Raw genomic sequence first — 41,550 nt, forward strand, 5'->3', positions numbered from 1 at the left:
GGTGACCTCCATGCCCAGTCAGAAGCGACCGCCGTGTGCGAGCGTGAAGTCCTCCGCCTGGTGGACAAATACTCCAAATCGACGGTCGTCGCCGCGATGCAGGAAACCCAGGACTACGTTGAACGGATCGTCCTGCGCCGCCTGGAATCCCTGCCGCAGGGAGTGTGGGAGACCACCGATTACATCGACTTCGATCCGGGCAAGGGCGAGGGCCTGGTGCCCATCAAGATCAAGCTGACCCTGGACGGCAAAGGCATCCACTACGACCTGAACGGTTCCGCGCCCGCCGTCGAAACCTTCCTCAACTCCGGTTACGGCACCACCCACTCCGCCATCTACGCCGGCACCAAGACGTTCTTCCCGGACGTTCCTCTGAACTCCGGCTTTTACGCCGCCGTCGATGCGGAAATCGGACCGGAGGGCACCGTGGTCAACGCCGGGTGGCCCTTCGCGGTCACCGGGTTCTGCTCCGGTCCCTACGAAAAGCTGATGAACGGGATCTTCGAGCTGTGGTCCCGGATCATGCCCGAGCGCGCCATGGCATGTGCGTTCAACCTCGAATACCTCCTGGTGGGTGGCCGCGACGGCCGCACCGACGATAACCCCTACTTCATGTGGTACGACTGGATGGCCGGCGGCTGGGGTGGTCGAGCCTCCAAGGACGGGTCCAGCGCCACCGCTCCGGTCTTCGGCCCCGGTTTGGCCGTCCAGCCCATCGAGGGCCAGGAGCGGCTCTCACCCGTCCTGACCACCGTTCACCAAATCGGCACCGACTCCGGCGGCCCCGGTAGATTCCGAGGCGGCCTCGGCATCGAAAAGGGCGGCATCCTGGTCGACGCGACGAAGACCGTGGTGAGTTACTGCTGCGACCGTGCACGCTCCATCACTTGGGGTATCGAAGGTGGCCTGCCGTCGATCCCGCACGGTGTGTGGATGAACAAGGGCACCGACCAGGAAAAGTTCCTCGGGTCCAACTTCTCCGCGGTTCCGCTGCACTCCGGGGACTCGTTCACGCGCCCGTCCGCCGGTGGGGGCGGCTACGGCGATCCTCTGGAACGCCCGTTCGACGAAGTCCTCGAAGACGTGATCGACGAGTACGTGTCGATCGAACGGGCAGCGAAGGACTACGGCGTCATCATCCGCGAAATCGACCGCGAACTCGACCAGTTCGAGATCGACCACGCAGCCAGCAACGAGCTGCGCCAGCAGATCCGCACCGACCGCCCCGGCTGGCTGACCGCCGATCCGGTCGACGTGGCTGCGAAGTACGGCGCCGGAGAGGTGGACATGCTCGACGTGATCCGACGCCATGGCGTGATTCTGGATTGGGGCACCGGGGAACTTTTCCCCGAGACCACTTCGGAGTTTCGCAAGAGCATGGAGAAGCGCTCTTCGTCCCATTGGCACTAAGCGCCTTCTGACCAACAACGGGCCCGCCGACACTGATCGCATCGGCGGGCCCGGCACCTCATTGCCCTGCACTCGCAATGGATCCGTGACCAGGGCAGGGAAAGTACTCAGTTTTGCAGGAAGCGAACCCCGGCTCGAACTCCGCGTACCCAAGCCAAGTGCTGCTCCCTCGAGCGCTCCGAGGCTAAGCCTCACCCTCCCTAGTTACTTCAACTGCTGCGAAAGGTACGAAATGTCGTACTCAAATTATGTCCTACCAACAAGTAGGCGTGCCGGAAGATGGTCCCTCACGATGGCTTGGTGGGCGGTGTTCTCCGCCATGTTCTGGATATACGTCGCCGTCGCTTCAGCAGGAGCAGTCGGCGTCGTGAACACCCTCATCGGAATGGCGCTAACCGTTGTCACCTACGGTGCCATCAACAAGGTTCTCTCACGCTATGCGGCGCGGACAGGGCTCACAGTCAGCCTCTTCTCCCGTACCCTTTTCGGACTCGTCGGTTCCGCGCTGGCGTCTCTGATCTTCGCAGCCACGGCCATCTACTATGCGGTGTTCGAAGGATCCATCATTGCCGTCGCGTTCCACGAGTTCTTCGGTGGGAGCATCCTCATTTGGTATGCCGTGGTGGTTATCTACGCCATTCCCCTGGCTCTGGGTGGCGTGCAGAACTGGCTGGACAAACTCAACGGTGTCCTTCTCCCGCTTTATGTTGCCGGCCTGATCGCAGTGGTCGTCGCGGCTACCCTTATCAGGGGCGTCCCCACGGACTGGATTGGCCAGGCAGCCGTCTCGTCGGGGCTGCCGGGCTGGCTGACGTCATACCTTATCTACATGGGCGTCTACATCATGATGATGTATACCTTCGACTATGCCAGGATGGGACGCCAGCAAGACGAGAAGTTCCTGGGAACCGTGACATTCGGCTGGGTCTTCTACGCATTCACGTTCGGGCTGAACGGGCTGGTTGGCATTTACATCATGAGTGCATGGCGCATTGAAGCCTCAGAAACAGGGGTCGTACAGGCGTTTATCTCATCGCTGGGACTGGTCGGCCTACTTGTCATCCTCATTTCACAGACGCGCATCAACACGGCAAACTACTACCTCGCATCGGAAAATCTGTCGGCGTTTGCCAGCCGGGTATTCAGGCTGGACCTGCCCCGCTTTGTCTGGGTCATCGTGACCGGGGCCCTGGCCTTCTTGCTTATGCTCACGGACGTTTTGAGTTACCTCCTCAAGGCGCTGGCGTGGCAGGGCGTCTTTGTCACCGCCTGGGTTGCCATCGCACTGGTATTCATTGGCCTGAACTGGAAAGCGCAGGGTAAGGTCCCCGATATCCGGCCGGCCAATCTCAAGGGAATCAGTCCCGGGGCAGTAGCCTGGGTGTTTGCGTCAGCAGTGGGAATTGCACTCACCGAACAGACGGCGTGGCCGGTAGTTTCCCAACTCACTCCCCTGATCACCATGGCCTTGGCGGCGGGCGTGTACTACGGCGCCTACAAACTCTCACCGCCGCGTTTGATCAGTTCCGAACAGACCATCGACCCGGCCGATGAAGAGCTTGATCCTGCCCTCACACATTAGACATAAGGGCCTTGAACCCCGTGGGTCCGGCAGTTTTTGCTGCCGGACCCGCGTCATCGAGTAAACGTCATCGAGTAAACTAGGGACTTGTCCCCGGTGCTGTCGGATCCGAGTGTCTTTGGGCATATGATCATCGCGCCTTCCACATGGAGCGGATCAATTGCTTCAGACACCGAGGACCACACGGAGAACGGGTAGCGGACTCCCGATGTGTGAACTGGCCCCTAAGATAGGGATCGATTTTTGAGTTACCCTGGAGCGGTCCTAGCGAAATCGGATCATGCGCGTGTTGCGTCGGGTGTTGGGCTCCGCACGGGCGAGGTCCAGGAACACTACGCAACTGGGATGCTCAGCCAAGGATGCAGAGTAGGAATTACCTGGAAGATGTCGCCCATATCAGTTGATCCACCGCTCTTGAGGGCGGAGCTGGTTGTGTTGTCCTGCCATCAACGGCTCGTATGTGGGTTCTGTAGCCTCAATGGTTAGCGTTGTTCCGGTGGCCAGGGCGGCTTCTTCGAACCAGCGGCGGACGCGCTCAAGCAAGGCTTCATATCCGTTAGGGTGAATCCTCGGCACTCAAACTCGACTACCGCCCGTTCCGGAATGATGTTCGTTGCGTGCCCGGCCTCAGCTACAAATAGAGCCACTCAGTGGCCTCCAGGTATTTGTTGGCGCGGTAACCCTACGGCGACTTGGCTCAGCACAGCCGCATCTGCAGCGTTTATCCCCAGATGGGGTATTGCTGCCGCATGGGCGGCCTTTCCAACAAATGTCGCCTGATACCTGCCCATCGCTGGGCGCCGGTACCTGCTGGGTTATAGGCTAGTCCGTCCTGGACTGGATGGGCCATCAGGGTAAGGCCGGTACCGTCAAACGCTCCACGTTCAAGATGCACCTTCCCGCCGCCGCTCGGGCGGGAAGCACGTCGTAGTCCACGCACACTGCCACCTTCAGATCACCGCTCCCCACTGTGGCTGTAAAAGCTGCACGACGGCCACCAGTGCCATGCTCAGCTGTGAAAAACCGCCTTTGGCCAGCAGCGCCGCTACTGCCTCCGACGAACGGACCTCCTCGAAAGCCACCTCGGGGTTGGAGTGGATTCCGCGGGCCATTGCCTGAACCTGAGACTTCCACTCCTTGACGCATTTTGCGCACCACGGTGCGCCCTGGAACGAAGGCGCCGCATTGCTGACCTGCGCTTGAGATCAATACAGCGAAGATATCGGGCTCTGACCTCCGCGGTCCTCGTAGTCGCCCGAGGATATCTGTGTATATCTCAACTCTGCCATGAAGGGACTCTATTGATGGCAGGGAGAGCGATGATGAGCACTTTCGGCGATCAGTACAGACAAAAGCGGATGTTTTGACGAACTGTACGGTGACTCGTGTTTGGGGCTTCCCTACGATCGGGGGACAGCCTGATTCTCCAAAGCGGCATCCATGTTCAGGTGTTCGCAGTCGAAACCAGGCGAAAGAAGGGATATTCATGCTGCAGCCTCAGGTGAATCGTTCAGGTAGTTTGACCGTCAACGCAAAAACAGGGCATCACGCGCCTTCCAGTGGCTGGTGGCGCCCCGAAAATGTTCCCCTCCCCGTCCGTTACCTGCAGCAAGGAGAGATCATGCCTCCGCTGCATGGCTCACAGACTGTGTGGACGCTCGTTCGCAATGTGCCACCTTCGGTAAGAGCCAGCTCCCGAAGCACATACTCCTGACGTGCAACGTCTTGTCGTTCTCCCTTGCACCTACCAGATTGAGAGAAGAGAAAAGCTCATGAAAAGCAGAATTGTCGTTCAAAGCAAGAACACCTCCCGGCGTATCGGATCACCTGAAGAAGTGCTCGGTACTTCCTCGTCTGTTGCCGGCGCGCAGCAGCCCGGGTGGGTAGGCTTGGCAGGTAAGCAGGCGCACGCCGATCGGCGGCCAGCCGAATCGACGCACAGGGCCGCATACGGTGCTCAGAACCGCTAGCAGAACTGCGCCGGTTTCCTGCAGGCTTCACTTGTCGCCCGGCGCTTTTGCGGCTGGCAAGAACCCGACGAGCCAGCCGACTTGGTTCTGTCGTTGTCGTTCTCATCAGGAGCGACCGACGGTGTTTGTGCGCCGCCTTGTGGAGTGCCCACAAACCAAACGCCCTTTGTTTTCGGGGGCCGGCAAGGGCTGCTGCCGTATTTCGGTTCCATTGGGTCGCCACGCCCCTTCCCGTATCCAGTCAAGAAAACCGACGGAGATAGAAGTGGAGGCTGAAGCCACGCCGATGAGCACAGCTAACAGCCATGGAACCGTTGCGGGGATGGAGGCACGTGCCTCTAAGGCGAGGATTCCAAAAGGGTCCGCTCAGCTTGAAGTCCAGCCTGTCCGCGGCGAGCGATCCCGGCCCCGCCAAGAGTGTTTCGACGCCCACGAGCCACCAGGAATGGAGGCCACTAACCGACGGTGCCGATCATCACGCCGGTGGCGATCACAACGGCTGCCTGCAGTTGGTGTTGGAGACGGAGTTGGTGGGGTTCGGTCCTGCCATACATACCAGTCAGCGCGCCAAAAAGGGCGTAGATAACCAGCTGCGGGTGTCCGAACATCGTAGAGCCAACGGTGGGGCTGCTAGGCCTGTGCGGACCCGTAGGGGCCGAGCGGTGGTCCCTGCTTGGAGGCGCAAAGCTGTGGAGTGCTCGGACGTGATGTTTCACGGGCCCCTGCTCCTCACCAGGTCGCTGTTTGGCCGCTCTGCACTAGCCCCAAAGCACGTAGCCAAGATCCTTGTGGAAGTACTCCCGCCGATCAGTGGCATCGGCGGCCAACCATAGGCCTGAGCCGTCCGGCATTTCTTCTTCGACGATTCCCCGTCGAATAACGCGGTCGTTGGAGCGGATCTCTACGATGTCGCCCACATGGTCCTGCCAATCTACTGTCCGGCGGAGGTGTGTAGCGGTGCGCCACTGCTCGAACATCAGCGTTCCAGGAGCAACGCGTCGCCCTGGCCCCCGCCCCCACATAGTGCAACGGCGGCTCGGCCCGTTTCGCGGCGGATGAGTTCGTGCACGGCCGTGACAACCAGCCTGGCCCCTGAAGCACCGATTGGGTGTCCGATGGCAACTGCGCCACCGTGTACGTTGATCCGATCCTCGGGTACGCCGAGCAGTTCCCCGGAATGCAAAGCAACTGAAGCGAAGGCTTCATTGATCTCAACCAGGTCGAGTTCTTCGGCCGGCCAGCCTTCGCGCTTCAGCGCGGCGTGGATGGCTTTAGCGGGTTTGTCCGGCAGGGATGTGTCAGGACCGGCGATTTGTCCGTGGGCCCGAAGGACAGCGAGGACATCCCATCCGTGTCTCTGGGCGGTCTCCCGAGTGGTCAGCACAACTGCCGCGGCGCCGTCGGTCAAAGGTGAGGCGTTGCCCGCCGTCACAGTCCCGTCCGGAGAGAATGCGGGGCGCAGACGGGCCAGCGACTCCTGTGAAGCATCGGGGCGGATGCCTTCATCCTGAGTGATCTCGAGGATGCCAGTTCGTATGGGAACCTTCACTGGGATAATTTCCTGGGCCCACACTCCTGACTCTTGAGCGGCAGCCGCTCGCAAATGGGAGGTAACGGCGAGGGCGTCTTGGGCTGCACGTGATATTCCAAGTGCGGAGTTCGCGCGGTCAGTGGCCAGGCCCATTGCCTCGTGGTCGAATGCATCTGTTAAGCCGTCCTGGGTGGCTGCGTCCACCAGAGTAAGCGCCCCGTATGGATTCCCGGTCCGTGTTCCTGCGACAAGGCGGGGGGCGTGGCTCATCGACTCCTGGCCGCCGGCAACGACGACGGCTGCGTCGCCGAGGCGCAGCATTCGGGCGGCCTCAATGATGGCCGTCAGACCAGAGAGGCACACTTTGTTGACTGTCACTGCGGGTGCGCTCAGGGGAATCCCCGCGGCTACTGCGCTCTGCCGGGCAGGGTTTTGTCCGGCCCCCGACTGCAGGACTTGTCCCATGATGACGGCATCGACGGTGTCTGCCGGTACGCCGGCCCGTGCAAGGGCGCCAGCGATGGCTTCTCCGCCCAGTTCAGCGGCGGAAAGTGGTGCCAGTTGGCCCAGCAGGCGTCCCTGAGCGGTGCGGGCTGCGCCCACAATGACAACGTCCCTTTTGTTGGTTGGTCGCAAGTCAGATTCTGTTTTCAATTCAATGCTCCGGGTTTCGAACTTCGGTTGGCCGCTCTTCGTTCGGAACGGTTATGCGGGTCATGTAGCGAGGAGTCGGGTAAGACCGCCGGACGGGAAGTTGGCACCGAGAGTCATGCAGCGGTCGATGTCCCCCCACGTAGCGATGACGCCCTCGTCCAGCATGAGCTGGGCTTCTTGTGCCAGGGCATCGCGGACGCGACGCCGTACCCGGTCCGGGTCAACTTCGCGCGGCTCCGGTGGCAGGATCAGGGCTGCCGGTGGAACCTTGCCGGTTTCATCGAAGAAGCCCGGCAGTCCGGCTTCGACGACCGCCGTGAGAGCAGCTGACCGGCCGAAACGATCGGGGTAAGCGCGGTGCAATGTGTCGCAGATGTGCCGTTGCACCGCGGGACCGATGTAGCCGATCAGGTGCAGGGGCGTCATAGGCAAATCCCATGGTTCCAGGGAGCGGTCAACCGTAGCGGGCTCCCCGCCATTATCGATTTCGGCCAGTATTTCGCTAAACAGGCGCGTGAGTAGCCGATTGACGACAAAGCCAGGAGTGTCAGCGACGGGTACGGCTGTCTTGCCCAGACCTAAGGCGAGATCCGACGCGATGAAGAGAGCGGCGTCCGATGAGAACGGGGTCCGGACCAATTCGACGAGCGGGAGGACAGCGACCGGATTAAAGAAGTGGAACCCGAGCACCCTTTCGGGGTGCCTGAGGCCACGTGCCATGCCGGTGACCGGAAGCGAGGACGTATTGGTGAGCAGGAGGGCATCTGGCCCGATGGACTCCTCCAGCTGCCGGAATACATTGCGTTTGGTTTTTTGGTCTTCGAAGACGGCCTCGATGGCGGCGTCGCACCCCCTGAACTTCGAGGGATCGGTGGTGCCCCGGATCAAACCGGCGATTTCCGCTGCCTCGCCTGGTTGAAGCCTGCCTTGAGACTCCTGCCGATCAAGGTGTCCGCGCATCCTGTGGAGGGCTGCGGACACCCGGTCGGCGGAAAGATCGCTGATCAGGACCGGGATGCGGAGCTTGTCCGCGACCACAAGGCCGAGCTGAGTCGCCATGAGACCGGCGCCGACGACGCCGAAGGTTTCAATAGTTTTCGGACGCCCCGGGTTGTTGGCTGATACCGGCACGGGGTCAGCAGTTGAAGGAGTGTATGACATCTGAGCCTGTTTCTGTTCCTACCCGCGGAGGTAGACCGTTGTCGTGTGTGTGTAGAAGTCTTTGGCAGCGCCACCCTGTTCCTTAGGGCCGAGGCTGCTCTTCTTTGTTCCGCCGAACGGCACATGAGGATCCGAACCAGCAGATTCCGAGTTGAGGTGAAGGATGCCCACATCGAGGGCGTCGACTGCTTCCAGCACTGTCGCAAGGTCACGGGTGAACAATGCTGCGGACAGGCCGAAGTCGGACTCGTCGGCCAATCCGAATGCCTCCTCGGTCGTCGCGGCACGGCGGACTGCCAGGACGGGGCCGAAAAATTCTTCTCGCCAGGCGATGTTGGTAGACCCGGCCTGACCAGTGGGGAGCTCCAGTACGGTCGGTGCGATGAAGGCGCCGGGAGTACCGGCAAAGGGATTCTCGGCAGATGTTCCGGCGATGGCGACAGCACCGGCTTTTACGGCTGCGTTGATTCCGCTCGTGATGGACCTGCGTGCCGCCTCGTTGATCACGGGCCCCATCTGTATGTCTGGGTCAACAGGGTCCCCGGTCAGCCAGCCGCTGAGCCGGAGCGTGAGGCGCTCCAGGAATTCGTCGGCGATGGAGTCCGCGAGAATGAGCCGTGAAGTTGCGGTACATTTCTGTCCGGTGGAGCGGAACGCCCCGAACAGCACCTGCTCCGAGGCCAGATCCAGGTCAGCATCGTCCAGAACCAGCGCCGCGTTCTTGCCTCCCATTTCGCCTTGCATGGGAATTCCTCGGACGGCGGCTTGGGCCGCCAGTGCACGTCCGACCCCTGAGGAGCCGGTAAAGGACATGGCGTCCACGCCAGGGCTCTGAACAAGAGCAGTTCCGAGTGGGCCGGGACCAACGACGAGGTTAAGCAGCCCCGCGGGCAGCCCTGCGGCGACGAGTGCTTCGGCAAGGCGCATGGCGAGAAGCGGGACGGTGGAAGCCGGCTTCCACACCACCGCGTTACCGTGCACCAGTGCGGGAGCGATCTTCCATGCCGGGATGGCGATCGGAAAATTGAACGGGGTGATGATGCCGACTACGCCCAGCGGCTTGCGAGTTACGATAATACGTTCCCCGGCCCGCGGCGAAGCAAAGTGCTCCCCGGCCACGCGGTCGCCCTCTGCGGCGAAGTAGCGCAGGATTTGAGCTGCGCGCAGCACCTCTGCCCTTCCCTCGGTGAGGGTCTTGCCTTCTTCGCGGGAAACTTCGAGGCCAAGTGCGTCGGCTTGCGACTCGAGGGCTGCGGCGCCCCGCGACAGGACGGCGCCGCGTTCGTGGATCGGGGTGCGGTTCCATGCCCGTTGTGAGGCGCGCGCTGCCAGGACGGCCCTGTCGAGATGCGCAAGGACGGCGGTGCCGCCTTCGGCAACTACCTCGTCAGGGTTGCTGGGATTGACTGAGGTGAGGTGGTTGCCGTTGCCAGGCACCCAGTCTCCGTCTATGAGGAGGCGGAGCGGCACCGTCCCTGTCCCACCGGGGGCGGTGCCTGACGTGGCCGGCATCTCAAGGGCGGGACTCACCGAAAGGCTCCTATGCCTGTTAGCTTCTGGCCAAGGATGAGGGTGTGGACCTCGTCAGTGCCTTCGTAGGTACGAACGGATTCAAGGTTGTTCGCGTGGCGAAGGGGCGAGTGTTCGAGAGTTATCCCATTGCCGCCGAGGATAGTGCGTGCTTCACGGCAGATTTCGATCGCTTCGCGGCAGTTGTTCAGCTTGCCCACGCTAATCTGATGATTTTGCAGCTTGCCGGCATCCTTAAGCCGGCCCAGGTGCAAAGCAAGAAGGAAACCCTTGTTGATCTCGAGTGCCATGTTCACGAGCTTCTGCTGAGTCAACTGATAGCCCGCCAATGGCCGGTCGAACTGCAGCCGATGCCTGGAGTAGTCCAGGGCATCTTCGAAGGCGTCACGCGCGGCTCCCATGGTGCCCCAGGCAATGCCATAACGTGCCTCGTTGAGGCAGGCGAAAGGGCCGCGGAGGCCAGTGACATTCGGCAGGACCGCGTCGGCAGGCAGACGTACGTCATTCAGGGTGATTTCACACTGAACAGAAGCACGCATTGACAGCTTTGGCTCGATCGGTGTGGCGGTGAAGCCCGGAGTTTTGGTTGGTACGACGAAGCCGCATACGCCAGTGTCCGTTTGGGCCCAGATCACTGCCACCTGGGCCACGTTGGCGAGTCCGATCCACCGTTTGGTGCCGGTCAGTATCCAGTCCCTGCCGTCGCGGCGGGCAAACGTGGCCATGGCAGAGGGGTCCGAACCGGCTGTGGGTTCGGTGAGGCCAAAGCATCCGATGGCCGTACCGGCGGCCATCTGGGGAAGCCACTCCTGCTTCTGCTCCTCAGAGCCGTGCTTGGAGATGGCAGACATGGCCAGAGAGCCCTGGACAGAGACGAAGGTGCGTATGCCTGAGTCACCGGCCTCGAGTTCGGCAGCGGCCAGCCCGTAGTCCACTGCGGTTCCCCCGGCGCAGCCGTAACCCTTTAAATGCATTCCGAGCAGGCCGAGTTTCGCGAGATCAGGCACGATTTCCAACGGGAACCTGGCCTCTTCGTACCAGGTGGCGATGTTCGGCTTGATCTCCTCCCGAACGTAGCTCCGGACCCGGTTGCGCAGTGCGATTTCCTCGGCCGTGAGGAGAGTGTCGAAGGAGATCAGGTCCGAGGGGTCGGGCGTAGTCGTGGCCTCGGTGTCGACGGGACTAGGGGCGAGAGTCATGATGTGGTCCCTCCTGGGCATAAGTGTCTTTGGGAATGGGAGCGCTTTGAGGGGTGTATGTACACGTCTTGCTGTCGTCCTGGTGCAGCCACTCCAGCACCTCTTCGGTGTGCTCGCCGAGGGCGGGTGGGGCTTGGGTGCGCGGTGGCAGTGCCGGCGTCCAGGTGATCGGATGGCGGATTTGGCGGCCGGTAACGTTCCCGTCTCTGTCATGGACTTGGATTGTCGGTTCCAGACCCAATGTTTCGGCGTACGCAATGCCTTCTCCTATGCCGGCCACGCGGCCGGCGGGTACTCCCGCAGAAACGAGCCGGTCCTGCCATTCCGTCGCTCCGGCGCGTGCGAGCCCGTCCTCCAGCAGCTGGACAAGTTCCCGGCGGTGCTTGACCCGCGCTGAGTTGGTGACAAACCGGGGATCAGCGGCCAGTTCCGGATTGCCGATCGCGAGGCAGAGCCTGGCGAACTGTGAGTCGTTTCCCACGGCAACGGCCAGCGGGCCATCACTTGTGGCAAGAAGCTGGTACGGGACGATGGACGGGTGATCGTTGCCCAGTCGCGTAGGAGTAACACCGGCTCCGAGGTACGCCTGAGCTTGGTTGGCTAGAGCGCCCTGCAGGCTTGAGAGGAGATTGACCTCGACCCGCCTGCCGCGACCCGTTGACTTGCGCTCTGAAAGGGCGGCGAGGATACCGATCGTGGCATCTTTCGCTGTCAGTACATCGACCAAGGCGACGCCTACTTTGTAAGCGTCGCCTTGCGGGTCGCCGGTAATACTCATCAGTCCGCCGACAGCCTGGACTATGAAGTCGTACCCGGGCAGATCACGGCCGCCTTCGGCGCCGAAGCCCGAAATTGATGCGTACACCAGGCCGGGGTTCTCCTCGGCCAGCACCTCATATCCCAGGCCCAGTTTGGCGAGCCCGCCGGGTTTGAAGTTCTCCACCAAGACGTCGGAGCGGCGTGCCAGTTCCCGGGCAAGCTCCAGGTCCCCGGGGTCCGTCAGATCGAGGGTGACTGATTCCTTATTCCGGTTAACGCTTTCGAAGTAAGTCGCGCCTGTCTTTGACGACGGTGGCGCCCACGCCCGGGTGTCATCCCCGGTTCCGGGCCGCTCCACCTTGATGACCCGGGCACCGAGATCAGCCAGGGTCATGGTCGCGAGCGGACCGGCAAGCACGCGCGAGAAGTCGGCGACGACAATCCCATCAAGTGGCGCGCCCGATTCCGCACCCCACCTCATGGCTGACCCCGACCGGTCCACCGTCCCCGGAAAATCATGACAATACCGACCGAATGGATGCCTCCAGCACCGCAAGGCCCTCGCCAAGGACGCCGGCTTCGATTCCGAGCGGAGGGAGCAGCCGGATGATATTCCCGTTGGTTCCGCAGGTAAGGGTCAGGACACCATGGGCATTGGCTGCCTTCGCTGCTGTGGTGGCGAGGTCTTTGCGGGGTCCGGAGGCGTCGCTGAACTCGATCGCCATCATTGCACCCCTGCCTCGAACGTCTGCGACGCCGTCCAGTGCGACGAGTGGTTCCAGACGGTGACGCACCGCGGCTTCGATGGCAACGGCATTCTCCAAAAGGGTGCCGTCTTCTAGAATTTCGAACACGGCCAGAGCGGCCTCACAGGCGACGGGGTTGCCGGCATAGGTTCCGCCAAGGCCGCCGGTGTGGACAGCGTTCATAAGCTCGGCACGGCCAGTGGCGGCCGAAAGCGGCAGGCCGCCGCCAAGGGCCTTAGCGGTCAGTGTGATGTCCCCGGCGATTCCGTCGTGCTCGGACGCGAACAGCGTTCCAGTCCGGCCCATGCCGGCCTGGATCTCGTCGATGACCAGCACGATGCCGTGGCGGGTAGCGATTTCACGAAGACCTTTTAGGAACCCGGGGGCCTGGACTATAAACCCGCCCTCGCCCTGGATCGGTTCGATGACCATGGCCGCGAAGGTTTCCGCGCCGTTTTCGGCGAGAAGCGCCTCGATCTGCTCAAGCGCCTTCCCCGGCCCGTCAGGGGAGGTGTGGGCGGGGGCGGTCGGTCCGCGGAAAACAGAGCCCGGCAGTGGTCCAAAGTTGAGTCGGTACGGGTTTTCCTTGGCCGTCATCGCCATCGTGAGCTGCGTGCGTCCGTGGTATGCCTCGTCGAAGACGAGAATGTTGGGGCGACGAGTGGCTGCCCGGGCGACTTTGATCGCGTTTTCAACCGCCTCCGCACCGGTGGTGAACAGTGCGGTCCGCTTCTCGAAGTCGCCAGGGGTGTGCTCATTTAGCCACCGGCAGACCTCGACGAAGGAGGAGTATTCGGTCACCATGAAGCAGGTGTGGGTGAAGCGCTCGAGCTGGGCGGCGGCGCGCTTGGCCACCTTCGGGTTCGCGGCGCCAACGCTAGTTACGGCAATGCCTGAGGCGAAGTCGATGAGATGGTTTCCATCAACGTCTACGAGCAGCGCGTCCTGCGCGTGGTCGATGAATACGGGCAGGGTGACACCAAATGCGTCGGTGACGTGCTGGCGGCGTTCGGTCTCCAGCTCACGGGAACGCGGTCCGGGGAGCTCGGTGAGCAGGCGGCGTGCTGTGGCTTTAACGCTGGCCGGATCGTTGGCCTGGTTTGCTGTGAGTTCTGGTGTGACAGTCATAGGTCCTCCTCGTGTGGTGAAATCCACCATAGGGACAGTCCGATGACGTGTCTTTGGATAATCCATCCAAAGATATTCCTTGTACCGTCTCAGCGTACAAAACCGGTCGCCTATGATTTATCCATGATTACCCTCGCAAGGCTTGTCGAGGCTGCAAAGCGTGACCTGGCGCCCTACTGGCCCATACCGCTCCCCCGGGTGGAACTCACTGGCGTGCATGTCTCTGAGCTGGAGGATCCCACGATGTTCCTCTATGGAGGCGAGCTTCTCCTCACGGTCGGATTGCAGCTCACCGGCCTGGACGGAGACGCACGTCGAGACGCCGCTAAAATCTATGTGCAACGCTTGGTGGAAGGTCGCGTCGCTGCCCTGGGTCTTGGCCTGGGCTCAGGCCATGCCATGGTGCCGGACGAACTGCGGGCCGCCTGCGTTGAGGCCGGCCTTCCCCTTCTGACCATTCCCCGTGAGTCCCCCTTCCTGGCCGTATCTCGCGCCTATTGGGAACTGGTCAGGCAAGGGGGCGAAGCTGAACTCACTGCTCTGCTAGGACTTCAGGTGGCGTTGACGCGGGCCGCGGCCCAGGATGACGCGGAACCGGAGATCGTGCGCGAATTGTCGCGCGCCCTGGGAACCTGGGTTGCATACCTGCCTGAAGGTGACGGGACCCCATCGTCCGCCGCCAGCGGTGCTGAGTTTCCACCCGGGCTGCTGGCGGAACTGACACGGGAATCTGCCATCCTGCGGAACGCGCGCCGAGGCGCCACGGGCAATATACAACTGGCATCCGGTGTTGCTTCCCTCTACCCGGTATCTGACGGTCCGGCGGCCTCCGGGTATCTTGCGTTGGGCAGAAGCGGTCAACTGGCAGCTGCCGAGCGGCACTTGTTCCTCACCGCATCCACGCTCCTGGCCGCCAGGGCAGCCGGACAGCGACACGCTGCGGCCGAGCGTCGGCGTGCCGAGGGCATGCTCGCGGCGCTGGTCCTGGAGGGACATGACGACGCAGCACGCCTCCTCGCAAAGCAGATGGACTCCGGTCCACTACCGGAAACAGCATTCGTCGCCGTCCTGCCCGACGCCGAACAACTGACCATGCAGCCCGCCCTGTCCGGCCTGGTACTCGAACGTTCCGGTGTCACATTTGTGCTGCAGTCAGCGTCAAGCGCATATCCAAGGCTGCCGAAAGGTGTCCGCGGTGCATGGGGTGGCCCGATGCCTCTCCGGCGCCTGCACGAAATCGGAGCGCAAGTCGCCGAAGTCGCCGCCTCAGCGCCCGCCGGACAGCTGATACGCGTTGGTCACGGCCTCGACCTGCCAGCCGATGAGTGGGTGGATGAATTGGCGGCACGCCCCGGCCATCTCCTTGAAACGGTCCGCGCGTACCTTGCCCACCGCGGTCAGTGGGAGGCCGCCGGTCGCGAACTAGGCGTACACCGCAACTCGGTGCGCTACCGAATCGCCCAGGCGAAGGAATTGTTGGGGGCTGACCTGGATGACCCCGACGTGGCAGCCCAACTCTGGCTCGCCCTCAGAGGCCGCTTCCAAGCGACCCATAAAGACTAGAGCACATATCTAGCCCGCGGGACGGTTGACCGCTTCCAGCGGATCCCCGCCTCTGATGCCAGGTGCTCTCCCTATTCCGCCTCCATGATCCATAAAACCCAATGGCACAACCGTGCCCGCACGATTTTTGACGTTTCGTACAAAGGAAAGCGTATATATCGACCTTCCGCACCGTGACGCGGGCGCCCAGCCTGCCTACTCTCAATGGACAGTCCGTCGTCGGAGGAACACTCCCGTCGGGAATGAGCACGCCCGTTGCAGGAGGAACGATGAGAGCACCACGAGCCAGCACGCATGTGTTGCTGAGCGCCAAACGCTCCCTCCCCCTGCACAGCCTTACTGCACCACCTGAGAGGACAACCGTGACGATCGAAGATACGAACACCATCGCAAAGGCACCCACCACCAGGACCATACGCGGGGCGGTACTTGAGGCGATCGGAGCAGAGCGGCCCTACGCTGACACCCGGCCCATCCATGTGGAAAACCTTGAGCTCGAAGGTCCAGGCAAGGGCGAGATCCTGGTCCGCATCGAGGCGGCTGGCGTATGCCACTCCGATCTTTCCGTAGTCAACGGAAACCGGCCGCGACCGGTCCCGATGCTGCTCGGCCACGAGGCAGCCGGCATCGTGGAGGAACTGGGCGAGGGCGTCCACGATATCTCCCTGGGCCAGCGCGTCGTCATGACCTTCCTCCCCCGCTGCGGTGAATGCGCCGGATGCAACTCCAACGGCAAAACGCCTTGCGAGCAGGGCAGCGCTTCCAATACGGAAGGTACGCTGCTGGGCGGCAACCGTAGACTTTCCCGCGAAGGTCAGCCCATCCAACACCACCTCGGAGTCTCCGCATTCGCCACCCATGCCGTGGTCTCCCGGCGTTCCGTGGTGCCCGTGGGATCGGACGTCCCGGCGCACATAGCCGCCTTGCTCGGGTGCGCACTGCTCACCGGCGGAGGAGCTATCCTCAACGTCGCCAAGCCTGCACCTTCGGCCCGCGTAGCCATCGTGGGGCTCGGCGGAGTAGGCATGGCGGCACTCATTACTGCCATCGCCACCGGGGTCGAACACGTCGTCGGGATTGATACCTTACCGGCAAAACTGGAAGCCGCCCGAAACCTCGGTGCCGCTGACGCCTTGACCTCCGCTGATGCCTTGGAACGCGGTGAAAAGTTTGACGCCGTCATCGAAGCGGCGGGACACCCGCGCGCTCTGGAAGCCGCCATCGCCCTTACAAAGCCCGGGGGAATCACCGTTACGGTCGGCCTGCCGGCGCCTGGCCAGCCGGCCTCCATCGATCCGCTCGCTCTTACGGCCGAGGGACGTTCCATCGTCGGTAGTTATCTCGGTTCTGCCGTTCCGGAACACGACATCCCGATCTACGAACAGCTCTGGCGATCCGGCCAGCTGGCCGTTGAAGGACTGGTTTCAGACACCATCACGCTAGAAGAGATCAACCGCGCCATGGACACGCTCGACGGCGGCCACGCACTGCGTCAAATCATTACCTTTTCCTGACACCCACATTCCAGCTCCGAAGAGAGAACATCATGACCTCCACAAATGACCACATTTATAGCGCGATCATCATCGGCGCCGGCTTCGGCGGCCTAGGCCAGGGAGCCCAGTTCGTCCAGGAAGGCATCGATGACTTCCTGATTCTCGAGCGCGGCAACGATGTGGGAGGTGTATGGCGCGAGAACACCTATCCCGGGGCCGCATGCGACACGCAGGCGCTTGTCTACTGCTACAGCTACTTCCTGAACCTCAAGGTTTCCCGGATGTTTGCCGGCCAGGAGGAGCTCCAGGGCTACCTACGTTCCATGGTTGAGGAATTCGGACTCGGCAAGCACATCCACTTCGGCCAGAACATCACTGCAACTGAATGGGACCAGGACCGCCGCCTTTGGACCGTGCACACTGCCGATGGCTCGGAGTTCCTGACCCGTTCCGTGGTGGCTGCCTGGGGCCAGTTGAACGAACCGAACATCCCCGATTTCCCCGGTGCCGAAACATTCGAAGGCGTGGTGTTCCATTCCTCCCAGTGGCGGCACGACCTTGACCTGACCGGCAAGCGCGTCGCGTCCATCGGGTCCGCCGCAACTGCGGTTCAGTATGTGCCCGAGGTCGCCAAGATCGCATCGAACTTGACCGTGTTCCAGCGCTCAGCCAACTACATCCTTCCCCGGGACCAGTACATCTTCACGGAGGAAGAGAGCGCCCGTTTCCAGGAAAACCCGGACACCTACCGTCAGCTGCGCCAGCAAATCCACGAATTCCGTGAAGCCGGATTCGAACGCACCCGCCGTCACACCGCAGCTTCCGACGAAGGAGTCGAGCTCGCCCGCCAGCACCTCGAGACCCAAGTGTCCGACCCTGAGCTGCGGGTCAAGCTCACCCCCGACTATGACTTCGGCTGCAAGCGCATCCTGCGGAGCGATGATTTCTACCCGGCCCTGACCCGCGAGAACGTCGAACTCGTGACAGAGGCAATCACGGAGTTCACTCCCCGTGGCCTCCGCACGGCTGACGGTGTCGAGCACGAGTTTGATGTCATCATCTATGCCACCGGGTTCAAGAGCCACGCCTTCATGGGATCCATGCGTGTTTCAGGACGTGATGGGATCGGTTTGGACGAACGATGGGGCAATGCGCCGGAAGCATATCTGGGCATCGCCGTCGATAACTTCCCCAACCTCTTCCTGGTTTACGGGCCCAACACCAACCTCAACCACAACTCGGTTGTGTCCATGCTGGAGGCCCAGCACCGCTATATCGCACAAGCTGTGCAGTACATCGCAGCCGATGAATCAAGGTTCCTGGAGGTGGACCGTGCGGTAGTCGAGAAGTTCAACGCACACGTTCAGGAAGAACTCCAGAAGTCCGCGTTCTCCTCCGAATGTTCCTCCTGGTACAAGAACGAGGACGGCCGCGTCATCAACAACTGGTCCGGAACCGTCGAAGAATACCGGTCCCACACCCACGACCTTCAGCTCGAGGATTACCTGCAGCTGGCCGAATCGGGATCCGAAAAGTGACCAGAACCGACCGGTTCAGCGGGAGGCCCATAGCACCGGACGCTGCAGAGGTGCTGCAGAAATTCCGCGCCGCCGGTGGGCGCCCGTTTCACTCCTACTCCGTGAAGCAGGTGCGCGAGCTCTACGAGAGCGGTTGCGCTGCCAACGGTCTGAGCGGTGATCCGCTGGCGTCGGTCACAGACTTCAGCCTGGATGGGTTCAAGGTGCGGGTCTATGACCCCCGCTCCATCGGAGGCCCCACCCCCGCTGTGCTGTTTTTCCACGGCGGGGGGTGGGTCATGGGCAGCCTCTCAACTCATGACGGGCTGTGCCGGCGTCTGGCTGCCCTCACGGGTCTGCCGGTCGTTGCGGTGGACTATCGGCTCGCCCCGGAGTACCGCTATCCAGCAGCGATTGACGACAGCCGCACTGCGCTGGACTGGTTGTTCAGCGCAGCTCCGGTCCACGGCCTGGACGTAACCAAGGCCGTCTTGGTCGGTGACAGTGCAGGCGGCCAGCTGGCCGCGGTATTGGCAATCGAGAACGCCACCACGATTGATCCGCTGCCGGTCGTGGCCCAAGTCCTCATCTACCCCATGGTGGACTTGACCATGTCGTCGCCCTCGTATGCACGTGTCACCGAGGGGTTCCCCCTGGTTGCCGACACCATCGCATGGTTCGCGGACCACTACCTGCCGGAGACCGTTGACCGCTCGGCCTCCCACGTCAGTCCCGCCTTAGCCAAGCTCCCGGCAGGGCTTCCACCGGCATACATCATCACGGTGGACAACGACCCGCTGGTTGATGAGGGAGCAAGCTACGCCGCAGCCCTAGCTCGGGCAGGCACGGAGGTCCGATACCAGCATCTCCCCGGATACGCCCACGGACTGCTCACCTCAGCAGGACGTATCCCCCGCGGAGAACAAACAATCGATGACATTGCCGGCTTTATCAGGGACCGCGCAACCTGACTGAGATGGGATTCGCCCCGCACCCACGCAGGACCATCGCGCTCGGCCCCCGGTGCTGGGGCCATCGACCTGATCAATCGAAGGATGATGATGGCCCGTCAATTGCTTGCCGGGCCATCACCATCACCCACGTTCCTTAGGAAAACCAATGACTGCTTCCCTCGTAGACTCGCTAAACGTCTCGCGCCAGCGTGAGGCCGCGCTCCTCGCCACCGTACCCACTGGCCTGCTCATCGGCGGGCAGTGGCGGGAGGCGTCCGATGGCGCCACGTTTGACGTCCATGACCCCGCCACCGGCGAAGTGCTTGCCACCCTCGCCTCGGCAACCAGCGAGGACGCTCTCGCTGCGCTTGACTCGGCCGCCGCCGTCCAGGCTTCCTGGGCCCGGACAGCGCCACGGGAACGTGCAGATATCCTGCGCCGCGCTTTTGACCTGGTCACCGAACGCGCCGGGGACTTTGCCCTGCTCATGACCCTGGAAATGGGCAAACCCCTGGCGGAGTCACGCGGCGAGGTAATCTACGGAGCGGAGTTCCTGCGCTGGTTCTCCGAGGAATCCGTCCGCAACTACGGCCGCTACTTCACCACCCCCGAAGGCAAGAACAAAATCCTGGTCCAACACAAACCCGTGGGCCCGTGCCTGCTCATCACTCCCTGGAACTTCCCGCTGGCCATGGCCACCCGCAAAGTCGCCCCCGCACTCGCTGCCGGCTGCACCATGGTCCTTAAACCAGCCAAACTCACCCCGCTCACCTCCCAGCTGTTCGCCCAGACCATGTTGGATGCCGGCCTGCCCGCAGGGGTCCTCAATGTCGTTCCCTCCGCCAGCGCCTCAGGCATCTCCGCCCCGCTGCTGGCCGATCCGCGGCTGCGCAAGGTCTCCTTCACCGGCTCCACCCCTGTAGGCAAAAGCCTCATGGCCGCCGCCGCAGCCAACGTCCTCCGCACTTCCATGGAACTGGGCGGCAACGCACCGTTCATCGTGTTCGAGGACGCCGACCTGGACAAGGCCGTCGAAGGCGCCATGGCCGCCAAGATGCGCAACATGGGCGAGGCCTGCACCGCGGCCAACCGCTTCCTAGTCCAGGATTCCGTGGCCGACGAGTTCACCCGGAAGTTCGCCGCCGCCATGGGTGCCCTCGCCACCGGCCGCGGCACCGAACCCGGCACCCAGGTCGGTCCACTCATCAACGCCGGTGCCCGCGACGACGTCCACGCCCTCGTGACCGCCGCCGTCGCTGCTGGAGCCACCGCGCTTAGCGGCGGCTCACCGGTGGACGGCCCCGGATATTTCTACCCGCCCACGGTGCTGGCCAACGTGCCCAATGACGCGGACATCCTGCGCCAGGAAATCTTCGGACCCGTCGCCCCGGTTACTACTTTCACCACTGAGGCGGACGCCATCCGGCTGGCCAACGCGAGCGAATACGGTCTGGCCTCCTACCTCTATAGCCGCAACTTCAACAAGTTGCTGCGCGTTGCCGAACAGATCGAGTGCGGCATGGTCGGCTTTAACGCGGGGGTCATTTCCAATGCGGCAGCACCCTTTGGCGGAGTGAAGCAATCCGGCCTGGGCCGCGAAGGTGGCTCTGAGGGCATCGCCGAATACACCACCACGCAGTACATCGGCATTGCCAACCCCTACGCCAACATATAGACGGGCTGGTCCGGTCGAATTCGGAAGAAGACAGCTCCCCGGCCGAGGTTCCCTCGTCGGTATCCGGCCCGGACCGGCCCGGTGGTGCCCGAAACCATGCAGCGCCGAATCGACCCTCGTCCCCGGCAATCCCACCGTGTGTTCGTCACATGAAAAAGGAATCATGATGAAAAGCATTGGTCATCAGCAGGCAACGGCCCATGGGCGTGTCGAAGCAATCCGAAAAAGGACACGTGACTGCCCTGGCGTCGGTCGTGGAGGTCCCGCCACTGAACCGGCCAGTCAGATCGTGCGCCTGGGAAGCGTCGCGCTCGTCAATTGGACTACAGCCGCCAACTGGAGGGTGGATGCAGCCTCGTTCGGCGCTCCCACATTCGGGCATCACGGTCGCGCGCTGGTTGCCGACCGTGATGCCTTTCATCTGATCCCTGCGTCGTTTTCTGCTGACTGCCTCGAGCAGACCGATCAGGCACATCCGAGAGCAACCCTCGCGGTCCAGGACAGCGTCGACCCGCAGGAGGGCTGCGAGGAAGGCTGCTTCTACTGCAACGGGCCCGAAACGGACTGAGTCAGGAAAGAGGCCGAGAAAACGTCGGCCACCGGTTTCCGGCAGTGGGCAACGCGAATTGACCCAGCCATAGGCTTAAAGTCACCCTTGCTAATCGCGTCTATGAGGTCTGTTCCTCGCGCCGCCGTATGGACGTATGGCAGGCCAGGCCCCCGCCGAGGTCCAGTTTGATGTGTGCCAATTACGACGCCGTGTCTCCAATCCTGAGCCGCTCTATTAATTTGGTAGCATCCGCGCGTCTGGGAACCAGCCTTCCGGTGCGCGCTTGGGTTCGAGGTGTTCGGGGTCGCGGTGTTTTTGCATGTCGCATTTGTAGAACGGGCCGCGGGGGTCCAGGAGGACGTTCATGTGGTGGTCGGCGTGATCTTTCCACCAGACGCTGATGCCTGTGGCGCCGTCGAGTCTGAGGTGTTCCCATGCCCGCCAGAGGGCTTCCACGCGGGAGAGGGCTTCGGGGTGGAAGTACCATTCGAGGCACCATTTGGCGGCGCGGCCGTCGACGTCGCGGACGTAGGTCGGCAGCAGCTGTTCGTGGAGGAACTCCTCGGCTGAGCCGTAGACCAGTTCCGGTGGCTTCAGCTCTTCCGCCGGCCTTTCGGCAGCTGCCTCCGTGTCGCCGATGTCGGGGGCCGCGCTGAATCGTCCGATATTAGTGTCCATGACAGAGCCCCTTACGTCGTGACCCAGGGATTGGCCGCCGGCCCGGCCGTGGCCGGTACGGCCGGTTCTTCGGGCCGGGGGCTGTGGGTCTTGATGGACGCTTCGACGGCTTCCTTGTGGGGACCGGAGTACCAGGGCAGGGTCCGGACGAGGGTGGCTGGTGCGCCGGAGGCGAGCACGACGGCGCGGCCGCGGTCGAGTTCGGCGAGGTTGGAGACGTCGAAGATGCGTTCCTTGGCTTCCTGCCGGGAGCGGCTGGAGCCTGTTTTGCCGGAGGAGATGGAGATGTTGGTGTAGCTGTAGTCCCCGATGAGGTCCGAGAGTGCCCGGAGGAAGCCCTCTTCGGCGACGCCGCCGCCGTAGACCTTGACGTTGGCGGCGGACCAGATTTTGCGCATGTTTGCCTCGCCCCAGAGTTCGACGCCTTGTGACCAGGACTGCAGGATGGCCATGACGATCAGCCCTTTGGAGCCGTAGTGGCTGAACTGGTCCGGCAGTCCGGCCCAGCGGACGACGTTGGCCAGCTCATCGAGGGCGAACAGCGCGGGTTTGGGCAGGCGGCCGCCGCTGCGTTCGGCTCGTTCCTCCATGGCCTCGGCGATGGCCACGGTCAGGGCGGTGGTGAGCGGGGCTGCCGAGCCGGCACCTTCCTTGGAGAGGATGTAGATCGTCTCCCGTGAGGCGGCGAAGTCGTGCGGGTTGAACCGGCGGCGGGGATCCGTGGTCACGGAGGCGCCGCGTGCGGGGGCGACCCAGCGCAGTGTGTTTCTGGACTTGAGGCACTGGATCATTTTCTCGGCGGTGCCGAAGATCCCGTCGCGTTGCTTGTCGGCGAGCTTCAGGGTGGACTCCAGGCCCTTGTATTGCAGCTCGTAGTCGTGGTCTTTGAGGATTTCGATGGGTTCCTGGCTGACCTGCTCGGTCACCCACAGATACACCTGGGTGATGGGCAGCTCCCCCAGGGCGGCGGCGAGGAAGTAGGAGGAGAGGATGTCTTCGGCCTTCGGGTCGAAGTAGGCATCAGGTTTGGACCCGGGGAGGCGCGAGCCGACGGCGAAGTGCTGGGTGAGTTTGTAGGCCTTCTCTTCGTCCGTGACGTAGGAGAGCGGGTTCCACCACCAGTCCGGTTCTTCCTGGGCGATCTTCTGCGGATCGAACACCCACACCGGGGCCGTCAGGACCCGGACGCCGCGGGTGCCGTCGACGACGTCGCGCTTGTTCGAGGTCGAGACCACGGCACCGGGTGCGTCCAGGATCGCGGGCATGACCCGTGAGGTGGACTTACCGGTCCGGGGCCCCCAGATGTCGATGCTGAGGTCTTCCCAGGATTGGATGAACGTCTGGCCGGTGGAGACGACTTTGCCCACGACGATGCCGGGGGTGTCTTTCACGCCGAGGCGCTCGGCGGTGGCTTGTGCGCCTTTCGGGGAGAACGCGGCCAGGGATTTCCCGCGCCCCAGGTACCGCGCGGCCTTATCGACCCTGGCGCGCTTGGACGCGCCTTTCTTCCAGGCCAAGAGTACGACGACGGCCAGGACCAGGACGGTGCCGGCCATGAGGGCGGCGGCGACGGTGGACTGGACGGGCCAGGGCACGCGGCCCTTGACCAGCCCGGCGATCAGATCGATGGGTTGGGCTGGGGGTGCGGCGATGCCGGCCATCCAGGAGCCCAGGTGCACGGCGGCGTAGGTGCCGCCGCCGAAGACGACGATGAAGCCAATGGCAAACCAGACCAGCAGGGCATCTCCGAGGCCCATTCCTTTGCGGTTTGGTGCACTCACGGTGTTCCTCCTTCCACGGGCGGCTGCGGAGCGGCAGGCTCCATGAGCGTTTGGGCGGGTTTGTTCCAGCGGGTATTCGTGTCGTTGAGGCCTTCGGAGCCTTGTTCGATGGAGGTGAGTCCGATCTGGACGGGGATTCCCGGGCGGCCGCCGACCTTGATGAGGAATTTCCCCCGGCCCGGGGGTTCGACGTCGAGGCCGCGGGAGTCCCAGGCGGGCGGGTCCTGCCAGGAGATGAGTTTCTGCTGCTCCTGCCGGGAGAGGGGAATCGCGGAGGTCAGCTGCGGCATCTCCGAGGCGGGCAGGCCACCGCAGATCACCATGCCGGAGCGTTCGACGAATCCGCGGGCCTTCATCCGGTCCTCTTCTGCCGGAAGTGCCATCAGGTCGGACATGGTGTGGGAAATCATGATCTGCCCGACACCGACCGAGCGGTTCAAACGGGTCAGGGCGTCCACCCGGTCCACCATGCCCTTGCCGGAGCGCAGCGCCCGCCAGAGCTCATCCAGGACCACGAAGTAGTTCCTGCGCGGTTCCAGGCCGGCGTCTGCCAGGGCGTTGGCGACATTGACGGTTCCGAAGCCGTAGGACCAACACGCGAGCAGCACGGCGGCCTGCAGGTCCGTCTCGGTCTCGTCGATGCTGGAGACATCGAAGACCACGGCGCGGTCACGTTTCATGGGGTTGGTGGTCTGGGCGGAGAAGATTTCTCCCAGCTTCCCTCCCCCGGTCAGGCCCAGCAGGGTGGCCTCCAGCGCCCGGGTTTCCTGCAGGTAGACGGCGATGTCGCCGCGGTCCAGGGCGACCTGGCGCAGCTCATCCGGGGCGGAGACGATGACGTCCAGGAGGTCCTTCAGGACCGGGATGCCCTCGAACGTGTCATCGAGGACCCGCAGGGCCCGGTCCAGGATTGTCTGTTCCTGATCGGTGGGCGGGTTGTTCCGGCTGATCGTGATGAGGGAGACGACCATGTTCAGGCGGCGTCCGTGGGCGTCGGCGCGGACCCGGGCGGCGTCCTCATGGTGGCCGCTGTCTTCGAGCAGCTGCGCGGCTTCGACGGCCTGGCCGGGATCAAGAATGTTCAGGTACCCCACGCCGCGGCCCAGGGAAATGACCTGCCCGCCGAGGGCCTTGACCGCCTTGACGTGCTCGCCCTTCAGGTCACCCAGGACCAGGGGACGGACGCCCTGGGCGGACAGGCCCAGGAACATGCGCCGGACCAGGGTGGACTTGCCCAGCCCCGGCTTGCCCAGGATGAACGCGGAGGGGTTGGAAATGAGCCGTGCCCGCTGGAACCAGCTGATCGGGTCACAGCAGACCGTGGCCTGGGTTTCCTCGTGGCGTCCGAGCGGGACGCCGATCATGGGCGAGGACGCCCCGGAGGAGAACGGCCACAGCCCGCAGACCTGCACCGTCGTTCCCCGGTACTCCGTCACGGACGGGACCAGGGCGGCCATGCCCCCGCCGCGCCCGGCCCAGCCCCGGGAACCCGGCCCGGCCTCCCGGGGCTGCCGCCCGGTCTTCGCCGGATCAGCGTTCACCGGCGCCGCCGTGACCGCTGCCGGATCAGCTGCTTTCCTGGACGGGCGGGTGAAGAGTTTCATGCGGGCCATTAGAGGGCGTCCTTGATTTCGGAGGGCAGCATGCTGTGCCTGGGCAGGACCAGCCCCAATGGCAGGGAGGCCGCGAACGCGGTGTCCTGCGCACCGTAAGCGCGTCGCAAGAGCACCCGGGCGGTCCCGGAAGTCTGTTCAATGGCCGCGACGGCATCGGGGAGGCGTTCCTTATCGGTGACGGTGGCCGTGACGACCATCCCGAAGTTCACCAGCCCGGCGCCCTGGGCTTCCTCCTGGGCGGTCTGCACGGCGGAACGGGCATCGACCAGGGCACGGGCGGAGGGCCGGGTCCCGGAGGTGATGCGGACGTTGGCGTTGTTCTGGTCCCGCTCGACCACGGCAGCGGCCCGGGCAGAATCCATCGGACGGTACAGCAGCGAGATCCGCTTCCGGTCAATGTCCCCGTGCGGGGCCAGCAACCGGGACAGGACCGAGGAGTTCACCGACCCCCGGGGCGCGCCGGACATGGTCCAGGAGGCCGAGAAGGCGCTGTCGTGCCGGTAGTCGTCCCAGCCTGCCTGGGTCGCGGTCGGGCCGACCTCGCCCCAGGCCAGGGACACCGGGGACCCGGCGGCGTGGGCTTCGTCGATGATCAGCGCTGCGGGCGGGTCGTAGGCGATCCGCACGACCTCGCAGAGTTCCTGCGCTGACATCGGGCGGGCGATGCCGGCGCCGGTGGACTGCAGCCGGGCCGAGAGGCCCGGGATCCGGGAGGCGAGGTCCCGGGCAACATCTTCGGGTGTGCGCTTCTTGGACCCTGCCCGGAGGGAGGCGTTGAACGTCAGGGACACCCAGGCCCGGACGGTGGCGGATCCTTCCGGGTACGTGTTGACGACCTCGCGCAGAATCGCCTGGGCAAAGGCCGGCGCGTCGGGGTCGATGTTCATTTCCACTTCGTTCCGCAGCCGGTACCCGGAATCCGGGGCAGTCTCCACCGTCACGGCGGCGGCGTCCAGGCCGGCCTCGTCCGCCAGCCCGGCGAGCCAGCCGCCCCAGTTCGCCACCCACGCATCAACCTGCTCCGGGTCCACCAGCGAGGCCCCGTCGGGTTCGGTGGAGAAAATCACGGTGAAGTGGCTGGTGGCCGGCACATGCAGCAGCGCGAACGGACGCTTGTAGGAGTCCGTGAACTCGTACAGGGTCGACGTCGCCGCAAGCCCCGGCAGCTGGTACATGCCCCAGTCCGTCACGCCCAGGGGGCCGGAACGGTAGAGATTCGTTCCGGAGGACCTGGAGATCCGGAAGCTCATCCGTGTGGCGAAGCGGTCCACAACGGACTGGCCGTGCTTGTCCTTGACCGTCAGCAGGAGGGCGCTGGCCCCGGCCACGGCCAGGACGGCCAGGCCCGGGAACAGACCCCAGATGGCGAAGCTGATGATCCCGGCCAACAGCCCGGCCATGACAATCCCGGTGCCGATAGCGCCGAGGTTGCCCAGCCCGGCGGAACGCGGGACCCGCCAGTTGCCGTAGGACGGTTCCTTGTACTCGGTATTAATTGCTGCCACTGGGGCCCTCCCCGGTTGAATCCTGCGCGGTCTGCTGTGCGGCCTGCGAAACCTGGCCGGCTATCTGTGTTCCTGCAAGGACTGCGACTCCTACGGGACCAGCTGCTGCTGCTCCCTTGCCCGCTCCCGTGGCCGCTCCTGCGGTGCGCGCGGTTGTGGTGGCTCCACCAGGGCCAACTGGACTTGTCGACGCTGGCGTCGGTTGGCCGCGGTTTCCCTTCGGGCCAGGTGTTCCGTTGCTGCCCTTGGGAGGCGTGTCTTGCTGGTTGGGGTGCGTGCTCGCCGGCGTTGGTGCGGCATTGCCTCTGCCGCTGCCGCCCGCGCCCAGGGACACGGCACCTGTGGCCATGGCAGCAACTGCCGCGCCTGCCCCTTCTCCTCTGCCGGAGGCGACGGCATCGACCATCGGGGTCACGAACCGCATGAGTGCCGGCAACGCGAACAAGGCAACGATCATCAGCGTGAAGCCCGTGATGGAACCGGTCAGGACGTCCTTCCCGTTGTTGTTTCCCATGAGGAGGAACGCGACCGAGTAGACAATGGCCGCGGCGGGTTTGTAGAGGATGAAGGCAATGGTCCAGCCGACAGCTTTCTGGAACCACTGCTTGCCCATCTCCGTGTTTGTGAACGCGGCAGTGGTGGGCAGGATGCCCGCGAGGATCACCAGCATGCCGCTGCGCACCACCATGAGGACAATCTGCACGAGGGAGGCAAGCAACCCGATCAGGCCCAGGACAATGAGGATGAACACGCCGACCCCCGTCTGGCCGGTCAGAACCAGGAGCTTCATCGACTCAGCGAAACCCTTACCGTCCGTGGAGCGCTCGATGATGGCGGCCGAGAAAGCATCTGCCGCGATCACCAGAATCGAGATGACACCCAGACCCAAACCCGTGACCAGGGCGAGCGTGACCAGGGACCGCAGCAGGTCCTTCAGCGGTGCTCCGCGCTGTTCCCAGATCATCCGGATGCCACCGAGAATGACGGCGAGGACCGCCAGCGTCAGAGTCCAGACCATCAGCTCGCTGTTCACCATGGAGACGACCGGGCCCGGCGACGTTCCATCCTGGCTGGCCAGATTCACGGCGGGCATCGACACCCAGAAGGTAGACAGCGTTGTCACCATCTGGCTCATGCCCTCCATGATTGCTTTTGCAAGACTGTTGATAGCGTCGTCTGCAATCCCCGCCGCCACATTGCCTGCACCTTGTGCGGTCCAACAGGCCACGTCCCAGACTTCACATGCTTTATCAGCCATGTCAGACGCCGGCCCAAGGAATGAAGGAGCTCAGGTCTCTGATCTGTCGCACTGCGCCCCCACCTGCGGCTGGCATGTCCAGTTTCCAGTCGCCTCCCTCCCAAAGCAGTGACGTCGAGATGGCACCGTATCCGCCATCGGCGCTCTTGAAAGCCACCTCCACAACTGCTGCCGTGGGCGTGTACGAATGGATGATGAAGCCAGCGAATTGAACCTTCGGCGAGGTCCCGCCGACGTCCTTGCCTTCCTGTATCGCTTGTACAGCCTTGTCCCGAGTGGGGCTGTCAGCGGCAAGCTTCAGGTACACCTGCCTTGCATAGCCGTTGAATGACGCCGCCCAGATGTTTGCCGTCGCATAGAGAGCTCCCGTCGGCGACTGGGCAAAGCATGACCTCAGACCATCCGTGCCTACCGTTCCAGGACCTGCCGTTGACGGGTCGGTCGGGACAGCCATGGATCCGAGCAGCTCCCACTTGGATTTAGGCGCGGCTCCGAGCGCGGTTTCTTTGCTGCCAGGCAGTCCGCAAACGCTCTTCCCAGCCATAGCCGAGGCGCTGGGGCTCGATGTGGCCGGGCTGCCGGACTCTGCCGGGGTCGAGGCGGCGTGGGTGTTGTCCTGCCCTTTGGGGAGCAGGAAGATGACGAGGGCTGCTGCGATCAGCGCGACCACCAGCGCGGCAGCAAGGATGAAACCGGGTTTGGTGAACGGATTGCTTTCGGTGGTGCTCTCTGTTGACTGGCTCATGGTGAACCTCCCGTTGTTGGTGCTGGTTTAGACGAAGGCGCGGACGATACCGGCGGAGCTGGTGATGATGATGCAGCCAAGGAGGACCCAGCCGAGTTTGGCGATGGCTTGGGCGCCCTCGCCGCGCTGGAGCTGGATGACCATGCCGATGCCGACGATGATGACGCCCAGGACGCCCAGGACGAGGCCGATGCCGGAGGCCCAGTTCAGGATCGTGAGGAGTCCGCCGGCCTCGGTCGGGACGACCGGGGTGGGGTTGGGGATGACGCTTCCGTCAAAGACGACGAAGGGGTTCATGCTGAGACCTTTCGGTTGATGGTGCGTGGTGCGGTGTCGGTAGCCAGGACGGCCAGGTCGGTGATGAATCGTTGGTACTCGCGGACCGGCGGTGGTGTTATGGAGTCCCCGTGCCGCCAGGCCTCTACCCAGGGCAGGATCCAGAGCCGGGGCGCTCCCCCGCCGACGATTGCGGCGAAGTCGCGGAGTCCTTTGGGAGTCTTTCCCGGCGCGTCTGCAAGGACGGCGAGGCCGAGCAGATCCAGTGTCGGTGCCGCCCCTGATGCCCATTGGGTCAGGGCGTTCCTGGCGGTTGTCAGGCCGTGCATGTCTGCCCGGCAGGCCAGCAGGACCCGTGGTGTGCTTCCGTCCTGCAGGACGGGCCAGCAGTGATCGGTGACGCGTGCCCCGTCGAGGAGGGCGGCGATCCGGCTTTCACCGGCTCCCCCGTGGGCGCCGGTGATCCACACCGTTGCGGAGCCTGGCATGGTGCGGCGGCCCAGGCGGTCTGCTGCGTCCGGTTCGATCATTCCCTTCAGGGGCGCAGTGATCACCGGCTCCGGGGGCAGGTGCGTGCCCGGTGTTTCCTCGTCCGTACTGTCGGCGGCGTCTGTGGTGATCCAGGGGTTCAGGGACTGGTGCATGGTTCCTCCTTCCAGGGGCTGGGGGTGTCTTAGAAGCCGGCGGCGACGGCGGCTGCTGCTGCCAGCCATGCCCGCCGGGTGGCGGGCTGGAGGGCTTCGTAGCGGATCGGACCGTTGACCAGGGCCGGGTCGTAGGGAATCCGGACGACGGCCCGGACGAACGGTTCAAAGCCGTCCGCGATCCGCTGCGCCTCGTCCTTGGCCCGCTTGAGGGCTTCCCCGGTCATGCTGCGCTTGGCGTCGGTGGATTCGGAGACGATGACGACGGCGTTGCGGGCCAGTTCCGCGTCGTGACCGCCACGGGATTCCAGGGTCTGCAGTGTCAGCCGGGCGGCTTCGGCGCGGTCTTCGATGGCCGTGACGGGGACGACGAGCTGGTTGGTGTGGTCGATCATCCGGCGCCAGTTCGCTGCCCTGGCGGTGTTGCCCGAATCCATGACCACCAGCCGGTAGTAACGGGTGAGGACCTGGTGGGCGATATCGACTTCCTCGGCCGTGACTTCGTGGTCGCCTTCTTCGTTCTCGTCCGAGCGCAGGACATCGAACTTGTCGGCGGTCTGGTGATGGACGAACTTGGCGATTTCCGCGGCGTTCGTTGCCGGTGAGAGAAGCTCGGTCGATGAATCGATCAGGTCCAGGACACTCCGGTCGTGGGAACCCTTTTCAGTGCGCCAGCCCAGGGTGCCCTGGGATTCGTTGTTGTCCCAGGCGACGGTGGCGGCCCCGCTGTAGCGGGCGAGGATCGCCGAGAGCATGACCACGGTGGGGGTCTTGTTCGCCCCGCCTTTGCGGTTGACCACGGCGATGGTGCGGGGACCGGGCCAGTGCTGGGAGACGGTGCGGATGTCCTCTCGCTCGGAGAGTTCTTCCGCTGAGGGGTCCATCCGGAATCCCAGGCGCGTGAGTGTCCCCCGCCAGCCCTGGGTGGCCGGTTCCAGTACCGGGGCGCTGACCAGGAACGAGGTCTCTTTCAGGGTCCGCCGGGTCGGAGGCGCTTCCCCGGCGAGAGTGGCGGTCTGCGGTTCCACAGGGTGGGCCGGTGCCGGCGTTGTGCCGGATTCGACGGGGACGGGCGGCGACGGTTGCCTGTCCGGCGCCGCAGCATCGGGGACTGCTGCGGGCTCGGTCGGGGTGGCTGCGGGCCGGGGTGCACGAGCCGGGGCCGTATCGGTCGCGGCCGGGGCGAGCGTCCCGGGCGTGGTTCCGGGAGCTTCCGCCCGGCGGCGGGCGGGGCGGGCTTCATAGGAGACAGATTCGATCTTGTTGTCCGGGTGCACGATCAGTTCACCGTGCCCTTCGGGATCCTCGATCCGGACTCTGACGGGGCGCTGGAGTGTTTGCGCCTCGCCCACCACGAGGGCCAGGGCGTTGTTGCGCAGTTCCTGCAGGGACTCCCCGGCCGGAACGATCCGGGAGTTCCCGGCGACGATGACCTCGGCGGTCCGGTTTTCGCGGACGATGGCGCTGATCTTTGGAAAGGCCAGGACCTCGGTTGGTGCAGTACCCATGAACTTCTTCCTTTACGTGTGTGCGGTGGCAGAGGTGCGGCGTTTAGGACGTTGGCGGTGTGAGCCGGTTGACCTTCCACGGGGCGTCCTTGCCCGTGCGGAGCAGCTGGACCGTGTAGGTCCCGGCGTTGGTCGGGACGGCGGCTGTGACGCCGTAGCCGTTGGCGTCATCGACGGACAAGGTGGCGGCCCCGGTGACGCGGCTGGCCGGGATGTTGGCCGGGTCGACCGCCGAGTAGTCGGCGGTGGCCTGTGGTGTCAGCCAGCGGGCCAGGTCGTCGGCCCATTGCTTTTCCTCCACGGCGGGGCGGGCGAAGTCGGCCATTGCGTTCCGGGCGGTTTCGACGGCTTTGTCTTTGCTTACCTGGTCCCAGGTGATGCCGGTGGCGGCCGGGGCTGTTCCTCCGGGCGCCTGGGGACCGCTGCCGGCACTCAACGAAACGGGCGCGGACGCCGCGATCGTGGAGCCGGCTGATTTTGCCGGTGCCGTGTCCGCTGCCGGTGCGCAGGAAACGCAGAGCAGGGCCACGGCAGGCAGGGCGGCCGTGAGCAGAGGCACTGTCAGTAGGGTCGGCGGCTTTTTCACTTGTTCTCCTCTTGGGCGGGCAGGTACAGAAAGGCTGAGGGGACAGTGTTGGTGACTGTCCGGGTGTAGTAGCTGTGGTCGTTCGGGGGCGGGCTGCCGTTGTAGCCCTCTTCGACGTAGGTCCCGTTGTCCTTGACCTCTTTGACGACCGCGACGTGGCCGAATGTCGGGTCCGCTCCCCCGGCTCCGGGCGCGTACCAGACGACCGCACCGACCCGGGGTGTGCTGCCGGTGGGCCAGCCCTTGGCATCCCAGCCGGCCTTCCACGTCACCGCGGAACCCAGCCGTTGTCCGTCCGGGCGGAAGGTGCCATTGAGGAACTTGAACGGTGCACTGGTGGATCCCATCTGCTGGTTCACCCGCCACAGGGCGAAGTCCACGCACTCGCGGTAGTACATGTCCAGCGGCGAGGTGCTGGCCTTGTTCGCCCCTGCCTGCATCCAGGTCGGGGAGTTTTTCCATGGGTAGTCATCCCCCGTACCGGACTGGGCGCAACCGCTGCCTCCCGGGGTGAACTTTTGGTCAGAGAGTGCCTGGACGAGTTTGACCGCCCCGGGCCAGTACTTCTGGTAGTGGTACGGATCGGCGTTGCGCTGGACCTTGTTGGCGGCGATGGTCGGCTCGAGGAGTTCCCAGCCGGGAACGGCCTGCAGGGCCTTGATGAAGTTCTTCGCGCTGGTGGCGGGGTTCATTCGGTCCGCGTAGGAGCCCCACGCGCCGTTGCCGCGTTGCTGGAACAAGCCCCGTGAGTCCGGGCCGGGTCCGTCGCCGGTATCCAGCACCCGCAGGCCTGACTCCCCCAGGGCGACCATGACGCTGATCATCTGACCCTTGACGGACAGGTCGAGCGGCTTTCCCGCACCCATGATCGCCGCGGCGTTCTTCAGCTGTTCCGGGGTGTACCCCTCAACCTTGGTGTTGGCGTCGATGACAACGGAAACAGCCGGACCGCAGCCGGCCACCGCCGGTTTCGCAGGGGCCAGCAAGAGCAGCATCGTGAAGATCAGGCCAAGGAACAGCCCGGGGATGGCAAGGAGTGCCACCAGGCCAAGTGACCTACGCTGCATCAGAACAACTCCCCCGCTCCCTTTGCATGTTCGAAGCCCTTGGGCTGCGTCGTGACCGTGCCGCGCTATACAGCCAATTTAGCACAGTAGAGTGCAAATGCACTGCAAATGATTAGCTGCGGAGCGCCAGCACTGCTATTGACCTGTTGCAAGTCACATCCCCCGTCCATATGCGAGTCCGGAGAGGATGATTTCCCGGCGGGCTAGAATGACTGCGAGGTTTATTCACCGACGCTAGGGAGCTATGTCCGTACACCGTCTGGCCCCGTCGGAGCTCCGCTATTTACTCCTGGCACTCTCGAAGGAGTGGGAGCGGGCAGTTCTTGAGCATGCACACACTCGTGATCTAACTAGTGCCCAGGTCGAGATCCTGTTGGTATTGAACGAATCCGGTCCTCATTCCATGCAGGATCTTGGGCAGATGCTGCTCCTTAACCGCGATCCATTCCGGTCGGTGGATTCCCTTGTAGCCAAGGGGCTTGTCGAGCGTGGCTCAGGTGAGGACAAGCGGAAGGTCCTGTGGTCGCTCACGGCAGAAGGCACCACCGCAGCCGCGTCTATAGTCGCCACGGATTTCACTCTCCTACGGTCCTTCATCTCCGATATTCCCGTTGAGAGCACCGGCACACTGGTGAGCCTGCTGCGCGAACTCCAGGGCAACGTGGCACCGTCGGGTGTGTTGGAAGAACGCTTCGGGGCGCAGCAGAGCCCTGTCGCTGACCTCTTGTCAGCGCAGTCTCTTGAGGAGATACAGAACAACCGTTCGACGGTGGTGGCAGCCCGCTTGCGCCAGGTCATCGATATGAAAGATGCCGGTGATGCCCGAACGGCCTACGAGAAGTACGGTCCCATGCTTGCTCAGCGCGATGTAACGCTGACACGCAGGGCCTGGTTTAGCCTCTTAGACCAGGGAGGGCCTGTAAGTGACCACGTCCTCGCGCATTTGTCGGAAGTACTCACAGGCAACGCAGAGTATCTTCTGACGGACGACGAAAAGGTCCTTCGGGAGATTGACAACCACATGCGGGCCGAGAACGCTCTGTTGCTCGCAGGGGTTACAGGCTTTGGCGGCCGCGGATCCTTGGATGCTGGGGCCCTCCAGGCCTTAGCGGAGTTGGTCCAGAAAAGACTGGACGCTTCCGAAAAGGACTGAGTGGTGGCTCGTAAGTATGACGGAGTCCCCGTCGCGCTCTCTCACGGGTCCCGCACTGCAACAGCAGCTGCTCTCTCGGAGATTCATTTGGCTCCAGGTATGACCGCATGCGAAGTGGTAGAAGCCGTATCAACCGTCATACGGAAGCCGATCTTTCTCGAACCGACTGTGGACGACAGATTCAAAATGACTACCGGCGGCTTCGCCGTGACGCCTGAATTTGTAGTCATCGTCTTCCGTGGCATCGATCCGCACGCGTATCAGATGCATAGTCTTTTTCATGAACTCGGCCATCTTCTTTGCGGACACCGAATGTGCGATCGCCCAGGAACACAGCTTGAGTCCGGCGCGGTGGACCAGCTGCTTTGGAACGAGACTGAGCGCGAAGCCGAGTTTCTTGCCTACAAGATTACTTCTCTTATCAGCCGCAAAACTCGCAACAGCCAGGCATTCGGATGATGAGGGAACTCTCGACTTTGATGCTCTATCTGACCGCGTTCATTCTCGTCGTTCGGGGCCCATACGCGTTGAGGGCGAAGCCATCCCGGCCGGGATGGCTGGCCGGCGCCTTTGGCCTTGTGGCTGTCATGTGTCTTGGCTTCGTGGTGCCTGTCCAAGCAATCGACGCTGTGATGGGATCCAGAGGTTACTGGAACCTGCTGGGTGCGATATCGACGACCTTGTCTTTCCACTTCATGTATCAGGCCATCCTCATCCACACGTCCAAAACTAGGCCCCGTCACTACAGCCTCTACCTGATGCTTGGCATCGCCTCTTACTCGGCCGCGTTCAGCCTGATTACAGGGGAACAGGAAAGATTTACCTCTGTAGAGGCGTTCATTGCAGCACTGATTTATCAACCGTGGACAGCCCTGTATCTCTCTATCTATCTGTCTACCGTCGCGATTATCTCCCTGCTCTCACTTATGGCAGTCCTTGATTCACCACAGCGATCCAAAGTCTTCATAGCCGGCTTCTTCCTGGTCACCCTGGGCAACACCGTCGACATCTGCCTTCTATGGCTGCAGCACCTGAACGCCGTGAGTACTCAAGCCTCCGTCCTGCTTTACTCCTCATATGTGGCGGCTTTTTTCACCGGAGCCATCATCCTCTGCATCGGGTTTCTCAGGGGTTCCATCCAATCGCTGCGCAAGTACTGGGCGTTCCTCTATTACGCACTAAGGCTGCGGGGAATTCTTGGGCGGACAGTCACAGAGAAGCCCAGTGTTGCCGCTGCGCTGAGGGACCCGAAGATCATCTGCTACCAAACGCTCATCCTGATCCGAGACCTCATGACGCTAGGCGAATTCGTCGTGGACGATTCGGAATTGGCTCTTACACATCGGACCGATGTGCTTCTCACTGAATTCCCGCTCACGTCCTCAACGTAAGGATTTCCACGTATGGCTCCGACACCCTGGATCATCGCAACAGCCCTCGCTGCTTTGTCGCTTCCGGTCATTGCAGCGGCGGCCCTTGGGCAGAAAATGACTGCCTGGAAGGAACCCAAAAAACGGGATCTTACGATCTCCGCCGACTGTCGCGAAGTGACACTGCAAGCAGATCCGAGAACCAGGGCTCCCGGTACTTACGGGCTCCTTCTGCCCAGCGTTCATATCGTTGTAGGAGCAGTAGCATCCGAAAACCCTGAATCGTCTGAAGTGACCCGGGAGATAATTGAATGGACCGGGTCCCTGGAGGCAGGCAAGATACGTGGTAGCTGGACCGGCCAAGTGATTGTGTCACCGGAAAAACTCAACCTTGACTTTGAAGAAGTCAGTCTCGGGACCTTTGAGGGTGAACTTCCCGCGTGGATTTTCCATCCCGAGCATCCATCACCTGATGTCTGGGCTATCCACGTGCACGGACTCCGCTCTTCTCGCTACTCGATGCTTCGCAGTGTTGAATCAGCGACGAACCTAGGCATGACCTCGCTGGTCCCGTCCTACTTCGGAGACGCCGAGAATCATGCCCAAGGACAGGTCTGCCACTACGGCAGCCTGGAAGCGGACGACGTTGAAAAGGCACTAACTTATGCAGCCGAACACGGCGCAAAAGCGCTCTATCTGTTCGGTTGGTCAATGGGTGCAACAATCTCACTACTTCTCACCGAAACCGCCAAGTACCGGCACCTAATCGCCGGCCTGGTCCTGGTTTCACCAGGACCCAACACAGAGGCAGTCATCGCCGAGAACGCACGGACAGCGGGCCTCCCCCGAACGCTCGCAAAGATCGTCCCAAAGATCCTCTCAACGCCCCTGCTCAGCCGCCTCGCCTCGCTCACCAAACCCGTAAATTTTGAAAACCTTGACTGGACTCATGCACCTGGCCGCCTGAACACTCCTGCGCTGGTACTCCATTCACGCGGCGACACAGAAGTGCCCTATTCGCTCTCGGATGAGTTCGCTACCTCCAATCCAGAAAAGGTAACGCTCAAGGAGTTCCCAGCCGTCCCCCACCAATGCGAATGGAACTCTTCGCCCAGAAGGTTTGAAGATGAGGTCGCTGCCTGGATCAAGGGGCAGGAGGCCTTGCGTGACAACGCTGCCACGCCGACAGAAGCCACGCCAGGATCAACCTACACGCCGTAGATGCAGTGCAACAGGCGAAATGTAGTGCAAGTGCACTAGTATCACTAATGAGGTCCGTTTGATGCACCGCCGACTAGGAGTGAATTGTGAGAATCACTGAGCAGGAAAGTGCGACACGCCGTGATAATTTGCGCTGCCTCGCTGGTCGCCGGCGTTCCAGGGACGGTCGACGGCTCGACACAAGCACAGGATATTCACGACTACGCCTGCCCGAGATGGAACTTCAATGTAACTAGGCGACACGCCGCCTAGTTACAGTAACCAAATCCACTCCACGAGGCCCCCTGAATGTTAGGTTCAGAGGAACCTAAAACAGTAACCAAAACCTGTTGAAGGAACTAACGATTTACAGCGCTGAAGCCAGTACAGGTGAAGACAGTCTGTACGAGATTCAAAGGACATGACACATGACTGCTGTTGCACATCGGGGAGGCGGGCGTCCAAGCAAGGGCCTCCGCAAGTACATTGGCTTTCGCGTGCCTGCCGAGATGGCTGACCAAGTCGCCCAGGTCGCCGAAGCTGAGGGCGTCACGATCACGGACTACGTGGCTTCGGTTGTCGCAAAGCAGCTTGAGGTCGATCTAGAGCGCCATGACCACCACAAGTTTCAGGAGGAGCTGCCCATTGGCCGCATCGCCTCTTAAATGAGGAAGGCCCGCACGAGGCGGGCCTTCTAAGCATTTGACTCACTACCTTTTTTGCTTGCCGGCGACGAGGTAGAGAGTCCTTGAGAATCAACTCGGGCCTTACGGTCCGGGCATCTTCCTATCCCTTGAAAGGAATAGCATCATCGTACCCCACGAGATGCGCGCATGCACAGACTCACAGAGTCCGGGCGCGCCGCATGCATTTTGCAGTCCTGCCGAGGCCTGGGCCGCACTAGCTCTTCTGCTTGCCGGGCAACCCCGCGTCCGCCTTTCCCGCGACGGCGGAAGGTCCTACCCGCAAAAACATGAACGTGCTCTCACGAGAGCGCTTCCGTCCTTTCCCGCCGCCGTGCGGATTTTCGGCAAAGACGGCACCTGCGGTGCTATTTTCCTTGACTTTGACTCCTCCGTCGCTGGTATTGACTGGGTCGAAGCGGACGTCCGTGCCGTCCAGAAGTGGCTGCATTCGGTCAGTGCGCGGTGGATTGAGGATTTCTCGCCCAATGGCGGCCGGCACGTCTACATCCCGCTCGAGCAGCGGGTCACCTTTTCTGAAGCGCGTGATCTTGTCGAGGCGCTGGGCACCCGGTATCGGACCCTGGACAAGACCCCGCACCAAAACCTCCTGCATGGCTGCATGCGAACACCCGGATCCCCCCACAAGGGTGGCGGGCACCAGGTGCTCGCCATGTCATTGTCAGTGGCTTACGACGTTGCCCGACGGCCCAACCCGGCCACCGTTTGGGCGGCCATGAAGGCCGACCTAGCGGGAGAGATCAGAGCGGTCAGGGCACTCCGTCTCGAAGGCACGATTACACCGGCCACCGCCGAGACGCCCCGACTCCACCAACCGGCTGGGCGGATGTCCCGGACCATGCAGCTCATGGCCCAGACAGGGTTATACGACACCAACCGGTATGCCTCCGATTCGGAGGCACGACAGGCCATTGTCACCGGGGCCGCGGCCGCCGGCATGGAACTCGTCGATGTAGAACGCCGGATGATGCAGGGGACTTGGCCCGGACTGGCCTCCTTCTACGCCCGCTATGCCTCCCGTCAGCGTGTCCCAGCATTGCGCAGGGACTGGCTGAATGCGGTTACATATTTGAGCAAAAATCTCGGGTCGAGGGACGGAAAGAACAATGCTCGTAAATCCCCCACAAGCCAGCCAACTACACAGCCCCCTGTACTACAAGGGGCTTCAATCTCATCGAATCCTGATGCGGAGCATCAATTCATCCGAACTTGGCGAAACGCAGTGCGTTTGAAAGAACATGCCTACACTGATTCACGAACCGGGCTCGCTAGGAGGATGGTGTTGAGGTCTCTGGGGGAGGCTGCGCACATGACAGGGTCCCGATTCATTGAATTTGGTGACCGGTCCATTGCGGTGGCCACCGGCTTGGATCACACTACGGTCGGATCACACCTCAGAGCACTCCGCAGCGAGGAAGACCCTTTGGTGACTCTTGTTGAACAGGGCCGCGGGACCAAAGGCGATCTCTATATGCTGTCCGTGCCGGAGGAGGTAAAGGCCGTTGCCGAAGACCTAGCTTGGCGTAAGGGTAAGGTTCATGCGCTTCGCCCGGTCTTCAGGGAACTGGGACTCCCTGCAGCCTTCGTGTACGAAGCACTTGAACACTCCCCCGATCTGTCAACTTCTGAAATCGTCAAGCTGACCAGGCTCTCCAGGACATCCGTCAGTGAATCGCTTGAAGTGATGGCCGCTTGGAACATGATTTCCCGGAATAAGGCACGGGCCTGGTCGGTGGTGGCATCGACTTCACTTCAAGTCCTCGCAGAGCACTTCGGGGTTATGGAAGCCGTCGCGGCGCAGCTGCAGCGCTACCGGATCGAACGAATCCTTTGGAAAGAATGGCTGTCCAAGAACGTCAACACCGTCGCGGAGCTCCTCTCCCCCGGTGAGGACTATCCGTGGGAGGTATATGAGGGTCCGCCGGAAGAGTGGGCACTGGCGGACATGGCGTTCTCACGGACAGGATGATCCCAGTAGTCCGGTACTCTGTGAGTCCGTCAATCACGGACTCACAGAGTACGCAATTCCGATCCAAACTGGAATTAAGCTTGTCGTCTGTCCACGGAAAGAGAACATACTACTTTTGTTTAAGCGCGTGGTGTTAGGCCCAAGGCAAGTCGAAGCTCATCCTCTGTGGAACCTACGAGCTCATTCTGTCGCTCCAGCAAGAGGTCTACAGCAACACGAATTAGCGTGTTATCAGTGATCCGCTCCCCCTTTTCCTTACGGGCGCGTTGAACTTTAGAAGCGAGCAGTGTCAGCTCGTCGGCTTGGCCCGCATGCAGCCGCAATTCCTTGCGGACTAGCTCCGTGTAATGGGTATGGCCCGAAACACCAGGATCCTTAACCTCGTCTACGCTTGGGGTGGAAGCGGTTTTCGCAGGAGCGCTCTCGATTTTGGGCGCAACCTCGGACTCCGCTCCCCCAGTTGACTCGACTGATGCGGGCTCAGGAGCGGGCGGAGAAGTGGCAGCTTGAGTCGTCGAGCGTGTTTTCGAGCCATCATGTAGAGCAGCGGCCTCATGGACAATATGCAGGACGGGTGCTTCACTACCTAGATCAATGGGAGGTGCATCCTTGATCTCACGGGTTTGGTTGGCGAAGTTCTTGAATCCACCTTTGAGCGCCATGAAGGTCAGCCCTTCCTGGTCTGGGCCCAGAGACTAAACAGTTCCAGGGCGACGTCTTTGTAATCCATAGTTGCTTTCTCGGAGTTGCGGGTCTTCTCGTATGAAGTGACCACTGTCCCGTACATGGGGGCTCGTTCGTGTGCCTTGTACGCTCGCACAAACGAGTTACATACAAGGATTCCCTGTTCTCGCAACATTTCCTGTGCGTCCAGTGCATCTTGTGGGGAACGCGAATCTGCCTTGGTGATCACTACTCTGTAGTCCAGACCGAAGGGCTGAACTATCTTTTCGAACGTGTAAACGAGAGGCAGTAGGGCCAATGGAGTCGCTTCTGTGGGCATCACAATGAAGTCTGACTGGCTAACTATGGCTTTGAGTACTTGTATATTTTCCAGGTTGCCTGGGGTGTCCACGAAGACCGTGTCGTAGTCGAGATCACGCATTTGCGTGAGAGCTTCAGGGTCGGTCTCAGTCGCCACGTCGAACTGGAGCTGCTCCTTTTCGGGGAGTTCCTCTGCATTGGTTGCCCACATCGTTACTGATGCTTGCGGGTCGGCGTCGACCACAAGCACTTTCGAGCTTTGTGCGGCAACGGCGGCAAGATTCATCACAGTGGTGGTTTTCCCCGCGCCCCCTTTTTGGTTGACGACAGCTACGACCCTCATGAGTGCTTCCTTAATTTTGGTTTCCATGGCACTCGGACCGGTGACGGGTTACTACCTGACCAAAGCTGCTCGACCCGAGAAAAGGGGTCAGCTCGATTCAATGCGGAGAACATCCGTATCCAGTCGCCGGCAAGCGCTATGGCTAAATTACCAGCCGCACTCCCCCGCAAGCGGAAGAATCGCCGTAGATGCACAGAGTCAGCGACTTCGTGACTTCGTAGCTCTGTAAGTCTGTTAGTAGCACGGTGTCCAATCCGACACCCTCCACGATTCAGGCAACCGGGCGGCGCTCTCCGGCGGATCGAGCCGTAACTTTCGATTGCGGCCTTATGAGGGCGCACTTCCAGACTCGCGGAGTCTGGAAGTACCGGAGGTCTGGACTCCCCGGACTTCGGAGGTCTGCGACCAGGGCCTGCCGTATTTTGGTTCGTTCCTGACTCCCTGGCTTCGGGACTAGTGGGTCGGGACTTCTGTAAGTAACGGGGTCCGGAGTCTGTGATTTACGGCTGCGGCGAGGAGTGGCCTGTCGTGTACAGAGTTACAGAGTTACAGAGTTACAGAGTCGCAGAGTCTGGAAGTACCGGAGGTTCGGACTTCCGTAACGTGTTGCCCGGGGTTGTTCGCGGCTGCATACCATCCGCTCCCCCGGCTCCCCCGCCTTCCGGACTTGCGGGTCTGGTGGTCTGTAAGTAACAGAGTCTGGATGTGCCGATGTCTGGAAGTCTAGAAGTAACGGGGG

35 protein-coding genes (1 of these 35 cut by a window edge) are annotated in these 41,550 nt (G+C 62.5%); 14 read left to right on the top strand and 21 right to left on the bottom strand.

All coding sequences use genetic code 11. From position 1 onward, the window contains the following. Together ABEA18_RS23875 and ABEA18_RS23880 are read left to right on the top strand one after the other, a co-directional pair. Positions 1 to 1,410, top strand: partial view of a hydantoinase B/oxoprolinase family protein gene (locus ABEA18_RS23875; RefSeq protein ID WP_345453701.1) — the 3' portion only. The gene continues 597 nt to the left of window position 1, outside the view; only the last 1,410 of its 2,007 coding nucleotides appear in the window; its start codon lies beyond the left edge, outside the window; its stop codon occupies positions 1,408 to 1,410. Positions 1,411 to 1,702: 292 nt separating this feature from the next. Then, the gene (locus tag ABEA18_RS23880) at positions 1,703 to 2,992 is read left to right on the top strand and encodes a purine-cytosine permease family protein (protein WP_345453704.1); all 1,290 of its coding nucleotides are present in this window, start codon (positions 1,703 to 1,705) and stop codon (positions 2,990 to 2,992) included. A 950-nt stretch (positions 2,993 to 3,942) separates the two neighbouring features. Here the strand turns inward: ABEA18_RS23880 and ABEA18_RS23885 are convergent. The 9 genes from ABEA18_RS23885 to ABEA18_RS23925 form a co-directional block, all read right to left on the bottom strand. Beyond that, complete coding sequence (locus tag ABEA18_RS23885; protein ID WP_345453707.1) at positions 3,943 to 4,104, bottom strand: hypothetical protein; 162 nt, start codon at positions 4,102 to 4,104, stop codon at positions 3,943 to 3,945. 1,313 nt (positions 4,105 to 5,417) lie between these two features. Next, positions 5,418 to 5,570 (bottom strand): hypothetical protein, encoded by a 153-nt coding sequence (locus ABEA18_RS23890; protein WP_345453710.1) that lies wholly within the window; start codon positions 5,568 to 5,570, stop codon positions 5,418 to 5,420. Between the two features lie 150 nt (positions 5,571 to 5,720). Next, entirely contained in the window at positions 5,721 to 5,939 is a 219-nt protein-coding gene (locus ABEA18_RS23895; protein ID WP_345453713.1) for a hypothetical protein, read from the bottom strand. Further along, positions 5,939 to 7,129, bottom strand: coding sequence for an acetyl-CoA C-acetyltransferase (locus ABEA18_RS23900; RefSeq protein WP_345453716.1), 1,191 nt, complete (start codon positions 7,127 to 7,129; stop codon positions 5,939 to 5,941). The genes ABEA18_RS23895 and ABEA18_RS23900 overlap by 1 nt, the downstream gene beginning before the upstream one ends. Before the next feature lie 78 nt (positions 7,130 to 7,207). Then, a complete protein-coding gene (locus ABEA18_RS23905; protein WP_345453719.1) occupies positions 7,208 to 8,308 on the bottom strand; it encodes a 3-hydroxyacyl-CoA dehydrogenase family protein in 1,101 nt (366 codons plus the stop codon). Between the two features lie 18 nt (positions 8,309 to 8,326). Further along, positions 8,327 to 9,838: an aldehyde dehydrogenase family protein gene (locus ABEA18_RS23910; protein ID WP_345453722.1), complete on the bottom strand. Its 1,512-nt coding sequence runs from the start codon at positions 9,836 to 9,838 to the stop codon at positions 8,327 to 8,329. Next, positions 9,835 to 11,037 carry an acyl-CoA dehydrogenase family protein gene (locus tag ABEA18_RS23915; protein WP_345453725.1) on the bottom strand — a complete coding sequence of 401 codons (1,203 nt, stop codon included), beginning with the start codon at positions 11,035 to 11,037 and terminating at the stop codon, positions 9,835 to 9,837. The genes ABEA18_RS23910 and ABEA18_RS23915 overlap by 4 nt, the downstream gene beginning before the upstream one ends. Further along, positions 11,021 to 12,277 (bottom strand): CaiB/BaiF CoA transferase family protein, encoded by a 1,257-nt coding sequence (locus tag ABEA18_RS23920; RefSeq protein WP_345453728.1) that lies wholly within the window; start codon positions 12,275 to 12,277, stop codon positions 11,021 to 11,023. Before ABEA18_RS23920 ends, ABEA18_RS23915 begins: the two co-directional genes overlap by 17 nt. Before the next feature lie 34 nt (positions 12,278 to 12,311). Further along, complete coding sequence (locus tag ABEA18_RS23925) at positions 12,312 to 13,670, bottom strand: aminotransferase class III-fold pyridoxal phosphate-dependent enzyme (protein ID WP_345453731.1); 1,359 nt, start codon at positions 13,668 to 13,670, stop codon at positions 12,312 to 12,314. 123 nt (positions 13,671 to 13,793) lie between these two features. Between ABEA18_RS23925 and ABEA18_RS23930 the strand changes: the two genes are divergently transcribed. The 6 genes from ABEA18_RS23930 (at position 13,794) to ABEA18_RS23955 (ending at position 21,442) form a co-directional block, all read left to right on the top strand. After that, positions 13,794 to 15,233 carry a helix-turn-helix domain-containing protein gene (locus tag ABEA18_RS23930; protein ID WP_345453734.1) on the top strand — a complete coding sequence of 480 codons (1,440 nt, stop codon included), beginning with the start codon at positions 13,794 to 13,796 and terminating at the stop codon, positions 15,231 to 15,233. A gap of 362 nt (positions 15,234 to 15,595) precedes the next feature. Next, entirely contained in the window at positions 15,596 to 16,747 is a 1,152-nt protein-coding gene (locus ABEA18_RS23935; RefSeq protein WP_345453737.1) for an alcohol dehydrogenase catalytic domain-containing protein, read from the top strand. A gap of 32 nt (positions 16,748 to 16,779) precedes the next feature. Further along, positions 16,780 to 18,267 carry a flavin-containing monooxygenase gene (locus ABEA18_RS23940; protein ID WP_345453740.1) on the top strand — a complete coding sequence of 496 codons (1,488 nt, stop codon included), beginning with the start codon at positions 16,780 to 16,782 and terminating at the stop codon, positions 18,265 to 18,267. Next, entirely contained in the window at positions 18,264 to 19,217 is a 954-nt protein-coding gene (locus tag ABEA18_RS23945) for an alpha/beta hydrolase (protein WP_345453743.1), read from the top strand. Before ABEA18_RS23940 ends, ABEA18_RS23945 begins: the two co-directional genes overlap by 4 nt. A gap of 148 nt (positions 19,218 to 19,365) precedes the next feature. After that, on the top strand, positions 19,366 to 20,874 hold the full coding sequence (locus ABEA18_RS23950) for an NAD-dependent succinate-semialdehyde dehydrogenase (protein WP_345453746.1): 1,509 nt from the start codon (positions 19,366 to 19,368) through the stop codon (positions 20,872 to 20,874). Between the two features lie 163 nt (positions 20,875 to 21,037). Then, the gene (locus ABEA18_RS23955) at positions 21,038 to 21,442 is read left to right on the top strand and encodes a hypothetical protein (RefSeq protein WP_345453749.1); all 405 of its coding nucleotides are present in this window, start codon (positions 21,038 to 21,040) and stop codon (positions 21,440 to 21,442) included. Positions 21,443 to 21,658: 216 nt separating this feature from the next. Here the strand turns inward: ABEA18_RS23955 and ABEA18_RS23960 are convergent, their stop codons facing one another. From ABEA18_RS23960 to ABEA18_RS24010, 11 genes are read right to left on the bottom strand one after another with little or no spacing between them, the layout of a single operon-like run. After that, entirely contained in the window at positions 21,659 to 22,102 is a 444-nt protein-coding gene (locus ABEA18_RS23960) for a DUF4913 domain-containing protein (protein ID WP_345453752.1), read from the bottom strand. 11 nt (positions 22,103 to 22,113) lie between these two features. Continuing rightward, positions 22,114 to 23,883 (bottom strand): type IV secretory system conjugative DNA transfer family protein, encoded by a 1,770-nt coding sequence (locus tag ABEA18_RS23965; RefSeq protein WP_345453755.1) that lies wholly within the window; start codon positions 23,881 to 23,883, stop codon positions 22,114 to 22,116. Beyond that, positions 23,880 to 25,496 (bottom strand): helicase HerA domain-containing protein, encoded by a 1,617-nt coding sequence (locus tag ABEA18_RS23970; RefSeq protein ID WP_345453758.1) that lies wholly within the window; start codon positions 25,494 to 25,496, stop codon positions 23,880 to 23,882. The genes ABEA18_RS23965 and ABEA18_RS23970 overlap by 4 nt, the downstream gene beginning before the upstream one ends. Then, the gene (locus tag ABEA18_RS23975; protein ID WP_345453761.1) at positions 25,496 to 27,004 is read right to left on the bottom strand and encodes an SCO6880 family protein; all 1,509 of its coding nucleotides are present in this window, start codon (positions 27,002 to 27,004) and stop codon (positions 25,496 to 25,498) included. Before ABEA18_RS23975 ends, ABEA18_RS23970 begins: the two co-directional genes overlap by 1 nt. Next, a complete protein-coding gene (locus tag ABEA18_RS23980; protein WP_345453763.1) occupies positions 26,991 to 28,262 on the bottom strand; it encodes a TrbL/VirB6 family protein in 1,272 nt (423 codons plus the stop codon). The genes ABEA18_RS23975 and ABEA18_RS23980 overlap by 14 nt, the downstream gene beginning before the upstream one ends. Position 28,263: 1 nt before the next feature. Beyond that, positions 28,264 to 29,007, bottom strand: a complete 744-nt coding sequence (locus ABEA18_RS23985; protein ID WP_345453765.1) for a DUF8175 domain-containg protein — start codon at positions 29,005 to 29,007, stop codon at positions 28,264 to 28,266. A gap of 27 nt (positions 29,008 to 29,034) precedes the next feature. Further along, positions 29,035 to 29,304 (bottom strand): hypothetical protein, encoded by a 270-nt coding sequence (locus tag ABEA18_RS23990; RefSeq protein WP_345453767.1) that lies wholly within the window; start codon positions 29,302 to 29,304, stop codon positions 29,035 to 29,037. Continuing rightward, on the bottom strand, positions 29,301 to 29,927 hold the full coding sequence (locus ABEA18_RS23995; RefSeq protein WP_345453769.1) for a DUF6668 family protein: 627 nt from the start codon (positions 29,925 to 29,927) through the stop codon (positions 29,301 to 29,303). The genes ABEA18_RS23990 and ABEA18_RS23995 overlap by 4 nt, the downstream gene beginning before the upstream one ends. 29 nt (positions 29,928 to 29,956) lie before the next feature. Then, positions 29,957 to 31,435 (bottom strand): chromosome partitioning protein ParA, encoded by a 1,479-nt coding sequence (locus ABEA18_RS24000; RefSeq protein WP_345453772.1) that lies wholly within the window; start codon positions 31,433 to 31,435, stop codon positions 29,957 to 29,959. A 43-nt stretch (positions 31,436 to 31,478) separates the two neighbouring features. Next, complete coding sequence (locus ABEA18_RS24005; RefSeq protein ID WP_345453775.1) at positions 31,479 to 32,021, bottom strand: hypothetical protein; 543 nt, start codon at positions 32,019 to 32,021, stop codon at positions 31,479 to 31,481. Further along, positions 32,018 to 33,088: a CHAP domain-containing protein gene (locus tag ABEA18_RS24010; protein ID WP_345453778.1), complete on the bottom strand. Its 1,071-nt coding sequence runs from the start codon at positions 33,086 to 33,088 to the stop codon at positions 32,018 to 32,020. The genes ABEA18_RS24005 and ABEA18_RS24010 overlap by 4 nt, the downstream gene beginning before the upstream one ends. Positions 33,089 to 33,332: 244 nt before the next feature. Between ABEA18_RS24010 and ABEA18_RS24015 the strand changes: the two genes are divergently transcribed. The 6 genes from ABEA18_RS24015 to ABEA18_RS24040 all read left to right on the top strand — a co-directional run bounded on the left by ABEA18_RS24015 (position 33,333) and on the right by ABEA18_RS24040 (position 39,484). Then, on the top strand, positions 33,333 to 34,241 hold the full coding sequence (locus ABEA18_RS24015; RefSeq protein ID WP_345453781.1) for a MarR family winged helix-turn-helix transcriptional regulator: 909 nt from the start codon (positions 33,333 to 33,335) through the stop codon (positions 34,239 to 34,241). Between the two features lie 99 nt (positions 34,242 to 34,340). Further along, positions 34,341 to 34,700 carry a hypothetical protein gene (locus ABEA18_RS24020; RefSeq protein ID WP_345453784.1) on the top strand — a complete coding sequence of 120 codons (360 nt, stop codon included), beginning with the start codon at positions 34,341 to 34,343 and terminating at the stop codon, positions 34,698 to 34,700. Next, on the top strand, positions 34,697 to 35,632 hold the full coding sequence (locus ABEA18_RS24025; protein WP_345453787.1) for a hypothetical protein: 936 nt from the start codon (positions 34,697 to 34,699) through the stop codon (positions 35,630 to 35,632). Before ABEA18_RS24020 ends, ABEA18_RS24025 begins: the two co-directional genes overlap by 4 nt. Positions 35,633 to 35,644: 12 nt before the next feature. Then, on the top strand, positions 35,645 to 36,832 hold the full coding sequence (locus ABEA18_RS24030; protein WP_345453789.1) for an alpha/beta hydrolase family protein: 1,188 nt from the start codon (positions 35,645 to 35,647) through the stop codon (positions 36,830 to 36,832). Positions 36,833 to 37,239: 407 nt separating this feature from the next. Further along, on the top strand, positions 37,240 to 37,476 hold the full coding sequence (locus ABEA18_RS24035; protein ID WP_234754203.1) for a hypothetical protein: 237 nt from the start codon (positions 37,240 to 37,242) through the stop codon (positions 37,474 to 37,476). 160 nt (positions 37,477 to 37,636) lie between these two features. Further along, positions 37,637 to 39,484 carry a MarR family transcriptional regulator gene (locus ABEA18_RS24040; protein WP_345453792.1) on the top strand — a complete coding sequence of 616 codons (1,848 nt, stop codon included), beginning with the start codon at positions 37,637 to 37,639 and terminating at the stop codon, positions 39,482 to 39,484. A 667-nt stretch (positions 39,485 to 40,151) separates the two neighbouring features. Here ABEA18_RS24040 and ABEA18_RS24045 read toward each other — a convergent pair. After that, complete coding sequence (locus tag ABEA18_RS24045; RefSeq protein WP_234754206.1) at positions 40,152 to 40,811, bottom strand: ParA family protein; 660 nt, start codon at positions 40,809 to 40,811, stop codon at positions 40,152 to 40,154. Positions 40,812 to 41,550: the final 739 nt, after the last annotated feature.

Origin of the sequence: Arthrobacter gyeryongensis, assembly GCF_039543785.1 — a bacterium.
Taxonomy (GTDB): Bacteria; Actinomycetota; Actinomycetes; order Actinomycetales; family Micrococcaceae; genus Arthrobacter; species Arthrobacter gyeryongensis.

Bases quoted from the DNA above. Each gene is read 5' to 3' on its own strand.
- ABEA18_RS23880 (WP_345453704.1), top strand. From the start codon at position 1,703: ATGGCTTGGTGGGCGGTGTTCTCCGCCATGTTCTGGATATACGTCGCC.
- ABEA18_RS23885 (WP_345453707.1), bottom strand. From the start codon at position 4,104: ATGGCCCGCGGAATCCACTCCAACCCCGAGGTGGCTTTCGAGGAGGTC.
- ABEA18_RS23890 (WP_345453710.1), bottom strand. From the start codon at position 5,570: ATGTTCGGACACCCGCAGCTGGTTATCTACGCCCTTTTTGGCGCGCTG.
- ABEA18_RS23895 (WP_345453713.1), bottom strand. From the start codon at position 5,939: ATGTTCGAGCAGTGGCGCACCGCTACACACCTCCGCCGGACAGTAGAT.
- ABEA18_RS23905 (WP_345453719.1), bottom strand. From the start codon at position 8,308: ATGTCATACACTCCTTCAACTGCTGACCCCGTGCCGGTATCAGCCAAC.
- ABEA18_RS23915 (WP_345453725.1), bottom strand. From the start codon at position 11,037: ATGACTCTCGCCCCTAGTCCCGTCGACACCGAGGCCACGACTACGCCC.
- ABEA18_RS23920 (WP_345453728.1), bottom strand. From the start codon at position 12,277: ATGAGGTGGGGTGCGGAATCGGGCGCGCCACTTGATGGGATTGTCGTC.
- ABEA18_RS23925 (WP_345453731.1), bottom strand. From the start codon at position 13,670: ATGACTGTCACACCAGAACTCACAGCAAACCAGGCCAACGATCCGGCC.
- ABEA18_RS23930 (WP_345453734.1), top strand. From the start codon at position 13,794: ATGATTACCCTCGCAAGGCTTGTCGAGGCTGCAAAGCGTGACCTGGCG.
- ABEA18_RS23940 (WP_345453740.1), top strand. From the start codon at position 16,780: ATGACCTCCACAAATGACCACATTTATAGCGCGATCATCATCGGCGCC.
- ABEA18_RS23950 (WP_345453746.1), top strand. From the start codon at position 19,366: ATGACTGCTTCCCTCGTAGACTCGCTAAACGTCTCGCGCCAGCGTGAG.
- ABEA18_RS23955 (WP_345453749.1), top strand. From the start codon at position 21,038: ATGATGAAAAGCATTGGTCATCAGCAGGCAACGGCCCATGGGCGTGTC.
- ABEA18_RS23960 (WP_345453752.1), bottom strand. From the start codon at position 22,102: ATGGACACTAATATCGGACGATTCAGCGCGGCCCCCGACATCGGCGAC.
- ABEA18_RS23970 (WP_345453758.1), bottom strand. From the start codon at position 25,496: ATGGCCCGCATGAAACTCTTCACCCGCCCGTCCAGGAAAGCAGCTGAT.
- ABEA18_RS23980 (WP_345453763.1), bottom strand. From the start codon at position 28,262: ATGGCTGATAAAGCATGTGAAGTCTGGGACGTGGCCTGTTGGACCGCA.
- ABEA18_RS23985 (WP_345453765.1), bottom strand. From the start codon at position 29,007: ATGAGCCAGTCAACAGAGAGCACCACCGAAAGCAATCCGTTCACCAAA.
- ABEA18_RS23990 (WP_345453767.1), bottom strand. From the start codon at position 29,304: ATGAACCCCTTCGTCGTCTTTGACGGAAGCGTCATCCCCAACCCCACC.
- ABEA18_RS23995 (WP_345453769.1), bottom strand. From the start codon at position 29,927: ATGCACCAGTCCCTGAACCCCTGGATCACCACAGACGCCGCCGACAGT.
- ABEA18_RS24000 (WP_345453772.1), bottom strand. From the start codon at position 31,435: ATGGGTACTGCACCAACCGAGGTCCTGGCCTTTCCAAAGATCAGCGCC.
- ABEA18_RS24010 (WP_345453778.1), bottom strand. From the start codon at position 33,088: ATGCAGCGTAGGTCACTTGGCCTGGTGGCACTCCTTGCCATCCCCGGG.
- ABEA18_RS24015 (WP_345453781.1), top strand. From the start codon at position 33,333: ATGTCCGTACACCGTCTGGCCCCGTCGGAGCTCCGCTATTTACTCCTG.
- ABEA18_RS24020 (WP_345453784.1), top strand. From the start codon at position 34,341: ATGACCGCATGCGAAGTGGTAGAAGCCGTATCAACCGTCATACGGAAG.
- ABEA18_RS24025 (WP_345453787.1), top strand. From the start codon at position 34,697: ATGATGAGGGAACTCTCGACTTTGATGCTCTATCTGACCGCGTTCATT.
- ABEA18_RS24030 (WP_345453789.1), top strand. From the start codon at position 35,645: ATGGCTCCGACACCCTGGATCATCGCAACAGCCCTCGCTGCTTTGTCG.
- ABEA18_RS24035 (WP_234754203.1), top strand. From the start codon at position 37,240: ATGACTGCTGTTGCACATCGGGGAGGCGGGCGTCCAAGCAAGGGCCTC.
- ABEA18_RS24040 (WP_345453792.1), top strand. From the start codon at position 37,637: ATGCGCGCATGCACAGACTCACAGAGTCCGGGCGCGCCGCATGCATTT.
- ABEA18_RS24045 (WP_234754206.1), bottom strand. From the start codon at position 40,811: ATGAGGGTCGTAGCTGTCGTCAACCAAAAAGGGGGCGCGGGGAAAACC.